This is a genomic window from Streptomyces sp. NPDC058685 (genome assembly GCF_042714725.1).
In the GTDB taxonomy this organism is placed as follows: Bacteria; Actinomycetota; Actinomycetes; order Streptomycetales; family Streptomycetaceae; genus Streptomyces.
This window is the reverse complement of the sequence record NZ_JBHXSL010000018.1, coordinates 57,026-112,064: the sequence shown is the minus strand read 5'-3', so window position 1 is coordinate 112,064 and position 55,039 is coordinate 57,026. Positions and strand designations below refer to the sequence as shown.

General features: G+C 71.7%; 55 protein-coding genes (2 of these 55 cut by a window edge). 22 read left to right on the top strand and 33 right to left on the bottom strand.

Annotation, left to right across the window (positions count from 1 at the left end; all coding sequences use genetic code 11):
* Positions 1-516, bottom strand: partial view of a glycerophosphodiester phosphodiesterase gene (locus tag ACFWU3_RS17625; protein WP_384437752.1) — the 5' end (the start) only. The gene continues 636 nt to the left of window position 1, outside the view; only the first 516 of its 1,152 coding nucleotides appear in the window; its start codon is at positions 514-516; its stop codon lies off the left edge, out of view.
* 233 nt (positions 517-749) lie between these two features.
* Between ACFWU3_RS17625 and ACFWU3_RS17620 the strand changes: the two genes are divergently transcribed.
* Positions 750-1,412, top strand: coding sequence for a lysophospholipid acyltransferase family protein (locus ACFWU3_RS17620; RefSeq protein WP_384437749.1), 663 nt, complete (start codon positions 750-752; stop codon positions 1,410-1,412).
* A gap of 201 nt (positions 1,413-1,613) precedes the next feature.
* Here ACFWU3_RS17620 and ACFWU3_RS17615 read toward each other — a convergent pair whose 3' ends face one another.
* The 3 genes from ACFWU3_RS17615 to ACFWU3_RS17605 are packed head-to-tail and all read right to left on the bottom strand — an operon-like array spanning position 1,614 to position 5,078.
* A complete protein-coding gene (locus ACFWU3_RS17615) occupies positions 1,614-3,155 on the bottom strand; it encodes an MFS transporter (protein ID WP_384437747.1) in 1,542 nt (513 codons plus the stop codon).
* A complete protein-coding gene (locus ACFWU3_RS17610; RefSeq protein ID WP_384437744.1) occupies positions 3,152-3,703 on the bottom strand; it encodes a TetR/AcrR family transcriptional regulator in 552 nt (183 codons plus the stop codon). Before ACFWU3_RS17610 ends, ACFWU3_RS17615 begins: the two co-directional genes overlap by 4 nt.
* Before the next feature lie 34 nt (positions 3,704-3,737).
* A complete protein-coding gene (locus ACFWU3_RS17605) occupies positions 3,738-5,078 on the bottom strand; it encodes a BTAD domain-containing putative transcriptional regulator (RefSeq protein WP_384437741.1) in 1,341 nt (446 codons plus the stop codon).
* 141 nt (positions 5,079-5,219) lie between these two features.
* Between ACFWU3_RS17605 and ACFWU3_RS17600 the strand changes: the two genes are divergently transcribed.
* The gene (locus tag ACFWU3_RS17600) at positions 5,220-5,750 is read left to right on the top strand and encodes a hypothetical protein (RefSeq protein ID WP_384437738.1); all 531 of its coding nucleotides are present in this window, start codon (positions 5,220-5,222) and stop codon (positions 5,748-5,750) included.
* A 104-nt stretch (positions 5,751-5,854) separates the two neighbouring features.
* Here ACFWU3_RS17600 and argH read toward each other — a convergent pair whose 3' ends face one another.
* Complete coding sequence (gene argH / locus ACFWU3_RS17595; protein ID WP_384437735.1) at positions 5,855-7,282, bottom strand: argininosuccinate lyase; 1,428 nt, start codon at positions 7,280-7,282, stop codon at positions 5,855-5,857.
* Positions 7,283-7,374: 92 nt separating this feature from the next.
* Positions 7,375-8,568 carry an argininosuccinate synthase gene (locus ACFWU3_RS17590; protein WP_327685163.1) on the bottom strand — a complete coding sequence of 398 codons (1,194 nt, stop codon included), beginning with the start codon at positions 8,566-8,568 and terminating at the stop codon, positions 7,375-7,377.
* A gap of 159 nt (positions 8,569-8,727) precedes the next feature.
* Here ACFWU3_RS17590 and ACFWU3_RS17585 point away from each other — a divergent pair, with 159 nt between their 5' ends.
* The 5 genes from ACFWU3_RS17585 to ACFWU3_RS17565 all read left to right on the top strand — a co-directional run bounded on the left by ACFWU3_RS17585 (position 8,728) and on the right by ACFWU3_RS17565 (position 13,999).
* The gene (locus tag ACFWU3_RS17585) at positions 8,728-10,140 is read left to right on the top strand and encodes a hypothetical protein (RefSeq protein WP_384437732.1); all 1,413 of its coding nucleotides are present in this window, start codon (positions 8,728-8,730) and stop codon (positions 10,138-10,140) included.
* An 8-nt stretch (positions 10,141-10,148) separates the two neighbouring features.
* Entirely contained in the window at positions 10,149-10,742 is a 594-nt protein-coding gene (locus tag ACFWU3_RS17580; RefSeq protein WP_384437729.1) for a pyridoxamine 5'-phosphate oxidase family protein, read from the top strand.
* Positions 10,743-10,968: 226 nt separating this feature from the next.
* Positions 10,969-12,336 carry a ferric reductase-like transmembrane domain-containing protein gene (locus ACFWU3_RS17575; protein ID WP_384437795.1) on the top strand — a complete coding sequence of 456 codons (1,368 nt, stop codon included), beginning with the start codon at positions 10,969-10,971 and terminating at the stop codon, positions 12,334-12,336.
* An 8-nt stretch (positions 12,337-12,344) separates the two neighbouring features.
* Positions 12,345-13,229 carry an FMN-binding protein gene (locus tag ACFWU3_RS17570; RefSeq protein ID WP_384437726.1) on the top strand — a complete coding sequence of 295 codons (885 nt, stop codon included), beginning with the start codon at positions 12,345-12,347 and terminating at the stop codon, positions 13,227-13,229.
* A complete protein-coding gene (locus tag ACFWU3_RS17565; RefSeq protein ID WP_384437724.1) occupies positions 13,229-13,999 on the top strand; it encodes an FAD:protein FMN transferase in 771 nt (256 codons plus the stop codon). Before ACFWU3_RS17570 ends, ACFWU3_RS17565 begins: the two co-directional genes overlap by 1 nt.
* Before the next feature lie 60 nt (positions 14,000-14,059).
* Here ACFWU3_RS17565 and ACFWU3_RS17560 read toward each other — a convergent pair whose 3' ends face one another.
* The 6 genes from ACFWU3_RS17560 to ACFWU3_RS17535 form a co-directional block, all read right to left on the bottom strand.
* On the bottom strand, positions 14,060-14,596 hold the full coding sequence (locus ACFWU3_RS17560; RefSeq protein WP_313947391.1) for an arginine repressor: 537 nt from the start codon (positions 14,594-14,596) through the stop codon (positions 14,060-14,062).
* 7 nt (positions 14,597-14,603) lie between these two features.
* Positions 14,604-15,812, bottom strand: a complete 1,209-nt coding sequence (locus ACFWU3_RS17555) for an acetylornithine transaminase (protein WP_384437721.1) — start codon at positions 15,810-15,812, stop codon at positions 14,604-14,606.
* Positions 15,809-16,708, bottom strand: coding sequence for an acetylglutamate kinase (gene argB, locus ACFWU3_RS17550; RefSeq protein WP_313947389.1), 900 nt, complete (start codon positions 16,706-16,708; stop codon positions 15,809-15,811). The genes ACFWU3_RS17555 and argB overlap by 4 nt, the downstream gene beginning before the upstream one ends.
* Entirely contained in the window at positions 16,705-17,856 is a 1,152-nt protein-coding gene (gene argJ / locus ACFWU3_RS17545; RefSeq protein ID WP_384437718.1) for a bifunctional glutamate N-acetyltransferase/amino-acid acetyltransferase ArgJ, read from the bottom strand. The genes argB and argJ overlap by 4 nt, the downstream gene beginning before the upstream one ends.
* 88 nt (positions 17,857-17,944) lie before the next feature.
* The gene (gene argC / locus ACFWU3_RS17540; RefSeq protein ID WP_384437715.1) at positions 17,945-18,973 is read right to left on the bottom strand and encodes an N-acetyl-gamma-glutamyl-phosphate reductase; all 1,029 of its coding nucleotides are present in this window, start codon (positions 18,971-18,973) and stop codon (positions 17,945-17,947) included.
* Between the two features lie 80 nt (positions 18,974-19,053).
* Entirely contained in the window at positions 19,054-19,545 is a 492-nt protein-coding gene (locus ACFWU3_RS17535) for an RrF2 family transcriptional regulator (RefSeq protein ID WP_384437712.1), read from the bottom strand.
* A 104-nt stretch (positions 19,546-19,649) separates the two neighbouring features.
* Between ACFWU3_RS17535 and ACFWU3_RS17530 the strand changes: the two genes are divergently transcribed.
* Entirely contained in the window at positions 19,650-20,399 is a 750-nt protein-coding gene (locus tag ACFWU3_RS17530; protein ID WP_384437709.1) for an SDR family oxidoreductase, read from the top strand.
* Between the two features lie 27 nt (positions 20,400-20,426).
* Here ACFWU3_RS17530 and ACFWU3_RS17525 read toward each other — a convergent pair whose 3' ends face one another.
* On the bottom strand, positions 20,427-20,831 hold the full coding sequence (locus tag ACFWU3_RS17525) for a DUF5997 family protein (RefSeq protein ID WP_384437707.1): 405 nt from the start codon (positions 20,829-20,831) through the stop codon (positions 20,427-20,429).
* Positions 20,832-20,889: 58 nt separating this feature from the next.
* Here ACFWU3_RS17525 and ACFWU3_RS17520 point away from each other — a divergent pair, with 58 nt between their 5' ends.
* Complete coding sequence (locus ACFWU3_RS17520) at positions 20,890-21,675, top strand: LysR substrate-binding domain-containing protein (RefSeq protein ID WP_384437704.1); 786 nt, start codon at positions 20,890-20,892, stop codon at positions 21,673-21,675.
* 39 nt (positions 21,676-21,714) lie between these two features.
* On the opposite strand, the gene ACFWU3_RS17515 is transcribed toward ACFWU3_RS17520, so the two are convergent.
* Together ACFWU3_RS17515 and ctaD are read right to left on the bottom strand one after the other, a co-directional pair.
* Positions 21,715-22,086: a hypothetical protein gene (locus ACFWU3_RS17515; RefSeq protein WP_384437701.1), complete on the bottom strand. Its 372-nt coding sequence runs from the start codon at positions 22,084-22,086 to the stop codon at positions 21,715-21,717.
* Positions 22,083-23,831 (bottom strand): cytochrome c oxidase subunit I, encoded by a 1,749-nt coding sequence (gene ctaD, locus ACFWU3_RS17510; RefSeq protein ID WP_384437792.1) that lies wholly within the window; start codon positions 23,829-23,831, stop codon positions 22,083-22,085. The genes ACFWU3_RS17515 and ctaD overlap by 4 nt, the downstream gene beginning before the upstream one ends.
* Positions 23,832-24,306: 475 nt before the next feature.
* On the opposite strand from ctaD, the gene ACFWU3_RS17505 reads away from it, so the two are divergent.
* Together ACFWU3_RS17505 and ACFWU3_RS17500 are read left to right on the top strand one after the other, a co-directional pair.
* Complete coding sequence (locus ACFWU3_RS17505) at positions 24,307-25,353, top strand: alpha/beta fold hydrolase (RefSeq protein ID WP_384437698.1); 1,047 nt, start codon at positions 24,307-24,309, stop codon at positions 25,351-25,353.
* 123 nt (positions 25,354-25,476) lie between these two features.
* The gene (locus ACFWU3_RS17500; RefSeq protein ID WP_384437695.1) at positions 25,477-25,932 is read left to right on the top strand and encodes a carboxymuconolactone decarboxylase family protein; all 456 of its coding nucleotides are present in this window, start codon (positions 25,477-25,479) and stop codon (positions 25,930-25,932) included.
* Between the two features lie 69 nt (positions 25,933-26,001).
* Here ACFWU3_RS17500 and ACFWU3_RS17495 read toward each other — a convergent pair whose 3' ends face one another.
* The gene (locus ACFWU3_RS17495) at positions 26,002-27,192 is read right to left on the bottom strand and encodes an MFS transporter (RefSeq protein ID WP_384437692.1); all 1,191 of its coding nucleotides are present in this window, start codon (positions 27,190-27,192) and stop codon (positions 26,002-26,004) included.
* A 56-nt stretch (positions 27,193-27,248) separates the two neighbouring features.
* Here ACFWU3_RS17495 and ACFWU3_RS17490 point away from each other — a divergent pair, with 56 nt between their 5' ends.
* The 4 genes from ACFWU3_RS17490 (at position 27,249) to ACFWU3_RS17475 (ending at position 30,021) form a co-directional block, all read left to right on the top strand.
* The gene (locus ACFWU3_RS17490) at positions 27,249-27,821 is read left to right on the top strand and encodes a CGNR zinc finger domain-containing protein (RefSeq protein WP_384437689.1); all 573 of its coding nucleotides are present in this window, start codon (positions 27,249-27,251) and stop codon (positions 27,819-27,821) included.
* A gap of 80 nt (positions 27,822-27,901) precedes the next feature.
* The gene (locus ACFWU3_RS17485) at positions 27,902-28,255 is read left to right on the top strand and encodes a YciI family protein (RefSeq protein WP_327685145.1); all 354 of its coding nucleotides are present in this window, start codon (positions 27,902-27,904) and stop codon (positions 28,253-28,255) included.
* Positions 28,256-28,292: 37 nt separating this feature from the next.
* Entirely contained in the window at positions 28,293-29,528 is a 1,236-nt protein-coding gene (locus ACFWU3_RS17480) for an RNA polymerase sigma factor (protein ID WP_384437686.1), read from the top strand.
* Between the two features lie 85 nt (positions 29,529-29,613).
* A complete protein-coding gene (locus tag ACFWU3_RS17475) occupies positions 29,614-30,021 on the top strand; it encodes a PPOX class F420-dependent oxidoreductase (RefSeq protein WP_384437683.1) in 408 nt (135 codons plus the stop codon).
* Between the two features lie 297 nt (positions 30,022-30,318).
* Here the strand turns inward: ACFWU3_RS17475 and ACFWU3_RS17470 are convergent, their stop codons facing one another.
* Both ACFWU3_RS17470 and ACFWU3_RS17465 read right to left on the bottom strand, forming a co-directional pair.
* Positions 30,319-30,894, bottom strand: coding sequence for a histidine phosphatase family protein (locus ACFWU3_RS17470; RefSeq protein ID WP_384437680.1), 576 nt, complete (start codon positions 30,892-30,894; stop codon positions 30,319-30,321).
* A gap of 94 nt (positions 30,895-30,988) precedes the next feature.
* Complete coding sequence (locus ACFWU3_RS17465; RefSeq protein WP_384437677.1) at positions 30,989-32,422, bottom strand: PLP-dependent aminotransferase family protein; 1,434 nt, start codon at positions 32,420-32,422, stop codon at positions 30,989-30,991.
* On the opposite strand from ACFWU3_RS17465, the gene ACFWU3_RS17460 reads away from it, so the two are divergent.
* On the top strand, positions 32,421-33,317 hold the full coding sequence (locus ACFWU3_RS17460; protein WP_384437675.1) for a DMT family transporter: 897 nt from the start codon (positions 32,421-32,423) through the stop codon (positions 33,315-33,317). The two genes, ACFWU3_RS17465 and ACFWU3_RS17460, sit on opposite strands and share 2 nt — an antisense overlap.
* A gap of 83 nt (positions 33,318-33,400) precedes the next feature.
* Positions 33,401-33,592, top strand: a complete 192-nt coding sequence (locus ACFWU3_RS17455; protein WP_313947369.1) for a DUF1918 domain-containing protein — start codon at positions 33,401-33,403, stop codon at positions 33,590-33,592.
* 39 nt (positions 33,593-33,631) lie between these two features.
* Here the strand turns inward: ACFWU3_RS17455 and ACFWU3_RS17450 are convergent, their stop codons facing one another.
* Positions 33,632-34,879: a glycoside hydrolase family 10 protein gene (locus ACFWU3_RS17450; protein ID WP_384437671.1), complete on the bottom strand. Its 1,248-nt coding sequence runs from the start codon at positions 34,877-34,879 to the stop codon at positions 33,632-33,634.
* 171 nt (positions 34,880-35,050) lie between these two features.
* On the opposite strand from ACFWU3_RS17450, the gene ACFWU3_RS17445 reads away from it, so the two are divergent.
* Together ACFWU3_RS17445 and ACFWU3_RS17440 are read left to right on the top strand one after the other, a co-directional pair.
* Positions 35,051-35,911, top strand: a complete 861-nt coding sequence (locus ACFWU3_RS17445) for a 3-hydroxybutyryl-CoA dehydrogenase (protein ID WP_384437668.1) — start codon at positions 35,051-35,053, stop codon at positions 35,909-35,911.
* Between the two features lie 131 nt (positions 35,912-36,042).
* Positions 36,043-36,297: a hypothetical protein gene (locus ACFWU3_RS17440; protein WP_384437665.1), complete on the top strand. Its 255-nt coding sequence runs from the start codon at positions 36,043-36,045 to the stop codon at positions 36,295-36,297.
* Between the two features lie 135 nt (positions 36,298-36,432).
* On the opposite strand, the gene ACFWU3_RS17435 is transcribed toward ACFWU3_RS17440, so the two are convergent.
* From ACFWU3_RS17435 to infC, 9 genes are all read right to left on the bottom strand, one after another.
* Complete coding sequence (locus ACFWU3_RS17435; protein ID WP_384437661.1) at positions 36,433-36,963, bottom strand: NUDIX hydrolase; 531 nt, start codon at positions 36,961-36,963, stop codon at positions 36,433-36,435.
* A 51-nt stretch (positions 36,964-37,014) separates the two neighbouring features.
* Positions 37,015-38,355 carry a transcriptional regulator gene (locus ACFWU3_RS17430; RefSeq protein ID WP_384437658.1) on the bottom strand — a complete coding sequence of 447 codons (1,341 nt, stop codon included), beginning with the start codon at positions 38,353-38,355 and terminating at the stop codon, positions 37,015-37,017.
* Positions 38,356-38,804: 449 nt separating this feature from the next.
* Positions 38,805-41,333, bottom strand: a complete 2,529-nt coding sequence (gene pheT / locus ACFWU3_RS17425) for a phenylalanine--tRNA ligase subunit beta (RefSeq protein ID WP_384437655.1) — start codon at positions 41,331-41,333, stop codon at positions 38,805-38,807.
* A complete protein-coding gene (pheS, locus tag ACFWU3_RS17420) occupies positions 41,333-42,460 on the bottom strand; it encodes a phenylalanine--tRNA ligase subunit alpha (RefSeq protein ID WP_356706012.1) in 1,128 nt (375 codons plus the stop codon). Before pheS ends, pheT begins: the two co-directional genes overlap by 1 nt.
* 114 nt (positions 42,461-42,574) lie before the next feature.
* Positions 42,575-43,696, bottom strand: a complete 1,122-nt coding sequence (locus ACFWU3_RS17415) for an ATP-binding protein (RefSeq protein ID WP_384437652.1) — start codon at positions 43,694-43,696, stop codon at positions 42,575-42,577.
* Between the two features lie 100 nt (positions 43,697-43,796).
* Complete coding sequence (locus ACFWU3_RS17410) at positions 43,797-44,636, bottom strand: TrmH family RNA methyltransferase (protein WP_384437649.1); 840 nt, start codon at positions 44,634-44,636, stop codon at positions 43,797-43,799.
* Between the two features lie 110 nt (positions 44,637-44,746).
* On the bottom strand, positions 44,747-45,133 hold the full coding sequence (rplT, locus tag ACFWU3_RS17405; protein WP_384437647.1) for a 50S ribosomal protein L20: 387 nt from the start codon (positions 45,131-45,133) through the stop codon (positions 44,747-44,749).
* A 112-nt stretch (positions 45,134-45,245) separates the two neighbouring features.
* Positions 45,246-45,440: a 50S ribosomal protein L35 gene (gene rpmI, locus ACFWU3_RS17400; protein ID WP_313947359.1), complete on the bottom strand. Its 195-nt coding sequence runs from the start codon at positions 45,438-45,440 to the stop codon at positions 45,246-45,248.
* Between the two features lie 117 nt (positions 45,441-45,557).
* Positions 45,558-46,226: a translation initiation factor IF-3 gene (infC, locus tag ACFWU3_RS17395; protein ID WP_384437789.1), complete on the bottom strand. Its 669-nt coding sequence runs from the start codon at positions 46,224-46,226 to the stop codon at positions 45,558-45,560.
* Between the two features lie 401 nt (positions 46,227-46,627).
* Here infC and ACFWU3_RS17390 point away from each other — a divergent pair, with 401 nt between their 5' ends.
* On the top strand, positions 46,628-46,990 hold the full coding sequence (locus ACFWU3_RS17390; RefSeq protein WP_384437644.1) for a DUF1844 domain-containing protein: 363 nt from the start codon (positions 46,628-46,630) through the stop codon (positions 46,988-46,990).
* Here the strand turns inward: ACFWU3_RS17390 and ACFWU3_RS17385 are convergent.
* Positions 46,981-47,733: an SseB family protein gene (locus ACFWU3_RS17385; protein WP_384437641.1), complete on the bottom strand. Its 753-nt coding sequence runs from the start codon at positions 47,731-47,733 to the stop codon at positions 46,981-46,983. The genes ACFWU3_RS17390 and ACFWU3_RS17385 overlap by 10 nt on opposite strands.
* A gap of 289 nt (positions 47,734-48,022) precedes the next feature.
* Here ACFWU3_RS17385 and ACFWU3_RS17380 point away from each other — a divergent pair, with 289 nt between their 5' ends.
* Positions 48,023-48,724, top strand: a complete 702-nt coding sequence (locus ACFWU3_RS17380) for a serine hydrolase (protein WP_384437638.1) — start codon at positions 48,023-48,025, stop codon at positions 48,722-48,724.
* A 101-nt stretch (positions 48,725-48,825) separates the two neighbouring features.
* On the opposite strand, the gene mycP is transcribed toward ACFWU3_RS17380, so the two are convergent.
* Positions 48,826-50,001: a type VII secretion-associated serine protease mycosin gene (gene mycP / locus ACFWU3_RS17375; RefSeq protein WP_384437635.1), complete on the bottom strand. Its 1,176-nt coding sequence runs from the start codon at positions 49,999-50,001 to the stop codon at positions 48,826-48,828.
* Positions 49,998-50,783, bottom strand: coding sequence for a hypothetical protein (locus tag ACFWU3_RS17370; protein ID WP_384437786.1), 786 nt, complete (start codon positions 50,781-50,783; stop codon positions 49,998-50,000). Before ACFWU3_RS17370 ends, mycP begins: the two co-directional genes overlap by 4 nt.
* Positions 50,784-52,276: 1,493 nt before the next feature.
* Between ACFWU3_RS17370 and ACFWU3_RS17365 the strand changes: the two genes are divergently transcribed.
* Entirely contained in the window at positions 52,277-53,479 is a 1,203-nt protein-coding gene (locus tag ACFWU3_RS17365) for an amino acid deaminase/aldolase (protein ID WP_384437632.1), read from the top strand.
* 64 nt (positions 53,480-53,543) lie between these two features.
* On the opposite strand, the gene ACFWU3_RS17360 is transcribed toward ACFWU3_RS17365, so the two are convergent.
* Both ACFWU3_RS17360 and ACFWU3_RS17355 read right to left on the bottom strand, forming a co-directional pair.
* Complete coding sequence (locus ACFWU3_RS17360; RefSeq protein ID WP_384437629.1) at positions 53,544-54,479, bottom strand: DUF2510 domain-containing protein; 936 nt, start codon at positions 54,477-54,479, stop codon at positions 53,544-53,546.
* Between the two features lie 68 nt (positions 54,480-54,547).
* On the bottom strand, positions 54,548-55,039 hold the 3' portion of the coding sequence (locus tag ACFWU3_RS17355) for a 3-oxoacyl-ACP reductase (protein WP_384437626.1). The gene runs 294 nt beyond the window's last position; the window shows 492 of its 786 coding nt (coding positions 295-786); the start codon falls outside the window, past its right edge — the gene reads right to left on this strand; the stop codon is at positions 54,548-54,550.

Here is a 55,039-nt window from a genome sequence, read left to right as displayed (position 1 = left end):
CTCCTCGAAGGAGGGCACGGTCCAGCGGCCGTCGTAGAGCGTGTTCTCCTGCCGGACGGCCGGAATCCGCTCCTTCGCACGGAGCGTCTTGAGCTCGGCGAGCGTGAAGTCCTCGGTGAACCAGCCCGTGAGGCTCACCCCGTCGACACTCTTCGTCGTTTTCCGCGCGGCGAATTCGGGATGGTTCGCCACATCCGTGGTACCCGTGATGTCGTTCTCGTGACGGCATACGAGATGGCCGTCCTTGGTGGGCACCAGGTCCTGCTCGATGACGTGCGCGCCCATGTCGAGCGCCAGCTGGTACGAGCCGAGCGTGTGCTCGGGCCGGTAACCACTGGCACCGCGGTGGGCGATGACCGTCGGGTACGGCAGGTCCTTGTATCCGCCGTGACCGCCGTGCCGTTCGGCAGCCCCGGACGGCGTGGCGGTGGCGCCGACACCGAGGGCTGCCGTGCCGAGTACCGCCGCTCCGAGAACAGTCCGGCGAGCCGGGCTTCCGTCCGAACCCTGCGTCATCGAGGTACCTCCATGTGATGTCCCGCACCTGTCGAGAGTCGCCCGATCGTAGGCAGCTACGCCTTACATACGGCAGACCCTGGACGAACGCGCCGGAAACACACGTCAACACTGCGTATCCGCTCCGTGAACCCGATGTGCGGTGGGGACAAGCCGCGAGTATCGTCCTCACCTGCACAGACTTGGCCGTCCGCTACCGTCCGTCCCTGAGACCGGAGGACCCGTTGTCCCGCTTGTCGCTCATCAAGGCCGTCCTAGGACCCTTCCTGCGCCTGATGTTCCGTCCACGGGTGGAGGGCACGGAGAACATTCCGGGCACCGGTCCTGTCATTCTCGCCGGCAACCACCTGACGTTCATCGACTCGATGATCCTGCCGTTGGTGTGCGCCCGTCCGGTGTACTTCATCGGCAAGGACGAGTACGTGACGGGCAAGGGACTCAAGGGCCGGGCCATGGCCTGGTTCTTCACGGGCTGCGGGATGATCCCCGTCGACCGCGACGGCGCCAACGGCGGAGTGGCGGCCCTGATGACCGGACGGCGCGTGCTTGAGGAGGGCAGGATCTTCGGCATCTACCCCGAGGGCACCCGCTCCCCCGACGGCCGGCTGTACCGGGGCCGCACCGGCATCGCCCGGCTCACGCTGATGACCGGCGCGCCGGTGGTCCCGTTCGCGGTGATCGGCACGGACAAGCTCCAGCCGGGCGGCGCGGGCCTGCCGCGCCCGGGCCGGGTGACGATCCGCTTCGGTGAGCCGATGGAGTTCTCCCGCTACGAGGGCATGGACCGCGACCGCTATGTGCTGCGGGCGGTGACGGACTCGGTGATGACCGAGGTCATGGAGCTGTCGGGCCAGGAGTACGTGGACATGTACGCCACGAAGGCGAAGGCGGCGTAGGCCCGCCGAGGCGCTGACGAACCGCTCCGCGGTACGGGGCCGTTGACCGGCTGAGCCGACTGCCCGCACGACGCAAAGCGAAGGGCCGGGACCTGATGAGGGTCCCGGCCCTTCGCCGTACGTCAGTGCTCCACGCCGCCGCCGTACGTCAGCTCCGCACGCGGTCGTCGTGCGTCAGCGCCGCACGCGGTCCGTCGTGCGTCAGTGCTCCAGGCCGCTTTCGAGGCGCTGGCCGCGCAGCAGGAACCACGCCGCGATCGCCGTCGCGAACAGCACGGCCGAGCCCACCGCGCCCGCCACGTGGAACCCCTCCGTGAACGCGTTCTGCACCGAGGAGAGCAGCGCCTCGCCCTGGTGCGCGGGCAGGCCCTCGGCCACCTCCACCGCGCCGCCGAGCGAGTCCCGGGCCGCTTCCGCCGCACCGGCCGGTACACCCTGCGGGACCGTGAAGTCCCGGTATACGCCCGTCACGACGGTGCCCAGCAGGGCGATGCCGAGCGCCGCACCCAGTTCGTACGCCGTCTCGGAGACGGCCGACGCGGCGCCCGCCTGCTCCTTGGGCACCGTGGACAGGATGACGTCCGCGGTCACGGTGAACGCGAGTCCCGCACCCAGTCCACCGACGAACAGGGCCACCCCGAGCATCAGCGCGGAGGTGTCGGCCGTCAGCAGGGTGCAGGCCGCGAGGGCCAGACCCACGGCCGCCAGGCCCGTCGAGACGGCGCTGCGCACGGAAGCGCGGCGTGCCGCGTAGCCGGCGAGCAGACCGGCGCCCACCGCTCCGATCGCCGCGGGCAGTTCGATGAGCCCGGCCTCCAGGGGCGAGCGCCCCTGGACGAGCTGGAGGAACTGCGAGAGGAAGAACACCAGTCCGGACAGTCCGAGAATGGTCAGCAGATCCGCCAGCACCGCTCCGGAGAAGCCCTTGTGGTGGAAGAGGCGTACGTCCAGAAGCGGCGAGGGCAGCGTCAACTGCCGTCGTACGAACCAGACGAGCGCCGTGATGCCGATGACCGCGGCCCCGCACGTGTCCGGGCGCAGGCCGTGCACGGTCGCTTCCTTGACGGCGTACACGACGGCGACGATGCCGATCAGCGAGAGGGCGACGCTGATGAGGTCCCAGGGGCCGGGGTCGGGGTTGCGCGACTCGGGGAGCAGCTTGACGCCGACGACCACCAGCACCGCCATGACCGGCAGATTGATGAGGAAGACCGAGCCCCACCAGAAGTGCTCCAGCAGGAACCCACCGACGACGGGCCCGACCGCGGCGCCCGCCGACGCGGCGGCGCCCCAGATGCCGACCGCGACGCTGCGCTCCTTGGGGTCGTGGAAGATGTTGCGGATCAGGGCCAGCGTGGAGGGCATCAGCGTGGCACCGGCGATGCCGAGGAGCGCGCGGGCCAGGATCATCATCTCGGGGCTGGACGCATAGGCGTTGAGCACCGACACCGCGCCGAACGCGACCGCGCCCGTCAGCAGCAGCTTCTTGCGTCCGATGCGGTCACCGAGGCTGCCCATGGAGACGAGCAGACCGGCGATGACGAACGAGTAGACATCGCCGATCCACAGCAGCTGGGTGCCGGACGGCTTCAGGTCCTCGCTGAGGTAGGGGGTCGCGAGGCCGAGCACGGTGGCGTCGACCGCGACGAGCAGCACCGCCAGGACCAGGACCGCCAGGGCGAGCCACCGGCCGGGCGCGCGCACGGTCTCGTGTGCCGTCGTCCGCTGGTCGGTTGTGCTCATTTCTCCACGCTCCGTCGTGCTCCGCCGAGCAGCAGCTCGGCGATCATGAATTGGTAGTCCTTGCCGGCGACCCGGCCGTCCTGCACCGCCCAGGCGCACGAGCCGATCAGCCCGTACAGCGCCTCGGTGAGCCAGGCAGGGGTGAGGTCGATGCGGAAGTCGCCCTCGTCCTGGCCGCGGCGGAACAGCGCCGAGACCCGGGCGTCGAGCCTGGCCCAGCCCTCGTTGACCTCTTCGCCCTCGAACAGCTGGTTCTCGGTGACGAGGAAGGCGAGCAGCCCGGCACTCGGCTCGGTCGCGGCGATGAGCCGGCGCAGCGCCTCGGGAGCCGGTCCCTCCGCGAGGCGGGCGGCGTCGAGGGCCGCCTCGAACTCGCGGATCCCGAGGTCCTCGAGCGCCCGCACGAGCGCCTCCCGCCCGGCGAAGTGCCGGTGCAGGGTGGCGCGTCCGATACCGGCGGCCCTGGCGACCTCGTCCATCGTGGACGTCGCCTTACGGGAGAGAAGGCCGGCGGCGGTCCGCAGTACCTGCTCACGATCCACAGTCATGAGACAAGCATAGACCATATGAGACATCAATGTCTCATTCCTGGATCGGGTGCCCCTTTCCGCAGGTGCCGAGGCTGCACCACCGGCGGCGGCCGCTCTCGTCGAGGAAGAGCCAGCCGCATGCTTCGCCGGGGCAGGCGCGGATCAGGAACCGGCGGGGGTCGGCGAGCAGGTCGGCGGCGCTGCGGGCGACGGCCCAGAGCGGGAGCCGCAGCCCGGCGCCGGGAGGGAGCCGCCAGCGGCCCAGACCGTCCTCACCGCGGACGAACACCGAGGCCCTGGCGGCCTCCTCGGCCACGGCGGCCACCGCGGTGAAGGCGCGCCCGTCGTCCGGCGCGCTCAGGCAGGCGTACAGCCGGCCGCGGAAGTCCCGTGCCTCCTCCAGCGCCGCGACCGCCTCGGCCGGACGGCGGCGCGCCTGTTCCAGCAGCCGGGAGACGAGCCGGTCCTCGGCCAGGTCCAGATGTCCGGCCCAGACGGCGAGGGTCGAATAGCCGCGCAGCCACTCCGAGCCGGGAAGCTCCGGCCCGCCCCAGCCGGCGTAGGTGTTGCAGAACTCCAGTGCCGGATGACCGCTCGTGTTCCACGGCAGCCATTCCTCGTTCACGCGTACCGCGTGGACGGGCGCGGGCGGACGGTCCAGACGGGGATCGGCCCGGAGCATACGGTCGTGCAGGGTGCGCAGCCCGGTGCCCGGTTCGACGCCGAGCTCGGCGACCAGGAACCGGCGGGTGCCGCGGTACAGCGCGAGGGCATCGGCCTGGCGGCCGCCGCGGTACAGGGCGGTCATCCGGGCCGCGACGAGCCGTTCGCGATCCGGGTGCTCCGCGGCCGGCAGCGCCAGATCGGCCACCACGCTCTCGTGCAGGCCCATCGCCAGCTGGGCCTCGGCCCGCTGCTCCAGTGCGGACAGCCGCAGGTCGCCGAGCGAGCCGCCGATGCGCTCGCGCAACCGGGGCCCGGCGACGTCGGCGAGCAGCGGGCCCCGCCAGAGCGCGAGCGCCCGGTCGTGCAGACGCACCCGCTGGGCGGGGTCCCCCGTGGCGGTGGCCTCGCGGACGAGACGGACGAACTCACGGGCGTCGACGACGTGGGTGTCCGGCTCGACGGCGTAGCCGTCGTGACGGGTGTCGAGGCGCAGCCCGTACGGCACGAGCGCGGCCCGCAGCCGTCCGATGTACGTGTGCACGGTGCCGCGTGCGGACGCGGGCGCGACACCGTCCCACAGGAGGTCGATGAGCCGGTCGGTGGTCACCACGGCGCCCGCCTCCAGCAGCAGGATCGCCAGCAGACAGCGTTCCTGGCGACGGCCGGCCACCAGGACCCGCTGTCCTTCGTGACGGGCCTCGAACGGCCCGAGCAGCTGGAACTCCATGAACCGCGGAGCCTAGCCGGGCGGTTCGGCGCCGCCCAGACGTCTTTCGACGGTGGTGAGAGTGTGGTCAGCGGCCGGGGAGAAGGTGGCCGGGTCCCGATCCCGCTTCCTCGCGGATCTCACCGAGCTCACGGAGTGACCATGCGAACTGCTGTTGCCGTGCGACGAACCGCCCTTGCCCTGACGGCGCTTGCCACTGCGCTGCTGTGCCCGGCGGCGGTCGCGTCGGCGGCGGAGACCGCCCCCGGCTGGGAGCCGGCGCCGTCCCCGCCGTTCGATCTCGCCGCGGGCGTGCGCTGCGACTTCCCGGTCCACGGCGAACCGCTGGTCGACGAGGTGGTCCGGCGCGTTGTCGAGCGGTACCCGGACGGCGCGGCGAAGCGCGTGGCGTACAAGGGAGATCTGGTCGTCCGGGTCACGAACACCGGGACCGGTGACTTCTATGACGCCGACGTGAGCGGCACGGCGCTTGTCGACCACCGCACCGACGGCTCCCAGTTCTGGTCCGTCCTGGGCCCGGTGCTGGTCGGCGTCGGGGAAGGGAGCGGCAATCTGCCCCGCAGTCTGTACGTCGTCGACGGGCTCTACACCATGGACATCAGCGCGACCGGCCACAAGACGGTCACCATGGCCCACGGCACGAGGACCGACATCTGCGAGCAGATCGACTGACCGCGGACCGGCCCGTGCGCGTCGGGCGGCCGGCTGTCCAGCCCGGCCGCCCGAACGCCCGGCCGCGCGACCGCCCGACCGCCCGTCCGCCCGACGCGAGGTGGTCAGCCCTTCGCCCGCGCCCACGCGTGCTGGATCACCAGGTCCGCCTTCACCTCGGACAGCTGCGTGGCCACCGCCGACGGCGCCGTACCGCCGCGCCCGTTCCTCGACGCCAGCGCCCCCGGGACGTTCAGCACACCGCGCACCTCCGGCGTCAGATGCTCCGAGATCTTCGCGAACTGCTCGTCGGTCAGCTGGTCCAGTTCGATCCCCTGCTGCTCGCACTCCTTCACGCACTCACCCGCGACCTCGTGCGCCACCCGGAACGGCACGCCCTGCCGGACCAGCCACTCCGCGATGTCCGTCGCCAGCGAGAAGCCCGCCGGGGCCAGTTCCTCCATCCGCTCCCGGTTCACCGTGAGCGTGGCCATCATGCCGGTGAAGGCGGGGAGCAGGACCTCCAGCTGGTCGCAGGAGTCGAAGACCGGCTCCTTGTCCTCCTGGAGGTCGCGGTTGTACGCGAGCGGCAGCGCCTTGAGCGTCGCCAGCAGGCCCGTGAGGTTGCCGATGAGGCGCCCCGACTTGCCGCGCGCCAGCTCCGCGATGTCCGGGTTCTTCTTCTGCGGCATGATCGACGAGCCGGTGGAGAAGGCGTCGTGGAGCGTGACGAAGGAGAACTCCTTCGTGTTCCAGATGATGATCTCCTCCGCGATGCGCGAGAGGTTCACGCCGATCATCGCGGTGATGAAGGCGAACTCCGCCACGAAGTCACGCGATGCCGTGCCGTCGATCGAGTTGCCGGCGGAACCGTTCTCGAAGCCGAGGTCCTTCGCCACCGCCTCCGGGTCGAGCCCGAGCGAGGACCCGGCGAGGGCGCCCGAACCATACGGGGACACGGCCGTCCGCTTGTCCCACTGCCGCAGCCTCTCCGCGTCCCGGGAGAGCGACTGCACATGGGCGAGGACGTGGTGGGCGAACAGCACGGGCTGGGCGTGCTGAAGGTGCGTACGGCCGGGCATCGCGACCTCGGGATGCGCCTCGGCGAGGCCCACCAGCGCGTCCTGGAGCTCGGCGACGAGGCCGCCGATGATCCGGGCGTGGTCGCGCAGGTACATCCGGAAGAGCGTCGCGACCTGGTCGTTGCGGGAGCGGCCGGCCCGCAGCTTGCCGCCGAGGTCGGGGCCGAGCCGCTCCAGCAGCCCCCGCTCCAGCGCGGTGTGGACGTCCTCGTCGGCGATGGTGCCGACGAACGAACCGTCCGCGACGTCCGTCTCCAGCTGGTCGAGCCCCGCGAGCATGCGCGTCAGCTCGTCCTCGGTGAGCAGCCCCGCCTTGTGGAGCACCCGGGCGTGCGCGCGGGAGCCGGCGATGTCGTAGGGCGCGAGGCGCCAGTCGAAGTGCACCGACGCGGACAGCTTCGCCAGCGCCTCTGCCGGGCCGTCGGCGAACCGGCCGCCCCAGAGCCGGACGTCACCGTTGTTGCTGCTCACAGCTGAAGCTCCTCAGGAGGATGGATGAACCACTGCCTCCCCGCCGCGGAGGTACGGGGAGGCAGCTGTCGCGTGCACGGGGAATCAGGGAATCAGGCGAGGTCGCGCTTGGCGGCGATCTTCGCGGAGAGTCCGAAGAGTTCGATGAAGCCCTGCGCCTTCGACTGGTCGAACGTGTCGCCCGAGTCGTAGGTGGCGAGGTTGAAGTCGTACAGCGACTCCGTGGACTTCCGGCCGGTGACGACGGCGCGGCCGCCGTGCAGCGTCATCCGGATGTCGCCCGTCACGTGCTGGTTGGCCTCGTTGATGAAGCCGTCCAGGGCGCGCTTGAGGGGGGAGAACCACAGGCCGTCGTAGACGAGCTCGCCCCAGCGCTGCTCGACCTGCCGCTTGTACCGGGCCAGCTCGCGCTCGACCGTGACGTTCTCGAGCTCCTGGTGCGCGGTGATCAGCGCGATCGCGCCCGGGGCCTCGTACACCTCACGGGACTTGATGCCCACGAGCCGGTCCTCGACCATGTCGATCCGGCCGATGCCCTGGCCGCCGGCCCGCTCGTTGAGCTGCTGGATGGCCTGGAGGACGGAGACGGGCTTGCCGTCGATCGCGACCGGGACGCCCTCCTTGAAGGAGATGACGACCTCGTCGGCCTCACGCTGCTCGGCGGGGTTGGAGGTGTACTCGTAGATGTCCTCGATCGGACCGTTCCAGATGTCCTCCAGGAAGCCGGTCTCGACGGCCCGCCCGAAGACGTTCTGGTCGATGGAGTACGGCGACTTCTTGGTGGTCGCGATCGGGAGCTGCTTGTCCTCGCAGAAGGCGATCGCCTTGTCCCGGGTCATCGCGTAGTCACGGACCGGGGCGATGCACTTCAGCTCGGGGGCGAGGGCGACGATGCCGGCCTCGAACCGCACCTGGTCGTTGCCCTTGCCGGTGCAGCCGTGGGCGACCGTGGTGGCGCCGTGCTTCTTGGCGGCGGCGACGAGGTGCTTGACGATCGTCGGCCGGGAGAGGGCGGAGACCAGCGGGTAGCGGTCCATGTAGAGGGCGTTGGCCTTGATCGCCGGGAGGCAGTACTCCTCGGCGAACTCGTCCTTCGCGTCGGCGACCTCGGCTTCCACAGCACCGCAGGCGAGCGCGCGCTTGCGGATGACGTCCAGGTCCTCGCCGCCCTGGCCGACGTCCACGGCAACGGCGATGACCTCGGCGCCCGTCTCCTCGGCGATCCAGCCGATGGCGACGGAGGTGTCCAGACCGCCTGAGTAGGCGAGTACGACGCGCTCGGTCACGGGTTTCTCCTTACGATGCATTCGGTGATGGGTATAACTATGCAAGGCACCGTATGTTTTGTCAAAGAGGTTCCACCCCTCGCCCCTGACCTGCGGTAATCAAGATGCCCCAGCGCCGGCGGCCCCCTACTCTCCAGGCAACGGACCTGGGGAGGGGCCATGGAAGCGGTGGACGTGAGCGCCGGGCAGAGGGCGGCGGCGCGCCTGGCCGGCGGGGCTCGCCCGGCCGACGCATGGAACGGTGAGGACCCGGCCGCCTGGCTCGCGCTCGACCTCGGTGTGCGATCATCCGGCCGGAACGGCTACGGCACCGACGACGCCGCACACGCCAGGCCCGAGATCGCGCTCTGTCACGGGGACGGCCGGCGCCGCCGAGCCGCGCTCGTCGAGGCCGCCGGCGACACCGCCCTGCTGCCCCTGGTCGCGATCCGGTGCGCGGACTGGGCCGAGCCCGTCAGGGAGACCGCGCGCGATCTGCTGTCGGCCGCCCTGGCATGCGATCCCGGGACCGTACTGCGCACCCTGACCCCGCTCGTACTGCGGCTCGGCGGGCGTGAGCAGGGCCGGTGGGCACGGGACCGGTTCGAGGAGGCACTGAGGGGGCAGCCGTACGCAGTCACCGCCCGGCTGCTGGAAAGCGGCGACCGGGCCACGCGACGGCTGGCCGCCGGCATTCTGCTGGATGCGCATGCCCTGGGCGCGGTGGAACTGGCCGGTCGGGCCGCCGTCGAGCGGGACACGGCGCTCGCCGGGCGCTGGGCCGATGCCGCCGTCGCCACCATGGACGCGGCGGACCACGACGAGGTCGTCGCCGTGCTGCTCGGCAGCCGGCTGCCCTCCGTACGGTCGGCCGGTGTCACGTCGCTGCACCGCACGGGCCGCGGCGCCGACGCGGCATCCTGGCTGACCGACCGGTCGGGGCTCGTACGGGCCTGCGCACGCTGGGCCCTGCGGCAGAGCGGGACCGATCCGCACGCGGTCTACCGCGGTCTGTGCGCCGACCCGGCGACCGTGACCCCCGGCGCCGCGATCGGGCTGGCCGAGTGCGGGGACAACGCCGACGCCGACCCGCTGACGACCCTGGCCCGGCACCCGGACGGCGCCGTACGGGCCAGGGCACTGGCGGGACTTCGCCTGCTCGACGCGACCCGGACGCAGTTGATGCGGGATCTGCTCGACGACCCCCACCCAGGCGTCGTACGGGAGGCGTCACTGGCCCTCCTGCCGTCCGCCGGCACCCTCCCCGAGGCCTGGCTGCGCGAACGGCTGGCTCCCGGGCGGGCGCGGGCCTCACGGATCGCGGCCTTCCGGCTGCTCAGTGCGCAGGGCGGGACGGCCGCGCTGCGGGCCGCCGTGGACCTGCTGGCCGACGAGGACGCCACACTGCGCCGCAGGGGCGGGGAACTGGCGCTGATATGCCTGTTCCCCTACCCGGACCCACGACTGCCGCGTCACGACCCCGAGGTCGGGGAGCTGGTGGACCGCAGTGCGGCTCTGATGAGCAACTACGTACGGGAGAGGGTGCGTTCACACCTCGGACTCGGCCGCTCGGAGCCGTCCGCCGGCGGATGATCCTCCGTATGGGACAGCGCTACGCACGTATCGACGGCCGTATCCGCACCTTCATCGAGCAGCAGCCGGTGTTCTTCACCGCCACGGCGCCCCTGGCCGGGGACGGGCACGTCAACCTCTCCCCCAAGGGCCGCAGCGGCAGCCTCGTGGTCATCGACGAGCAGACCCTCGCCTATCTGGACTTCGGCGGCAGCGGCGCCGAGACCGTCGCCCATCTGCGGGAGGAGGGGAACGGCCGGATCACGCTGATGTGGTGCGCGTTCTCCGGCCCGCCCAAGGTGCTGCGGGTGCACGGGACCGGGGAGGCGGTCTTCCGCGACGATCCCCGCTGGTCCGACTACATCGGCCACTTCGCGGAGGTCGACGGGCCGTCCGCCCGCGCGATCGTGGTCGTCCACGCCCGCCGTATCAGCGACGCATGCGGCTTCGCGGTGCCCTTCATGGACTACCGCGAGGAGCGCACCCAGCACGCGGAGCACTTCGGCCGGAAGACGGACGAGGAGTTCGCCGCCTACTGCGCGAAGAAGGACCACGTGGGGGTGAGCCTGGACGGGCTGCCGGCGCTGCCGCTGCCTCTCGCGGCCCGTACGGACACCGTCTGACGCAGGACATCGTCCGAGGCAGGGGCGCGGACGGCAGCGCCGGCGCCCCGGCCCCGGTCCGGTCCGGCCGCCGCCCGGGACCGTCACCGGACGCACGGCCCCCACACGTTACCCACGCCCGCGCCCGCGTCACGGCAGAACCCGGAACCCCACCGGTTGAACTCCCGCCGCTCCGCATCCGTATCCAGGTACGCGAACGAGGCGCAGCCGAGGAGCAGTCGTGACGATGTTGCAGAACGGTCGGGCCGCCAGACGCCAGACCATGCGGGCGATCCGGCCCCAGCGTGACCCGGCGGTGGTGTTGTTGGCCATCGCGTGGGTGGGGGCGGCGGCCGTGCTGTCCCTGTGGTGGCAGAACACGGCCGTGGTGCACATGGACACCGCCGAGTGGCTGGTCGGGGCCGGCCGGCTCACCGGTCTGCTCGGCGGATACATGATCGCGCTGGTGGTCCTGCTGATGGCGCGCGTTCCCGCGCTGGAGCGGCGGGTGGGTTCCGACAGGGTGACGCGATGGCACGCGATGAGCGGCCGCTACGCGATCTGCCTGATCGTCACGCATGTCGTGATGACCGTGTGGGGCTACTCCGTGCAGGCCGACACGGGTGTGGTCGAGCAGACCGTCACCGTCGTCGTCGACTTCCCCGAGATGATCAAGGCGACGATCGGTACCGGTCTCCTGCTCTTCATCGGCTTCGTCTCGGCCGGCATGGTGCGCCGGAAGATGGCGTACGAGACCTGGTACTACCTGCACCTGCTGACGTATGTCGCGGTGTATCTGACCTTCTGGCACCAACTCTCCACCGGGGCCGAGTTCGTCGCCGACTCCACGGCCCGCACCGTCTGGTACGCCCTGTACGGGACCGTCGGCGCCCTGCTGCTCTGGTACCGCGTGCTGGCGCCGGTCCGGCTGAACCTCTGGCACCGCATGCGGGTCGAGTCGACCGTGGACGAGGCCCCCGGGGTGGTCTCCGTGCTGATCAGCGGCCGCCGGCTGCACCGGCTCGGCGCCGAGGCGGGGCAGTTCTTCCGCTGGCGCTTCCTCACCAAGGGCCTGCGCTGGAGCGCCAATCCGTACTCGCTCTCGGCCCCGCCCCGGCCCAATCTGATGCGGATCACCGTCAAGGCCGTCGGCAGGCACAGCACGGCGCTGTCCCGGCTGGAGCCGGGGACCCGGGTCTGGGCGGAGGGTCCGTACGGCGCGATGACCGCCGGCCGGCGCAGCCGCAACAAGGTGCTGCTGATCGCGGGCGGCGCCGGAATCACCCCGCTGCGGGCGCTTTTCGAGACGCTGCCCGGCGGGCCGGGGGACCTGACGCTGCTCTACCGGGCCAGCAAGACCCAGGACCTGGCGCTGTGGAGCGAACTCAAGGAGATCGCCCGCAACCGCGACGCTCAGTTGATGTACGCCGTGAACGGTCCGGACGGAGCCCGGCCCGAGATCACCGCCGAGCGGCTGAAGGAAGTACTGCCCGACATCGACAGTCACGACGTGTACCTCTGCGGACCGCCCGGTCTCGCCGAGGAGTCCTACCAGGCACTGCGTGAAGCCGGAGTGCCGTCCCGCCGGATCCACCACGAGTCCTTCGAGATGTGAGGCCGTCCGTGAAGAGGAAACACCCGCTGCGCCGGGTCATGATCGGCATCGCCGCCACGGCGTCCGGCGTCGTGCTGCTGCTCGCTCTGAAGCAGCCGGGCACCACGGTGGCCGAGGCGTCCGCCGGTTCCCAGGTACCTCCGGGCGGTTCGGCGTCGGCCGCCGGCGGGCAGACGGTGCTCGGGGACGCCGCCGGTACGCAGTACGGCGACGTCCAGGTCCAGCTGACCCTCAGCGGCGGCAGAATCACCGGCGCCCAGGCGGTGAAGGCGCCCGACGCCGACGCCAACAGCCGGCAGATCGCCGCCAGCGCCATCCCCAAGCTCAACCAGGCGGTGATGGCGGCCCAGAGCGCCGACATCGACGCCGTCTCCGGCGCCAGCTACACCAGCAAGGGCTACATCACATCCCTCCAGAGCGCGCTGGACAAGGCCGGGGCGGCCGCCCCGGGCGCGGGGGCCTCGGGCGGTACGGGAAGCGGCGAAGCGGCGGCACCGCCGCCCGCGGCGGACCCGGGAGCCGGCAAGGACCCGGGAGCCGGCGAGGACCCGGGAGCGGGTGCCGACCCCGGCGCGGGCGCGGACCCCGGCTCCGGTGCGGGAGCCGGCGACGCGGCGCCGAAGACCGTGCTCGGCGACGTGGCCGACACGCAGTACGGCCCGGTGCAGGTCAAGATCACGGTCAGCGGCGGCAGGATCACCGCGGCGGACGCGGTGAAGGCACCGAACAGCGACGCCAACAGCCGCCAGATCGCCGCCAACGCCGTACCCAAGCTCAACCAGGCCGCGGTCACGGCGCAGAGCGCCGGCATCGACGCCGTCTCCGGCGCCAGCTACACCAGCAAGGGCTACATCACCTCCCTCCAGAGCGCCATCGACAAGGCGGGCCTGTGATGTCCGGCGGGACGCGACTGCGTCATGTCGAGCACTCGATGGGCACGGTCTTCTCGTTCGACATCCGGATGGCCGCCGCCGACTCCCCTCGGGTGCGTGCCGGGCTCGCGGCCGCCGTGGCCGGTCTGCACCGCGTCGACGAGATCTTCTCGACGTACCGCGAGGACAGCCAGATCAGCCGGCTGGCCCGGCGCGAGATCACGATAGACGACTGCGTCACGGAGGTCGCCGAGGTCTTCCGGCTGTGCGAGGACGCCGAGCGCGAGAGCGACGGCTGGTTCACCGCGCGCTATGCCGGCGGCCTCGATCCGACCGGCGTGGTCAAGGGCTGGGCGGTGGAGTGCGCGGTCCGGATGCTCGCCTCCTCCGGCGCCGATGCGGTCTGCCTCAACGGCGGCGGTGACATCCAACTGCACGGCGGTCCCTGGCGGGTGGGGGTGTCGGACCCGCTGCACCCCGGCGAGCTCGTCACCGTGATCGAGGCCGAGGACGGTCTGGCCGTCGCCACGTCCGGCCCGGCCGAGCGCGGCTGCCACATCCTCGACCCGCACACCCGGCGGCCCCCCGCGGACGGCATCGCCTCGATGACGGTCGTCTGCCCGGGCCTGACGGAGGCGGACGCCCGGGCGACCGCCGCGTACGCGATGGGCGACCGGGCCCGCGGCTGGCTGGAGGACCTCACGGGCACCGAGGCGTTCGCGGTCCTCGCCGACGGCAGCACCTGGCAGACCAGCGGATTCGCCCGCCACTCGGCGCAGTTGCCGGCCTGACGACGCAGTCGGCCGCCTGACGATGTGGCCACCCGCCCGACGGGCCCCGACCGGGGCCCGTCAGCGGTCGTTCTGGGCCAGGCGCAGCAGATGGTCGGCGAGCGCCTGGCCGCCGAGCGGGTCACGGCTGATCAGCAGCAGGGTGTCGTCACCCGCGATGGTGCCGAGGATGTCGCGCAGTTCGGCCTGGTCGATGGCCGAGGCGAGGAACTGGGCCGCCCCGGGGGGTGTGCGCAGGACGACGAGATTGGCCGACGCCTCCGCCGAGATGAGCAGTTCACCGGAGAGGCGGCGCATCCGCTCCTCCTTCGCCGACTCCCCCAGCGGCACGTGCGGCGTACGGAAGCCGCCCTCGCTGGGCACCGCGTAGATCAACTCACCGCCCGTGTTGCGGATCTTCACGGCGCCGAGCTCGTCGAGGTCCCGGGAGAGCGTCGCCTGGGTGACGCTCAGCCCGTTGTCGGCGAGGAGCTTGGCGAGCTGGCTCTGCGAGCGCACCGGCTGCCGGTTGAGGATGTCCACGATCCGGCGGTGGCGGGCCGTACGGGTCTGCGGCACGGCCGGCCCGCCGTGCTCGGTGTCCTGCGCATCGCTCATCGTCGTCTCATTCTCCGGATCGTCCTTCCCCGCCTGCCGCGTCGAGAACACCGGGCAACGCCCGGATGAACGCGTCCACATCGGCCTCGCCGATGGTCAGGGGCGGCATCAGCCGTACGACATCGGGGGCCGGGGCGTTCACCAGGAAGCCGGCGCTCTGAGCCGCCTGCTGCACCTGTGGCGCGAGGGGCTCGTTGAGCACGATACCCAGCAACAGGCCCGCACCACGGACATGGGAGATCAGAGGATGGCCCGGCCGGTCGGCGGAGCCCTCGATTCCGTCACGGATCCTCTCGCCGAGGCGCTTGACCTCGTCAAGTACTCCGTCGGCGGCCAGCGTGTTCAGCACCGCGAGACCCGCGGCGCAGGAGACCGGGTTCCCGCCGAAGGTCGTGCCGTGATGACCGGGCTTCAGCAGGTCCGCGGCCTCACCGAAGACCACGGTCGCCCCGAGCGGCAGCCCTCCGCCGAGCCCCTTGGCGAGGGTGACGACGTCCGGCTCGACGCCCTGGTGGGCCTGGTGCTCGAACCAGTGGCCAGTGCGCCCGATGCCGGTCTGGACCTCGTCGAGGACGAGCAGCGTTCCGGTGGCCCGGGTGATCTCCCGGGCGGCCTCCAGATATCCCTTGGGCGGTACGACCACGCCGTTCTCGCCCTGGATCGGCTCGATGACGACGAGCGCGGTCTCCTCGGTGACGGCGGCCCGCAGCGCGTCCGCGTCGCCGTACGGGACATGGGTGACATCGCCCGGCAGCGGCAGGAACGGCTCACGCTTGCCCGGCTGGCCGGTCAGCGCGAGGGAGCCCATGGTCCGGCCGTGGAAGCCGCCGTCGGTGGCGACCATGTGCTGACGGCCCGTCAGGCGGCCGATCTTGAAAGCGGCTTCGTTGGCCTCTGCGCCGGAGTTGCAGAAGAAGACGCGTCCGGGACGCCCGAAGAGCTGGATGAGGCGTTCGGCGAGCGCGAGCGGAGGCTCGGCGGAGTAGAGGTTGGAGACATGGCCGAGCGAGGAGATCTGCCGGGTCACGGCCTCCACGACGGCGGGGTGCGCGTGGCCGAGCGCGTTGACGGCGATGCCGCCGACGAAGTCGGTGTACGCCGTGCCGTCGGCGTCCCAGACGGTGGCGCCCTCACCGCGGACCAGCGACAGCTGGGGCGTGCCGTAGTTGTCGGTCATCACGTCCCGCCACCGCTGGGCGAGTTCCTGGTTGGTCATGGTTCCCCCTGTCCGTCGGGCACGACCATCGTGCCGATGCCCGAGTCGGTGAAGATCTCCAGCAGGATCGAGTGCGGCACCCGGCCGTCGATGACGCGTGCGGTGTTGACGCCGTTGCGTACGGCGAACAGGCAGCCCTCCATCTTGGGGACCATGCCGCTCGCGAGCTCCGGCAGCAGCTTCTCCAGCTGACCGGCGGTGAGTCTGCTGATCACCTCGTCGCTGTTGGGCCAGTCCTCGTACAGGCCCTCGACGTCGGTGAGGACCATCAGCGTTTCGGCACCCAGCGCCGCAGCGAGTGCCGCAGCCGCCGTATCAGCATTGACGTTGTAGACATGTCCGTCGTCCTGTGAGCGGGCGATCGAGGAGACGACCGGGATCCGGCCGTCTGCGAGGAGGGCCTCGATCGCGCCGGTGTCGATCGCGGTGATCTCCCCGACGCGGCCGATGTCGACCAGTTCGCCGTCGATCGTGGGCCGGTGCTTGGTGGCGGTGATGGTGTGCGCGTCCTCGCCGGTGAGGCCGACGGCGAGCGGGCCGTGCTGGTTCAGCAGTCCGACGAGCTCGCGCTGGACCTGGCCGGACAGGACCATCCGTACGACGTCCATCGCCTCCGGCGTGGTGACCCGCAGACCCGCCTTGAACTCGCTGACCAGCCCGTGCCGGTCGAGCTGGGCGTTGATCTGGGGGCCGCCGCCGTGCACGACGACCGGTTTGAGGCCGGCCTGCCGCAGAAAGACGACGTCCTGGGCGAAGGCCGCCTTGAGGTCCTCGTCGACCATCGCGTTGCCGCCGAACTTCACGACGACGATCTTGCCGTTGTGCCGGGTCAGCCAGGGCAGGGCCTCGATGAGGATCTGCGCCTTCGGCAGCGCGGTGTGCTTGCGGGTGCTCATGACGAGTACGCGCTGTTCTCGTGGACGTAGTCGGCCGTCAGGTCGTTGGCCCAGATGACGGCGGACTCGGAGCCGGCGGAGAGGTCGGCGGTGATCCGCACCTCGCGGTAGCGCATGTCGACGAGGTCGCGGTCCTCGCCGACTCCGCCGTTCTTGCAGACCCACACGCCGTTGATGGCGACGTTCAGCCGATCGGGCTCGAACGCGGCGCGCGTGGTGCCGATCGCCGAGAGCACCCGGCCCCAGTTCGGGTCCTCGCCGTGGATGGCGCACTTGAGCAGGTTGTTGCGGGCGATGGACCGGCCGACCTCGACGGCGTCGTCCTCGGTGGCGGCACCGGTGACCTCGATACGGATGTCCTTGGAGGCGCCCTCGGCGTCACCGATGAGCTGACGGGCCAGGTCGCCGCAGACCGTGCGCACTCCCTCGGCGAACGCGTCGTACTCCGGCGCCGTCCCGGACGCGCCGGATGCCAGCAGCAGCACGGTGTCGTTCGTGGACATACAGCCGTCGGAGTCGATGCGGTCGAAGGTGAGCCGGGTCGCGTCCCGCAGCGCCGTGTCGAGTGTGGAGCTGTCGAGGTCGGCGTCGGTGGTCAGGACCACGAGCATGGTGGCGAGGCCCGGCGCGAGCATGCCCGCGCCCTTCGCCATCCCGCCGACGCTCCAGCCCTCGCCCTCGTACACGGCGGTCTTGTGCACGGTGTCGGTCGTCTTGATCGCGATGGCCGCCTTCTCGCCACCGTGCTCCCCGAGCTGAGCCGCGGCCTTCTCGATGCCGGGCAGCAGCTTGTCCATCGGCAGCAGTAGACCGATGAGGCCGGTGGAGGCCACCGCGACCTCGCCGGCGCTGTGGCCGAGGACGTCGGCCACCTTCTCCGCGGTGGCGTGGGTGTCCTGGAAACCCTGCGGGCCCGTACAGGCGTTGGCGCCGCCGGAGTTGAGAACGACCGCGGTGACCTCACCGCCCTTGAGGACCTGCTCGGACCACAGGACGGGCGCGGCCTTGACGCGGTTGGAGGTGAAGACGCCCGCGGCGGCGCGACGCGGCCCGTTGTTGACCACGAGGGCCAGGTCCGGGTTGCCGCTCTCCTTGATCCCGGCCGCGATGCCCGCCGCCGTGAATCCCTTCGCTGCCGTGACGCTCACTTCTTCTCCTCGTTCGCTTCTCCGCCCGCGCGGCACGCGGGCGCGGCTGCCGGGTCACTCTGCAGCCGGCCGGCTGCGTGTACGCCGCTCACGGAGCGACTCCCGTCAGGGAAAGACCGGTGTCCTCGGGAAGCCCGAGGGCGATGTTCATGCTCTGCACCGCACCGCCGGCGGTGCCCTTGGTGAGGTTGTCGATGGCGCTGATCGCGATGAGACGGCCGGCGGCCTCGTCGTACGCGACCTGGATCTGGACGGCGTTGGAGCCGTACACGGACGCGGTGGCGGGCCACTGCCCCTCCGGCAGGAGGTGGACGAAGGGCTCGTCCGCCAGGGCCTTCTCGTAGGCGGTCCGTACGTCATGGGCCGTGGTGCCCGGCTTCGCCTTGGCGGAGCAGGTGGCGAGGATGCCGCGGGACATCGGCGCCAGGGTGGGCGTGAAGGACACGGTGACCGGCTCTCCCGCGGCCGCGCTGAGGTTCTGGATCATCTCGGGCGTGTGCCGGTGTCCGCCGCCGACGCCGTACGGGCTCATGGAGCCCATCACCTCGGAGCCCAGCAGATGCGCCTTGGGCGACTTGCCGGCGCCGGAGGTACCGGACGCCGCGGTGATCACGGCCTCGGGCTCGGCAAGGCCCGCGGCGTACGCGGGGAACAGCGCGAGCGACACGGCTGTGGGATAACACCCGGGCACCGCGATCCTCCGGGCACCGGCGAGCGCGGTACGGGCCCCCGGCAGCTCGGGCAGCCCATAGGGCCAGGTCCCCGCGTGCGGTGAGCCGTAGAACTTCTCCCAGTCGGCGGCGCTGTGCAGCCGGAAGTCGGCGCCCATGTCGATGACGAGGACATCGTCCCCGAGCTGCTCGGCGACCTCGGCGGACTGCCCGTGCGGGAGGGCGAGAAAGACGACGTCGTGCCCGTCGAGCACGTCGGCGGTGGTGGGCTCCAGCACCCGCCCGGCGAGCGGCAGCAGATGGGGCTGGAGTCCGCCGAGCTTCTGACCTGCGTTGGAGTGCCCGGTGAGCGCGCCGATCTCGACGTCGGGGTGGGCGATGAGGAGACGCAGCAGTTCCCCACCCGCGTATCCACTCGCTCCGGCCACTGCTGCGCGTACTGCCATCGGGTCCTCCTCGTCGATGGCATGACTATACGTAGCACCGCAGCTTTATGCAAAGGTTTTGAGTGATCAGCCGCTGCCCCTCAGCTGTCGGCACCCCTGTCAGCGTTCAGCCACGCCCCGATCGTCGGTAGCGCTTCGGGCCCGCTGTCCTGCTCGACCGAGCCCGCGAGATCGGCCACCGAAACACTCGCCAGCGACGCCCGCCAGGCGGCATCCGCCGCACCCATCGCGCGGGCGATGGGACACGCCTTCGCGCACTCCTCGGGCGGCGTCCCGAACGGACCCCGCTGACGGATCTCCGTGCACACGAACGCCGGGTTCGCCCCGTCGACCGCCTGCACCACATCCAGGAGCGAGATCTCGCCGGCGGCCCTGGTCAGGACGTATCCACCCGTCTTGCCCTGGACGGACTTCACCAGACCCGCCCGGGACAGGGCCTGCATCTGCTTCGCCAGATAGCTGGGCGAGACATCGTGCAGCTCCGCCAGACGCGCCGCCGGGACCGGCTCGGTCGCCGCGGTCAGCACCACGCAGCAGTGCAGCGCCCACTCCACGCCGCCGGACAGTTTCATGCACCCTCCAGTTGACTCGGACAAAGACTATCCGAGTAGTATCCCGGACAACAGATATCCGAGTTTGCGCGGACAGTGAACCCTGTTCACGGAAGGACACGATCATGAAGATCACCGTCATCGGAGCCACCGGGCTGATCGGCTCGCAGCTCATCTCCAGGCTCTGCGACGCCGGACACGAGGTGACCCCCGCGTCACTGTCGACCGGCGTCGACCTGCTCACCGGCGAGGGTCTCGACCAGGCGCTCGCGGGCGCGGACACGGTCGTCAACGTGACGAACTCGCCCACGTTCGACGAAGCCTCACCGGACTTCTTCCGCACCACCATGGGGAATCTGCTGGCCGCGGGCGAGCGCGCGGGCGTCGGTCACCAGGTGATCCTGTCCATCGTGGGCGTCGACCTGGTGCCGCAGCTGGACTACTACCGGGCGAAGACGCTTCAGGAGGAGCTGCTGCGGCAGGGGCCCACGGCGTACTCGATCGTCCGCGCGACGCAGTTCTTCGAGTTCATGAACGCGGTCATGTCGTGGACCTCCGACGACCGAACGGTCCGGCTGCCGTCCACCCGTATCCAGCCCATCGCCGCGGCAGACGTCGTCGACGCCCTCGCCGACGTCGCCATGGCCCCGCCGCTCGGCGGCTCGGTCGATGTCGCGGGTCCGGATGTCTTCACGCTGGACGAGCTCGGCCGTCTCACGCTGGCGGACCGGCAGGACGGGCGCACCGTCGTCACCGACGACGAGGCGGGCATGTTCGCCGCCACCGACGACGGCGTGCTTGTCCCGGGGCCCGGCGCCCGCCTGGCCGCCACCCACTACAAGGACTGGCTCAGCGCCTCTCGCCGGTCCGTGTGACCGGCGATCGCCCGAGCGCGGAGAAGGTCAGGAACGCGGACCGCGAGGCTGATCGGCCCGCTCCGCGTTCTTCTCCTTGATGCGCACCGCTTCCTTGCGGACCTCGGCCTGGGTGGCGCGTTCCTTCTGCAGCCACTCGGGCAGGTCCTCCTTCAGCGCGTCGATCTGCTCCGTGGTGAGCGCGTCGGTCACTCCGCCGCGGGCGAGGCCCGCGATGGAGACGCCGAGCTTCGCCGCGACCACCGGACGGGGGTGCGGGCCGTTGCGTCGCAGCTCCTGCAGCCACTCGGGCGGGTCTGCCTGGAGGGCGTTCAGCTCGGTGCGTGAGACGACACCCTCCTGGAACTCGGTGGGGGTGGCCTCGAGGTACACACCCAGCTTCTTCGCCGCGGTCGCGGGCTTCATCGTCTGGGTGGTCTGGTGCGACGTCATGGTGTCAAGGGTATCGAGCGTGTGCGCCCCCTCCGACCACGACCGGTAGCCTGGCCCGGTGACAGGCTCGGAAGCATCCCCTTCGTTCCGGCTGGCGTATGTCCCGGGAGTGACGCCCACGAAGTGGGTGCGGATCTGGAACGAGCGGCTGCCAGACGTCCCCCTGACTCTCGTCGCGGTCTCCCCCGCCGAGGTCTTCGACGTGTTGCGCGACGGCGGCGCGGACGCCGGGTTCGTGCGGCTGCCGGTCGACGGAGCGGACCTCAGCGCGATCCCCCTCTACACCGAGACGACCGTGGTCGTGGTCCCGAAGGACCACGTCGTGGCAGCGGTCGACGAGGTGTCCTCCGAGGATCTGGCCGACGAGATCGTGCTGCACCCCCTCGACGACACCCTCGACTGGGAGCAGCCGCCCGGCCGGCCCGCGTACGAACGGCCCGCGACGACGGCGGACGCCATCGAGCTGGTGGCGGCCGGAGTGGGGCTGCTCGTCGTACCCCAGTCACTGGCCCGCCTGCACCACCGCAAGGACCTCACCTACCGACCGGTGTCCGGCACCGCCGAGTCGCGCATCGCGCTGTCGTGGCCGGAGGACCGGACCACCGATCTGGTGGAGGACTTCATCGGAATCGTGCGCGGGCGGACGGTCAACAGCTCCCGCGGTCGTACTCAGTCGCAGCCTGAGCCGAAGAGCAAGCGCCCCGAAGCGGGAGGCGCACGACGCAAGCCCGCGGCCAAGTCGGGCGGCGGCGCGTCTACGGGCAGGGGCCCGCGGAGCGGTTCCGGCGGTGCCAAAGGCGGCGCGAAGGGCAGCAAGCGCGGCAAGCCGCGCCGCCGTTCCTAGCCCGACTCCCTGACCCTCCTCGCCGCTACCGCGAACTCCTCAGCCACGGACGGTCAGCAGCACCACGCACAGCCACACGACCACCAGGCCGATGAGCGCGGCGACCACCCGGCACAGCAGACGCTGCCGCAGGGCGTCGTACCGCCCGCTGTACTCCGTGCGGAGCTCACCGGCGCGCGCCGTGATCGCTTCCAGCGCCTTCCGGGACACCGCGATGTGTTCCTCGGCGTACAGGCGCACGACCTCGTCGTACTGGGCGGTGGTCAGCCACGGCATACGTCCGGCGAACATCTCGGCCGACACCGCGGCTTCCCGCAGCCGGCTCTGGGCCAGGAGATAGCCCTCCACCTGCGAGATGCCGGCATCGATGTCGAGCGACGGCTGCTGCTGCCGCGACGGCCCGCCGGTCACGACCGGCCCTTGTCGTTCCCGTCGTCGTCTCCCAGCGGCGACGCCACGCCCTCCCCGGGCTCGATGACATCCCGGCGGCCCTCGGCGTGTGCGGGATCGAGACTGGCGACTTCGGGGTGGTGGAGGTCGAAGGCCGGGGATTCCGAGCGGATCCGCGGCAGGGTGATGAAGTTGTGCCGGGGCGGCGGGCAGGACGTGGCCCACTCCAGCGAGCGGCCGTAGCCCCACGGGTCGTCGACGTGGATCTTCCTGCCGTACTTGGCGGTCTTCCAGACGTTGTAGAGGAAGGGGAAGATCGACAGGCCCAGGACGAACGAGCTGATCGTGGAGAAGGTGTTCAGCCCGGTGAAGCCGTCGACGGCGAGGTAGTCCGCGTACCGCCGCGGCATCCCCTCCGCGCCCAGCCAGTGCTGCACCAGGAACGTGCCGTGGAAGCCGAGGAACAGCGTCCAGAAGGTCATCTTCCCGAGCCGCTCGTCCAGCATCTTGCCCGTGAACTTCGGCCACCAGAAGTGGAACCCGGCGAACATCGCGAACACCACGGTGCCGAACACGACGTAGTGGAAGTGCGCCACGACGAAGTACGAGTCGGAGACGTGGAAGTCCATCGGCGGCGAGGCCAGGATGACGCCCGTCAGACCACCGAACAGGAAGGTCACGAGAAACCCGATCGTCCACAGCATCGGCGTCTCGAAGGACAGTGAGCCCTTCCACATCGTGCCGATCCAGTTGAAGAACTTCACACCGGTCGGCACCGCGATCAGGAACGTCATGAACGAGAAGAACGGTAGGAGTACCCCGCCTGTCACGTACATGTGGTGCGCCCAGACCGTCACCGACAGACCGGCGATCGCGATCGTCGCACCGACGAGACCGATGTAGCCGAAGATCGGCTTGCGGCTGAAGACCGGAATGATCTCCGTCACGATGCCGAAGAACGGCAGGGCGATGATGTACACCTCTGGGTGGCCGAAGAACCAGAAGAGGTGTTGCCACAGCAGTGCTCCGCCGTTGGACGAATCGAAGACATGGGCGCCGAACTTGCGGTCCGCCTCCAGCGCGAAGAGCGCGGCGGCGAGAACCGGGAAGGCGAACAGCACGAGGACAGCGGTCAGCAGCACGTTCCAGGTGAAGATCGGCATCCGGAACATCGTCATGCCGGGTGCGCGCATACAGATGATCGTGGTGATGAAGTTGACCGCGCCGAGGATCGTGCCGAAGCCGGAGAAGGCCAGACCCATGATCCAGAGATCGGCGCCGATACCCGGCGAGCGGACCGCGTCCGACAGCGGGGAGTAGGCGAACCAGCCGAAGTCGGCGGCACCGTTCGGCGTGAGGAATCCGCCCACCGCGATCGACGAGCCGAAGAGATACAGCCAGTACGCGAACATGTTCAGCCGCGGGAACGCCACGTCGGGCGCGCCGATCTGCAACGGCATGATCCAGTTCGTGAAACCGGCGAACAGCGGCGTCGCGAACATCAGCAGCATGATCGTGCCGTGCATCGTGAACGCCTGGTTGAACTGCTCGTTCGACATGATCTGCGTGCCCGGCCGGGCCAGCTCGGCGCGCATGAAGAGCGCCAGCACCCCGCCGATCAGGAAGAACACGAACGACGTGGTCAGGTAGAGCGTGCCGATGGTCTTGTGGTCGGTGGTGGTCAGCCACGTCACGACCACTCTGCCGGGCTGCTTGCGCCGCAGCGGCAGTTCGTCCTCGTACGCGTCGTCGTCCTTGGACAGCACTTCGAGCTCAGGCCCGGACCCTGAAGCCACACGAACTCCCACTCAATCGGCAGCCTTCACCATGCACAGACCGCACCCCCTGAGCAGGCCGCAAATTTCCTCAAAGGCGCACGAAGCGCAATCTAGCGGGCTTACGTCCTGCCCACCTCCATGACATCGACGGGCCGGGCGGTGTCCGCGGCGGCGCGGTTCCCTTCCCACCGGGCCGCCAACCCCGCCGACTAGGCCCTGTTGCCCGCGCCGACCCGCTCGGGCACAGGCCCCCGCGCCCTGATGGGGGCCGTCAGAGACCACCCGATCGGCGGCACCCACAGGGCTGCCGACGGCGCCCCGCTACCCACGGGTGGCGGATGTGCCGAGGGCGTCACCCGGACGGGCGGCCCTCTTCACCCGCTTGCCTCGCGGGCCGCGCCGCGTCGGCCGTGCTCGGAAACGCTGATGGAACCCCAACCCGCCCCGCAGAAGAGGGAACAGCATGACCATGCCTTCCACCGCCGACCTCATACGCCGGCGCTTCACGCATGTCTCCGCGGCCGCACTGACCGTGGCGCTCTGCACCGTCGCGGTGCCGGCTTCCGCCGACTCGGGCCCCGCCGGGACGACGGGCGGTGACACGGGCGCGGGCGCCAAACCCACCGTGGTCCTGGTGCACGGCGCCTTCGCCGACGCCTCCGGCTGGAACGGGGTCATCGAACGTCTCCAGGCGGACGGCTACACCGTCCTCGCCCCGCCCAATCCCCTGCGCGGGCTCGCCGACGACTCCACCTACATCGCCAGTGTCCTGAAGAACATCAAGGGCCCGATCGTGCTCGCCGGCCACTCCTACGGCGGCGCGGTGATCAGCAGCGCGGCCGCCGGCAACCCGAACGTGAAGTCGCTGGTCTATGTCTCCGCCTTCATGCCGGACAAGGGCGAGGTCCTCGGACAGCTGGCCGCCAAGTTCCCGGGCAGCGAGCTCAATCCCGCGCTGAGTCCGACGCCGTTCGAGACGGCGAGCGGCAAGGGCACCGACCTGTACATCCAGCCCGCCAAGTTCCACGAGGTGTTCGCGGCCGATCTCCCGGCGAAGACCACCGCGGTGATGGCGGCGGCCCAACGCCCCATCGCCGCTTCGGCGTTCACGGACAAGGCCCCCGCCGCGGCCTGGCGGACCATTCCGTCGTGGGCCCTGGTCGCCAAGCAGGACAAGAGCATCGCCCCCGACCTGGAGCGGTTCGAGGCCGAACGCGCCGGTTCGCACACGGTCGAGATCGACTCCTCCCACGTGGCGATGATCTCCCACCCCGGTACGGTCGCCGACCTCATCCGTGACGCGGCCGGCTCCTCGGCGTCCGCCGCGTCGGCGTCGTCGTCCGACTCGGCCGGGAAGCCCGCGCTGGCCGACACGGGATCCCGCTCACTGGCTCTCGCGGGGCTCGGCGCCGTCGCCGCCGCCGCCGTGCTCACCGGCGCGGGGCTCGTACTGGTCACGCGCAAGAGGCGGGACACACCGTCCGACCCCGACGCGTCCACCGCGCGCTGACCTGCGGTTGCCTCCGCGCCCGCAGCCCGTTCTCCGACCACGGAAAGTTTCCTGCCCCGACCGGTCACATCAGTACGCCGGAATCCGTCAGTGCGGTGACGACACCTACTGAGGAGAACGACGATGCAGGCACGTATGAAGAACCCGGCCCAGGTCATCCCCTCCGCGATGCCCGCGATGCTCGATCTGCTCGGCGCCGCCAGGCAGGGCGGCGTTCCGCAGACCACGCTCGACCTCGTCCACCAGCGGGCCAGCCAGATCAACGGGTGCAGCTACTGCGTGGTCGGCGGTGCGGCGAGTGCCAGGAAGAACGGCGAGACCGACGAGCGGCTGCATGCCGTGGCGGCCTGGCGGGAGGCGCCGTTCTTCAGCGACGACGAGCGGGCGGCGCTGGCTCTGACCGAGGCCGTGACGCGGATCAGCGACACGTCCGACGCGGTGCCGGACGCGATCTGGGACGCGGCCGCCGACCACTTCGACGAGAAGCAGCTCGCGTCGATCATCCTCATGATCGGTGTGACCAATCTCTTCAACCGGCTCAATGTGACGACTCGTCAGCCCGCGGGAGCCACCTGGTAGTCGGCGGCCGCGGGGCCCGGTCCGTGCCGGAGGGCAGGGACCGGGCCCGCCCGGCAGCAGACCTGGCCGTCAGGGACGGACGGGTATGCGAGCCGCGCCGGGCCACCCGGCAAAGGCGGCCCCCGCGAGGAGCTGGACGCCCGCCGCCGCGAGCAGCGCACCGGTGAGCGACCGGGTGGCGAGGGGCCCCGCAAGCGCCGCCCCGACGGCGAAGCCGGAGAGCTTGAGGCTCGCCCCCGTGGTGAAGATCTGTCCGCGCAGCCGCTCGGGTGCCTCGCGGTGACGTATCGCGAACAGGGCGGTCAGCTGGGGGCCTTCGCCGATGCCTGCCAGGGCGACAGCGGCCACGACGCATGCGGGACGGCATGTCGCCGCAAGCACCAGGGCGACGGCCAGGACCACGGTGCTCCCGACAAGGACCGTGTCGGCTCGCAGCCGATCGGGCCTGCGGGCGAGCAGCGCGTTCGCCGCGAGAGCCGAGAAGGCGAGACCCGACAGCAGGAACGCCCCCTGGCCGGCCCCGCCGAATGCCCGCTCCCCGAGCAGCGGGGCGCAGGCCACCAGCATCCCCGCGCCCGCGCAGGACATCACCGAGGTCGCCGTGGCTCGCGCCAGCGGCCGGCTGCGGGCGATCACCCGGAAACCGGCGGCGAGGTCGGCGGCCAGGTCGGTGGTGGTCGTCGGTGCGCGGTCCGGGCGACGGCCTGCGGGCAGGACGAGGGCCGCGGGCAGCGCCAGACAGATCAGTACGGCGGACGCCACCACTCCGGGACGTGCACCGGCCGCGTGGGCCACCGCACCGGCCAGGGCAGGCCCGAGCAGGCCCGCGGCGTCGAAGGTCATCGCGTCGAGTGCGTTCGCCCGGGGCAGGCCGTCCCCGGCGACGACGCGCGGCAGTTGAGAGGTCCAGCCGCCGCCGAGTGCGGGGCCCAGCAGCCCGGCGCCGGCCGCGATCAGCACGGTCAGGGCGATGGGCAGCGTGCCGAGGCACAGCCCGATGACCGCGAGGGCCGTGGCGTACCCGGCGAGAGCCGCCGCCAACAGGCGGCCGGGGCGGGCGGATCTGTCCAGCAGCACGCCGAGCACCGGGCCGCCCACCGCGGCCGCGATGGTGATGCCCGCCAACAGCGACGCGGCCGACGCCGCCGATCCCGTGACCGCGAGACCGGCGAGCAGCAGAGCGGGGCCGGACATCTCGTCGCCGGTGCGGGCCGCCGCCGCTCCCGCCGCGTACGTCCACAGTGCGTAACGCTTTCGCATGTGCCGGACGTTACGCAGGTAACTCAATCCTGCGCCAGGTGCGTTACATTTGAGGGGTGGAGCCATCGAACAGCGACTGGTCGGCCCGGCATTCGGTGCAGGCCGTCGCCCTGCGGACCGCTGCCCTCGTCAACGCCCTGTCGCACGAGGGGGTTTCACCACAGTCCGTGTCCGCGGTGCTGCGCGCGCACGGCGAGGGTGACGCGGTGGAGCTCTCCGAGAGCGATGTCACGGAGATGCGCATGGCCGCCCTTCAGGTGCGAGAGGTCTTCGCCGCCGGCGGGACCGACGAGGCCGCGGCCCGCCTCAACCGTCTGCTCTCCCTGAGCACCGGGGCGCCGCGTCTCACCTCGCACGGCGGCCGCTCCCCCTGGCATCCGCATCTGGACCGCGACGACGACGGCCCCTGGGGCGAGTGGCTGCTGGCGTCGTCCTGTCTCGCCCTGACCGTCCTCGTCTGGGACCGGCAGCGTCCGCCCGGCGGTGTGTGCGACTCCCCCACCTGCGGCAACGTCTTCCTCACCCAGGGAAGCGGCCCGGCACGCCGCTACTGCTCGCGGCGGTGCGCGACCCGTGAACGGGTGGCCGCCCACCGTCGGGCGAAAAAGATCCCGGATCCGGCGGGGTGAGCTGTCGAAACGGCGGAAGGCCGTTCGTGTAGAGGGTGAGAGGCGGGCGGCCGGCCCGTCGCACACCGAGGAGAGACACCATGAAGCAGTACCTGCTCAGCATCTACCAGCCCGACGGTGAGCCGCCCGGCCCCGAGATCCTGGAACCGATCATGCGGGACCTCGAAGCCGTCAACGCGGAGATCAGGGAAGCCGGGGCGTGGGTCTTCTCCGGTGGTCTGTACCCGCCGAGCACCGCCACGGTGGTACGGCTGAAGGACGACGACCTGCTCATGACGGACGGACCGTACGTCGAGGGCAAGGAGCACATCGGCGGGTTCACGGTCATCCAGGCCCCCGATCTCGACGCCGCCCTGGAGTGGGGCCGCAAGCTCGCCCGCGCGATCACGCTTCCCATCGAGGTCCGTCCGCTCCAGCACGGAAGCTGTGCCTAGTGCCTCGGCAGGGCGGAGTTCAGCGGGAGCGACACTCGTGACCTCCCGCGGACCCGCGGCGACCGTGGCGGTGATCGAGCACCACTTCCGCGAGGAGTACGGGCGCGCGGTCGCCGTCCTGGCCCGGGTCTTCGGCGACATCGACATCGCCGAGGAGGCGGTCCAGGACGCGTTCGCCACCGCGGCGCAGCGCTGGCCGACCGCGGGGCTGCCGCCGAGTCCGGCCGGGTGGATCATCACGACGGCCCGCAACCGCGCGATCGACCGGCTGCGCCGGGAGTCCCAGCGCCAGGACCGGCACGCCCAGGCGGCCCTGCTGCACGCCCATGACGTACCGGCCGAGGAGGGTCCCGTGCGCGACGACCGGCTGCGCCTGATCTTCACCTGCTGCCACCCGGCGCTCGCGCCGGCGTCCCGGGTCGCGCTGACGCTGCGGCTGCTCGGCGGACTGACCACGGCCGAGATCGCCTCGGCGTTCCTCGTCACCGAACCGGCCATGGCACAGCGCCTGGTGCGCGCCAAGGGCAAGATCCGGGACGCGGGCATTCCCTACCGTGTGCCGCGCGACGCCGACCTGCCGGAACGGCTGAGGGCCGTCCTGGCGGTCGTGTACCTCGTCTTCAACGAGGGATACACGGCCAGTTCGGGCGAACAACTGGTCCGCGAGGACCTGTGCGCCGAGGCGATCCGGCTGGGCCGGCTGCTGGCGGAGCTGATGCCGGACGAGCCCGAGGTCAAGGGACTGCTCGCGCTGATGCTGCTCATCGAGTCCCGCCGCCCGGCACGGACGTCCCCGGCCGGGGATCTCGTGCGGCTGGCCGACCAGGACCGGGAGAGCTGGGACCGCGCCCTGATCGACGAGGGCCAGGGGCTCGTACGCCAGTGTCTGCGGCGGGACCGGCCGGGGCCGTATCAGATCCAGGCCGCGATCCAGGCGGTGCACAGCGACGCCCCCGTCCCGGCCGCCACCGAGTGGCGGCAGATCGTGCTGCTCTACGACCAGTTGCTCGCCCTGGCCCCCAACCCGGTGGTCTCCCTCAACCGCGCGGTCGCGGTGGCCGAGGTCGAGGGGCCGGAGACGGCACTGGCCCTCGTCGACGCCGTGGATCTGGACAGCCATCGGCTCCACCACGCGATCCGCGCCGATCTGCTGCACCGGCTGGGCCGCGACGACGAGGCCCGGGCGGCATACGAGAAGGCCATCGCCCGTACGGAGAACGCGAGGGAACGCGCGCTGCTGGAACGCAATCTCCGGGCGGTGTCGGGCGGTTGAGGTCCTGAGCGCGGCTGGGCGTGTGCGTCGGGTTCGCCGCGGCCGGGTCTTCGCCGCCGCGCCCGTGATCAGTAGGCTCACGATCATGTCCGCTTCCCTGAGCGCAAGCGCCCGCGCGATTCTCGACGCCCCCAACCCCGCGGTGCTCGCCACCGTCCAGCCCGACGGCAGCCCGCAGACCTCGGTCGTCTGGGTCGCCAGGGACGGTGACGACCTGGTCGTCTCCTCCCAGGCCGGCCGCGTCAAGGACCGGAACATCGCGGCCGATCCGCGGGTCAGCCTGACTGTCTACGACCGCGAGGACCCGCTGCGGTACCTGGAAGTTCGCGGTACCGCCACGATCACCGAGGACACCGGCCGCCGGCTGGCCGCCCTCCTGGCGGAGGCGTACGAGGGAAAGGGCGCCGGCGAGGAGTACCTGGAGCTGCCGCCGGAGGTCGTACGCATCGAAATCCGGATCACACCGCAGCGCGTGGTGGGCACGGCGGCCTAGAACGACCGGGCCCGGACGGCTTGGGGCCGGTTGGCCCGGGCCACTCGGGTCCGGGCGGCTGTCCTGCGCGACGCGGGTCCGAGCGACCCTCCTGCGCGACTCGGGTCCGAGCGGCTGTCCCGCGCGACTCGGGTCCGGGCGACCGGAGCTGGGCGGCCCGTCGTGGCGCGGCCTGTCCTGCTCGGCCCGTCGCGCGCGGCTCGAACCTGGGTGCCCGGAGCCTGCGGGCTGGGTCCTGGGCGACGTGCCCTGCGGCCTGTTCTGCGCTTCCCCAGATCGCCGATCCGCGCCCGGGGCTCAAGCCGCCGTCTGGAGGCGCAGACTCCAACGGCCCGCGGTGCCCGCCAGGGTGACCGTCGACAGCGAGCGCACCTCCACGTTCCAGTACGACGTCGGCGGCGCCTGGAGGGCGTAGACCAGGGCCGCCCGGACCACCGACGGTTCGGCGACGGCGACGATCGTGCCACCGTCCTCGGCCGGGCGGGTGTCCAGCCAACCCCCTATCCGCGAGATGAAGGCGAGCAGCGACTCACCGCCGTGCGGCGCGGAGCGCGGATCGCCGAGCCACGCGTCCACGGCGCCCGGATCCACTGCGGTCACCTCCGCGAGGGTGTATCCGCGCCAGCGGCCCATGTCGCAGTCGCGCAGGGCGGGCTGCGCCATGGGCGCGAAGCCGAGCGCCTGCGCCGTCGCACGGCTGCGGACCGTCGGCGAGCAGTACCGCAGCTCGGAGGCGTTGAGCTGCACCAGGGCATGCGCGGCGAGCTGCACCTCGTGCCAGCCGGCCTCGTCGAGCGGCCGGTCGTCGTCGAAGCGCTCGGCGAGCAGGGCGGAGCTGCGGGCGGCAGCCACCAGCGTGATCCGAACACTCATGGCGAGATGGTGAGTGGGAAAGCCGCGCAGGTCAAGGGGGGAAATGGACAGCCGCCCACCGGCCCCAAGCCTTTACCCACAGCATGAGAAAAGGTCAGGTCAGCTCGTCGCAGGCGCTGCGCAGCCGGCGTACTCCCTCGGCGATCTCCGACGTTCCGGCCACCCCGGCGAAGCTCAACCGGACGTACCCGGCCGGGGGTTCGGCACAGAAGTAGGGGCGGCCGGGGGCGAGTGCGACGCCCGCGCGGAGGGCCGCGGAGAGCAGCGCGGACTCGTCGGATCCGTCCGGCAGCCGCAACCAGAGGTGGTACCCGCCGGCGGGGATGTGCGGCAGGGACCATGCGGGCAGTCCGGCCCGCAGGGCCACCGCCATCGCCTCGCGGCGTGCCGTCAACTCGGTGGCCACCGTGCGCAGATGACGACTCCAGGCCGGTGCCCCGACCAGTTCGAGGGCCGCCTCCTGGAGCGGGCGGGGCACGAAGAAGGTGTCGACGACGTGAATGGCCCGCAGGCGTTCCGACACGGGCCCGCGTGCCGCCAGCATGCCCACGCGCAGACTGGCCGAGGTCACCTTGGTCAGTGAGCTGACGTGGACGACGACACCGTCGTGGTCGTCGGCCGCGAGCGGGCTCGGCAGCGGACCGGCGTCGTCGTGGGCCATGCGGCGGGCGAAGTCGTCCTCGACGACGAAGGCTCCGGCCTCGCGCGCGATGCGCAGGACCTCGGGGCGGCGCTCGGCGGACAGCACGGCACCGGTCGGGTTCTGGAAGAGCGGCTGGCAGATGAAGAGGCGGGCGCCGGTGGCCCGGAACGCGGCGGCGAGCAGGTCCGGGCGCACGCCCTGGGCGTCCACGGGCACGGGTACCGGCCGCAGCCCGGCCGCGCGCGCGATGGCCAGCATGCCCGGATAGGTGGGCGATTCGACGAGGACGGGGGCTCCGGGCGGCGCGAGCGCCCGCAGGGCGGTGGTCAGCGCGGACTGTCCGCCCGCGGTGATCAGGACGTCCGCGGCCCCGATGCTGCCGCCGAGACCGCGGGCGAACCATTCGCGCAGCTCGGGCAGCCCGTCGGCGGGCGGCCGGCTCCAGACGCCCGGGCGGCGCCCCGCGCGGGCCAGCGCCGCGGCCATCGCCCGCTCCGGCTGGAGCGACGGATGCAGATAGCCCCCGTTGAACTCGACGACCCCCGGCGGCGGTGCGGCGAGGGTGGCGAGGACCCCGGAGGCGTCGACGGTACGGGGCACGAGTTCGGTCGCGGAGTCGGCGCTGAGGGTGACCTCCTGCCAGGACGTGTCCCCGGGGGCGGGCGCGGGCGTACGCGGCTCTGCCCTGAAGGCGCCCGCGCCGGGGCGGGTGACGACCAGCCCTTCCGCCGCGAGCTGGGCGAGGGCGCGGGAGACGGTGACCGGGGAGACCCGGAAGCGCTCGACGAGTGCCCGGCTCGACGGCAGCTTCCCACCCGGCGAGTAGCGGTCGAGTTCCCGCTTCAGGGCATTCGCCAGGTCAGCCACACTGCTACGCTCTTGCATGACAGCACAGGATAGCGCTACTCGCTCGATGCCGATAGCGGTCGGTAACGGAACCCTCCTCGCCGCGCTGGGCGTCGTCGCCTTCTCCCTCACCTTTCCGTCCACGGTCTGGGGCCTCGAATCGTTCGGCCCCTGGTCACTGGTCGGGTTGCGCAGCGCGCTCGCCGCACTGATCGCGGGAGCCTTTCTGCTGGCGCTGCGCGTACCGCTTCCCGAGCGTCGCCACTGGGGCCCGCTGGCCGTCGTCGCCGGGGGTGTGGTCGTGGGCTTCCCGCTGCTGACCACGCTGGCCCTGCAGACCTCCACCACGTCCCACGCGGCCGTCGTGGTGGGCCTGCTGCCGCTCACCACCGCCGCCTTCGCCGCGGTCCGCACCGGGCGCCGCCCCTCCCGCACCTTCTGGCTGGCCGCTCTGGCCGGAGCGGCCGTGGTGATCGCGTTCACCGTGCAGCAGAGCGGTGGAGCGCTGCACACCGGCGATCTGTATCTGTTCGGCGCCCTGCTGGTCTGCGCCGCCGGATACACGGAGGGCGGCGGGCTCGCCCGGCAGATGCCCGGCTGGCAGGTGATCGGCTGGGCCCTGGTGTTCTGTCTGCCCCTGGCGCTGGCGGGCTCGGCCGTCGCGCTCGCCCACGAGCCGGTGCGGATGACGGCCCACGGGGTGATCGGTCTGCTGTGGGTCGCCGCCGGTTCGACCTTCTTCGGCCTGTACGTCTGGTACCGGGGCATGGCGTCGATCGGCATCGCCAAGGCGAGCCAGATCCAGCTGGCGCAGCCGCTGCTCACCCTCGTCTGGTCGGTGGGCCTGCTGGGTGAGGAGATCTCCCCCGCGGCCCCCGTGGCCGCGGTCGCCGTCCTCGTCTGCATCGCCGTGACCCAGCGCGCCCGCAGCTGAGGCGGGCCGGCAGCTGAGGGTGCAACTCCGGGCCCCGGCCGTAAACTCGAACCAGAGACCACCCCTGCGAGGAGGTCACCACGATGCATGCCAACGTAGGCGACAAGCTGCTCGTGCACGGCAGGACCGTGGGACAGCACGACCGGACCGCCGAAGTCGTCGAGGTGCTGGGGCAGAAGGGCACACCCCCCTACCGCGTCCGCTACGACGACGGTCACGAGGCGCTCATGTCCCCGGGCCCCGACACCGTCGTCAAGCCGGACGAGCACGCCTGACGGGCCGCCGCCCGAACAGCCCGCCTGACCGGCCGCCGCTCAGCGCGGCGGCAGCACCCTGGTCGGATAGTGGTCGGCCACGACCCTGGCCATCGCCCCGATCCGATCCGTCATGACCTCCTTGGCCGAGAAGAAGCAGTGGCCGCGGACTCCGTTGTACGTCTTCGCCAGCGTGAGGTGGCGCGAGAGTTCGGCGGGGTCCTGCCACGGCGCGGGCTGGGCCGGGTCACCCGCCTTGTAGAGGGCCTCCCCGATCACGAGGTCGACGCCGGTGCCCTGGACGACGTCGTTCCACCAGGGCAGCAGCTTCGCGTAGTCGGCGGCGGCGAAACCGATGTTCCAGTAGACCTGCGGGGAGATGTAGTCGATCCAGCCCTCCTTCACCCAGCGGCGGGTGTCGGCGTGGAGGTCGTCGTAGGTCTGCACTCCCGCGCGCGTGTCCGAACCCAGCGGGTCGGTGGCGCTGTTGCGCCACACCGCGAAGGGGCTGATGCCGAAACCGACGCCGGGCCGCGTCTCCTTGATCCGCGCTGACATCTCCCTGACGAGCCGGTCGATGTTGTCGCGCCGCCAGGCGGCCTTGTCCGGGAAGCCCGCCCCGTACCGGGCGTAGGTCGCATCGTCGTCGAAGACCTGGTCGGCGACCGGATACGGATAGAAGTAGTCGTCGAAGTGGACGGCGTCGACGGCGTAGCGCTTCACGGCGTCGGCCATCGCGTCCTGGACGAAGGCGCGGACCTCGGGGATGCCGGGGTTGTAGTACAGCTTCCCGCCGTAGGGCAGGACCCAGTCCGGGTGGACGCGGGCCGGGTGGCCGGCGACCAGCCGGGACGGATCGGTGTGGACCGCGACACGGTAGGGGTTGAACCAGGCGTGCAGTTCGAGTCCGCGGGCGTGGGCCTCGCGCACGGCGGTGCCGAGCGGGTCCCAGCCGGGATCCTTGCCCTGGACACCGGTGAGGTAGACCGACCAGGGCTCGTACGGCGAGGGCCACAGGGCGTCCGCGCTCGGCCGGACCTGGAGGACGACGGTGTTGAGTCTGCGGGCGACCGCGGTGTCGAGATGGGCGAGAAGTTCGTCACGCTGCCGGCTCGCCGTGAGGCCCGGACGTGAAGGCCAGTCACGGTTGGTGACGGTCGCCAGCCACGTGCCGCGGAACTCCGGCTCGGCGAGGGGCCGAGGGCGCCCCGGCCGCGGCGGAAAGGCTGCCGCGTCGCCCGCCGTCGCCATCGCGGCGAGCACGCTCACGGCCGTCGTCACGAAACCTCTTCTACCGATACGCCCCATTTGTCGCCCTCGGTGTCGTCGTCGCCGGTGGTCGTTTCCGCACAGCATGCCCGCCCCTGACGGTCACGCACCTCCGCATCCGGAGTAACGTCGGGGCGTCGAGGCGGGCACCGGAACCACGCGGAGGCTCCGCCGCACTGATTCAGCGAAAGGCACGAGGTGACGGACTCAATGGCCGACATTGCACGCGTCGGAGTGGTGGGCTGTGGCCAGATGGGCGCAGGCATCGCGGAGGTGTGCGCCCGCAGTGGGCTCGAGGTGAAGGTCGCCGAGACCACGGGCGAGGCCCTGGAGATCGGTCGTACCCGGCTGTACAACTCGCTGTCGAAGGCCGCCGAACGCGGCAAGATCAGCGAGGAGGAGCGCGACGCCGCGCTGGAGCGCCTGAGCTTCACCACCGACCTCGGGGAGTTCGCCGACCGCGACCTCGTCATCGAGGCCGTCGTGGAGAACGAGCAGGTCAAGACCGAGATCTTCCAGATCCTCGACCAGGTCGTGACCCGCCAGGACGCGATTCTCGCCTCCAACACCTCCTCGATTCCGCTGGTCAAGCTGGCCGTCGCCACCTCGCGGCCCGACCAGGTCATCGGCATCCACTTCTTCAACCCGGCGCCGGTCCAGAAGCTGGTCGAGCTGATCCCCGCGCTCACCACCTCCGAGGAGACCATCAAGCGCTCCGAGGCCGTGGTCCAGCAGGTGCTCGACAAGCACGCCATCCGGGCCCAGGACCGCTCGGGCTTCGTGGTGAACGCGCTGCTCATCCCCTATCTGCTCTCCGCCATCCGGATGTTCGAGTCGGGCATCGCCAGCCGCGAGGACATCGACAACGGCATGGAGCTGGGCTGCGCCCACCCGATGGGTCCGTTGAAGCTCTCCGACCTGATCGGCCTGGACACCGTCGCGTCCGTCGCCGACTCGATGTACGCCGAGTTCAAGGAGCCCCTGTACGCGGCACCGCCGCTGTTGCAGCGGATGGTGGACGCGGGACGCCTCGGCCGTAAGACGGGCTCCGGCTTCTACCCGTACTCCTGATTCACACGGAGTGTGAGGGGCGTGCTCGCATATGCCGTGCGCACACGCTCCCGCCCCGTGACCACGGAGAGTTGACTCGGTTCCGCTCAGCCAAGGGTTCGCCGTACACCTTTCTGCAGAGGAGCCGATCCGTGACAACCGACCCTGATCACTTAGTGGTCGAGGAGTTCGCCGAACTGCGCCGCAGCCTCGATGTCGGCCTCGCCCGGATCGACGGGCATCTGGCGCTGCTCGCGCAGCGCAACGACCAGATCGACCGGGAGCTGACCGATCTGGCCGCGCGCGTCGGGGCGTTGGAACATGCCAGGTGGCCGTTGCCGGCCGTGGCCGCGCTGACGGCGCTCGGGGCGCTGGCGGTGGCGGTCTGGCAGGCGCTGGCGCACTAGTGCCGCGACAGGGCAGAGCCTGCCGGGAGCGGCACCAGCATGCGCGAGAGCGGGGGGTCGGCGGAGGTCGGCCCTCCCAGCTCTCGCCGAGCCCGTCCGGGCCGGTCGGGCGAGTACGGTGCGGCTCCGGAAACGTCAGCCCAGCCGCAGATGGTGGAGCATCAGCAGCCCGGCCGCCATGTTGGCTGCCGGGACCTCACCGCGGGCGATCATGTCGGGCACGAGCTTCAGCGGGACCCACTCGCGCCTGGAGGACTCGAAGTCGTCCTCGGGGTGACCGGTGTACGTCGCTTCCTCGGCCCAGTAGAGATGGTGCCGGGCGTCGGTGAGGCCGTTCGACGGTTCCACGGTCATGAGGTGCTGGAGGGCGCCGGGACGCCACCCGGTCTCCTCCTCCATCTCGCGGGCCGCCGCTGTCTCGACGTCCTCGCCGTCCTCGACGACCCCCGCGGCGAGTTCCCAGCCCCAGGTGTCGGTGATGAAGCGGTGCCGCCAGAGCATCAGCACCTCATTGGCCGCGTTGACCGCCGTCGCCACGGCGACCGGCCTCAGCCGTATCAGGAAGTGATCGAGATGCCGGCCGTCGGGGAGAACGACGTCGGCCAGGTTGACCCTGAACCAACGGTTCTCATACACAGTTTGTTCGCTTAAGTTCGTCCACTGCACTTTTCTGCCACCTTCCGACAAGTAGATGGCAATATCGCAGCAGGAGCTCGGTCAGAGGGGAACGCGCAGCGCTCCGTCGATGAGTTCGGCGGCCTCGTCGGCGTTGGCGCAGCCGCTCAGGACGAGATGCTCACGTACCGCGCGCAACCGGTCCCGCAGCCGCTGCGATTCCATGCCCCGCGCCCGCTCCGCCATCTCCACCGCCGTGCGGGCCGCGCGGTCGACCTCGCCCTGACGGAGCTCGATCTGACAGAGCATGGCGAGCCGGTGCACCCGGCCACGGTCGTGCGCCGGCGTGTCGACGGCGGCCGCGGCGTGCTCACGGGCCGCCTGAAGGTCGCCGAGGCTGAGCAGGGCCTCCGCCACCTGGACGTTGACGAGTCCGGGCTGCACATAGCCGGTCTCGTCGGGCTCGTGCCCCGGACGAATGCGCCCGGCCTCCAGTTCGGCGCGCCGTATGCAGCGCAGAGCGCTGCTTCCGTCACCCAGGTGCGCGTACGCCTTGGCCTGCATCGCGTACAGATCGGCGGCCAGGGCAGGGGTGATCCGGTCACCGGCGGACCGCAGCGCGGCCTCCGCGAAGGCCACCGCCTGCCGGTGCTCGGCCATGAACAGCGACTGGTTGACCAGCAGCGCTATCACGTAGGCGCCGAGTCCCCTGTCCCCACTGGCCTTTGCCAGACGCAGCGCCTGGTGGAAGTAGCGCTGTGCGAGGCCGTGGGCGTCCGAGTCGTAGGCGCAGATTCCGGCGACCGCCACCAGACCGCCCGTCGCACGGTGCAACTGGCGGCCGAGGGCGTCGCTGTAGCCGCCGCGCAGCAGCGGCGCGGTCTCGGCGTTGAGGAATCCGACGATGCGGGCGCGGGTCGCGATGCCGCCCGCCCTGCGGTACATCAGCTCGTAGTGCGCGCGGGCGGCGCGCAGCATCGTGATGTCGGCCATGCTCACGCGCGTCTGCCCGGAGCGGGACACGTCCGCGTCCTCGGGCGGGTTCTCCCACTCCCACACCGGCATCACGGCGGGTGTGCCGGTGACCGCGGGAGCCTCGATGATGTGCCGCCGCTGCTGTTCGTCGCAGCGCCACAGGGCGGTGGCCCGCTCCACGAAGCCGGACAGCGGCGAGCCGGGGGGCATCACGGAGTCACCGTTGACCCCGAGTCCGATGTCGCCGAGCGTGATGGCGCGGTGCAGCCGGCCGGCGAGCACCTCGCAGATCAGGTCGGGAACCTGGCCGCGCGGACGCTGTCCCTTCAACCACCGTGCCACGGCCGTGTGTTCGTACCGGAGCGCAAGACCCCGGGCGCGGCCGGCCTGGTTCACACGTGCGGCGAGGCCCGCGTGGGAGATGCCCGCCTCGTCGAGCAGGGCGTCGAGCAGGGTGTTGGGCTGCATGAGGCCCCTCCGTTGGCTCGGTGCGCCCAGCCTAGTAGAGGACGATTCGCACGGGGTGTGAACGGAGTGCCCCGATCTGTGCCACGCGCGCTCTGCCGCCGTACGGTTCGCGCCGGTTGACTGAAATGCCTCTCATGGAGGCGGCCGGACCGTCGGCTCCCCCTCGTACAGTGCGGCGGTCCTCGTTCGCGTCGTCTGCCCTGCTGATCTGCCCGACACTCCGCGGCAGGGCGGGCGGCGCCGGCCGCACGGCAATCCCTTGGTTGCCTTTCGCTGCACTGGTTGCAGAAGGCGAGCGATTGGAGGATTCCGGCCCGGGTACGGCGCCTGCACGGCGTACCCATGACAACACCGGCGAGGCAGGTTCCCCAGCCTCGCCGGTGTTGGCGTTCTCTCACGGTTTCCCGCGGTTGTCGTGCCGGCGTCCGGGGCGGGCCCCGGTGCGCGCGTCAGGCTCCGCGCAGGACCGCTCCCGTACGCTCCGACGCGAGAGCCACCGCCGCGTCGCGCGCGGCCGAGGCCTCCTCGACCGTCAGCGTCCGGTCGGGCGCACGGAACTTCAGCGCGTATGCCAGCGACTTCTTGCCCTCACCGATCTGCTCGCCGGTGAAGACGTCGAACAGCCGGATGGACTCCAGCAGTTCGCCCGCGCCGTCGGTCAGCGCCTTCTCCACGTCGGCGGCCGGGACCTGCCCGTCCACGACCAGGGCGACGTCCTGGGTCGCGACCGGGAAGGTGGCGATCCGCGGAGCCGGTACCGTGCCCGCGGACGCCTGCTCGACCAGGTCCAGGTCGAGCTCCATGGCGCAGGTGCGGGCGGGCAGTCCGAGTGCCTTGAGGACACGCGGGTGCAGCTCGCCGGCGTGGCCCGCGATGCGCTCCTCGCCGTCGACCACCACGACCAGTTCGGCGCAGCGGCCCGGGTGCCACGGGCCGTACTGACCCTGGCGCACGGTCAGTTCGGTCCTGGCCTCGGCGGCGATGGAACGGGCGGCCTCGACCGCGTCCGCCCATTCGGCCGGACGGCCCTTGCCCCACCAGCCGGCCTGCTCGCGGGCGCCCGCGAGGACGACCGCCGCGTGCCGCGGCTGTGCGGGCAGCACGGCGTCCAGCTCGGCGATCTCCTCGTCGGTGGGCCTGCGGTCCACCGGCAGCCGCACTGCGACACCGGGAGTCCGACCGGCCAGGAAGACCAGACCGGTCTCGAAGAGCGCGAGGTCGTGGCTGCCGCGGCCGTCGTTGCGGCGCAGCGCGCCGAGCAGCCCGGGCAGCAGCGTCGAGCGCAGCGCGGGCTCCTCGTCGGAGAGCGGGTTGACGAGCTTGACGAGGCGGCGCTTCGGATCGTCCGCCGCGAGACCGAGCTGGTCGAGGACCTGCTCCCCGATGAACGGGTAGTTCAGCGCCTCGACGTAGCCGGCGCCGGCCAGCGCACGGCCGAGCCGGCGGTGCAGCCGCTGGCGCTCGGTGAGCCCGCGCCCCGGCGGCGGCTTGGGCAGCGTCGAGGGCAGGTTCTCGTACCCCTCCAGCCGGATGACCTCTTCGGCGAGGTCGTTCGGCGCGGCGAGGTCCGGCCGCCACGAGGGGACGGTGACGACGAGCTCGTCCTGGCCGTAGACGTCGCAGCCGACCTCCTGGAGGCGCCGGACGACGGTCTCGCGGCCGTAGTCGACGCCCGCCACCTTGTCGGGGTGGTCGGCGCGCATGGTGACCGTACGCGGCGCGGACGGCGCGACGACGTGCGTGACGCCGGCCTCCGCGGTCCCGCCGGCGAGCAGCACCAGCAGGTCGACGGTGCGCTGCGCGGCGGCCGCGCCGGCCTCCGGGTCGACCCCGCGCTCGAAGCGCCGGGACGCCTCGGACGCCAGCTTGTGCCGCCGGGCGGTACGGGCGATGGAGATCGGGTCGAAGTGCGCGGCCTCGATGACGACCTCGGTCGTGCCCTGGACCTCGCCCGTCTCCGGGTGGGTCTCCGCGTCCGCGATCTCGGTGTTGGCTCCGCCCATCACACCCGCGAGACCGATGGGTCCGCGGCTGTCCGTGATCACGAGGTCGCCCGCGTCGAGGACGCGCTTCACCCCGTCGAGGGTGGTGAGCTTCTCGCCGGCCTCGGCCCGGCGCACGCCGATCGGCCCGTCGAGACGGGTGCGGTCGTACGCGTGCAGCGGCTGGCCGAGCTCCAGCATCACGTAGTTGGTGATGTCGACGGCGAGCGAGATCGGGCGCATGCCCGCCTTCTGGAGGCGGCGCTGGAGCCAGATCGGCGACCGGGCCTCGGGGTCGAGCCCGACGACGGTGCGCGCCGTGAAGCGGTCGCAGCCGCCGGGGTCGGAGACGTTGACCGGGTAGCCGTAGGCGTTCGGCCCGGGGACGTCCAGGAGGGCCGGGTCGCGCAGCGGCAGGCCGTACGCGGTGGCGGTCTCACGGGCGACGCCGCGCAGGGACAGGGCGTAGCCGCGGTCGGGCGTGACGGCGATGTCGAGGACCTCGTCGAACAGCTCGAGCAGCTCGGTGGCGTCGATGCCGGCCTCGTACTCGGGCGGCAGCACGATGATGCCCTTGGTGCCGTCGTCGCCCATGTCCAGCTCGCTGCTGGAGCAGATCATGCCGCGGGACATCCGGCCGTACGTCTTGCGCTCGGCGATCTGGAAGTCGCCGGGCAGGACGGCGCCGGGCAGGGCCACGACGACCTTGTCGCCGACGGCGAAGTTCCGGGCGCCGCAGATGATCTCCTGCGGCTCGCCCGTCCCGTTGGCCTGGCCGACGTCGACCGTGCAGTGGCGGATCGGCTTCTTGAACTCGGTCAGTTCCTCGATGGTCAGGACGCGGCCGACCACCAGCGGGCCCTTGAGCCCGGCGCCCAGCTGCTCGACGGTCTCGACCTCGAGGCCGGCGGCGACAAGCCTGGTCTGTACGTCACGGCCGGTCTCCGTCGCCGGCAGGTCGACGTACTCCCGCAGCCATGAAAGCGGGACCCGCATCAGATCTCCATCCCGAACGGCCGGGTGAACCGGACGTCACCCTCGACCATGTCTCGCATGTCTTCGACGTTGTGGCGGAACATCAGCATCCGTTCGATGCCGAACCCGAAGGCGAATCCGCTGTACTTCTCCGGGTCCACACCGCAGGCGACGAGCACCTTCGGGTTGACCATTCCGCAGCCGCCGAGCTCGATCCAGCCCTCGCTGGAGCAGGTGCGGCAGGGCCGGTCGGGGTTGCCGACGGACTCGCCCCGGCACACGTAGCAGAGCATGTCCATCTCGGCGGACGGCTCGGTGAAGGGGAAGTAGTTCGGGCGCAGCCGGGTCTTCATACCGGCGCCGAAGAGCGCCTGGACCATGTGGTCCAGGGTGCCCTTGAGGTCGGCCATGGTCAGACCCTCGTCGACGGCCAGCAGCTCGATCTGGTGGAAGACGGGGGTGTGGGTGGCGTCCAGCTCGTCGGTGCGGAACACACGGCCGGGGCAGACCACGTAGACCGGCGGCTCCCGGTCGAGCAGGGACCGGGCCTGGACCGGGGAGGTGTGCGTACGCAGCACGACGCCGGACTCGTCACCGTCGGTGCCCGCGGGCCCCTGGACGAAGAAGGTGTCCTGCATCTGCCGCGCCGGGTGGTCCGGCGTGAAGTTCAGGGCGTCGAAGTTGAACCACTCCGCCTCGGCCTCGGGGCCCTCGGCGACCTCGTACCCCATGGAGACGAAGACGTCCGCGACGCGTTCCATGAGCGTGGTGAGCGGGTGGCGGGCGCCGGCCGGGATCCGGTCGTACGGCAGCGTGACGTCCACCGCCTCCTCGACCAGCACGCGGGTGTCGCGCTCGGCCTCCAGCTCGCCCTGACGGGCGGCGAGCGCCTTGTTCACGGCGCCGCGTGCCTGGCCGACACGCTTGCCCGCCTCGGCCTTCGCCTGCGGGGGCAGCGCGCCGATCTCACGGTTGGCGAGCGCGAGCGGCGAGGTACCGCCGGTGTGCGCGACCTTCGCGTGGGCGAGCGCGTCGAGGTCGCCGGCGGCCGCGAAGGCGGCGAGCGCCTCGTCCCGCATGCGCTCGATCTCTTCCGGTTTCAGTGCCTCGACCTCGACAGGGTCGTACGACTTGTTCGGTGCCGACATCTCTTCCCGTGCTTCCGATTGGCTGATGGCGCGGCCTTGCTCGACGAATGAGGACGCAAAGGTGCCAAAAGCCGAGTCTAAAGGTCGCTTGGACGCTGCGAAGCCCGTGGGCGCCTACGCCAGATAGGCAGGGGCGCCGACGGGCAGGATAAATCGGAACTCGGCGCCGCCGCCGGGACCGCGGCCCACCGTGATCGTGCCGCCGTGCGCCTCGACGATGCCCTTGACGATGTAGAGGCCCAGACCCGTCCCGCCGCGCTTGCTCCCCCGCCAGAAGCGGGTGAAGACACGGCCCATCGACTCCTCGGGGATGCCGGGGCCCTCGTCGCTCACGGTGACGGCCGTTCCCTTCTCGTCGTCCTTCGCCGATGCCGGCGCCACCTCGATGGTGACGGTTCCGGCGCCGTGGCGCACCGCGTTTTCGAGCAGGTTGCCGAGCACCTGGTCGATCTTGTCGGGGTCCGCCCACAGATCGGGAAGATCATGGCGGATGCGCAGCAGGAAGCGGTCGGCGCGCTGGCCGCTGGCTATGTGGGCCTGGACGTGCCGGCCGACGGCCGCGGACATGTCGACGGGCTGACGGCGCACCTCGAGGCGTCCGGAGTCGATACGGGAGATGTCGAGCAGTTCGGCGATGAGGCGGGTGACCCGGTTGGCGTCGGCGTCGACGGTCTCCAGCATCAGCCGCTTCTGGTCGTCGGTGAAGCGTTCCCACTTGGCCAGCAGGGTCGCCGTGAAGCCCTTGACGGAGGTGAGCGGGGAACGCAGTTCGTGGGCGACGGTGGCGATCAGCTCGGCGTGGCTGCGTTCGGTGCGGCGGCGGGCCTCGGTGCCGCGCAGGCTGACGACGAGCCGGCGTATCGGCCCGGTGGGGCGCTCGCGGACGTACCGGGCGGAGACCAGTACCTCGCGGCCGCCCGGCAGCAGGAGGTTGCGCTCGGGCTGGCCGACCCGGGTGGCGAGTCCGCCGTACGGATCGGTCAGGGTCCACCAGCGGCGGCCCTTGAGGTCCTCCAGCGGAAGTACCTGCTCCAGGGGGTGCCCGAGGGCGTCTCGCCGGGCCACGGCGGTGATCCTGACGGCGGCGTCGTTGAAACAGATCACCCGGCCCGTCTCGTCGGCCACGACCAGCCCGTCGGCGAGATCGTCGGGGTCGATGCCGAACCACCCGGGTCCGTCGGAAGGACCCCGCAGAGCCCCGTGCGTCTCCGCGGGCCCGCTCGTCCCCACAGCCATATCCCCGTACCCCACCTCTCCGCCGGCGCAGTGGGTCCCCGAGCCCGTCACCCTACTAGCTGAAGGTGACGGAGCGGACCCCCTGAGCGAGTACCGCCGGTCAGCGGGTACTGCCCGCGCGCTGGGCACGCGCCGAGGCATAGAGACATACGGCCGCGGCGGTCGCCAGGTTCAGGCTCTCGGCCTTTCCGTGGATGGGCACCCGGACGACCGCGTCGGCGAGGGCGCGGGTCTCCTCGGGCAGCCCCCAGGCCTCGTTGCCGAAGATCCAGGCGGTGGGTCCGCCCATGGTGCCGGCGTCGAGTTCGTGGTCCAGGTCGTCCTCGCCCGCGCCGTCGGCCGCGAGGACGCGGACGCCCGCGTCCCTGAGCCCCTGGACGGCTCGCTCGACGGGGACGCCGGTCGCCACGGGGAGATGGAAGTGGGATCCGACGGACGCGCGGACGGCCTTGGGGTTGTAGAGGTCGACGGAGGCGTCGGTGAGGACGACGGCGTCGGCGCCCGCGGCGTCCGCGCAGCGCAGGACGGTGCCGGCGTTCCCGGGGTCGCGCACATGGGCGAGGACGGCGACGAGGCGGGGCCGCGCGGCGAGGACGGCCTCGAAAGGCGAGTCCAGGAAGCGGCAGACACCGACGAGCCCCTGCGGGGTGACGGTGGTCGAGATGTCGGCGATCACCGACTCGTCGGCGAGGTGCACCCGGGCTCCGGCGTCGCGTGCCGCGCCGATGATCTCGGCGTACCGCTCGGCCGCGTCGAGGGTGGTGAACAGCTCGACGAGGGTGGGCTCCCCGCCCGCGCGGTGCGCGGCCGCCTCGCGTACGGCCTGCGGTCCCTCGGCGAGGAACAGCCGCTCCTTGCCGCGGAAGTTCCGCTTCGCCAGCCGCCGGGCGGCGGCGACGCGCGTCGAGCGCGGGGAGATCAACTCGGGGGCGGCTGCCATTAACTCACCTTCGGGTGCGCGGGAGGGCGGTACGGACGGCGGGCCGGACGCACACGGACCCGCAGGCCACAGGGCCTGCGGGTCCGGTCACATCCGGTACGACGCGCCGGTCAGGCGGCAGCCTTCGGGGCGTTGACGTCGCTCGGGAGCGCCTTCTGGGCGACCTCGACGAGCGCGGCGAACGCGTTGGCGTCGTTGACCGCGAGGTCGGCGAGGATCTTGCGGTCCACCTCGATGTTGGCGGCCTTCAGACCCTGGATGAGGCGGTTGTACGTCATGCCGTTCTGGCGGGCAGCGGCGTTGATGCGCTGGATCCACAGCTGACGGAAGTCGCCCTTGCGCTTCTTGCGGTCGTTGTAGTTGTAGACCAGGGAGTGGGTGACCTGCTCCTTGGCCTTGCGGTACAGGCGCGAACGCTGACCGCGGTAGCCGGAGGCCGCCTCGAGGATCGCCCGGCGCTTCTTGTGGGCGTTGACTGCCCGCTTGACGCGTGCCACTTGTTAACTCCTTGTAGCGGGGCTGGGATTCACAGTTCGACTCATCCAGCCCGGAAACGAATTAGGTCCCGGTCTCGGCGTCCCGTCCCCGGTCACCCGGGGACGGAGGACGTCACTTGCCGAGAAGCTTCTTGATCTTCTTGGCGTCGGCCGGAGCCATCTCCGCGTTGCCGGAGAGGCGACGCGTCAGCGTGGACGGCTTGTGCTCGAGCAGGTGGCGCTTGCCGGCGCGCTCACGGAGCACCTTGCCGGAGCCGGTGATCTTGAAGCGCTTCTTGGCACCGCTGTGCGTCTTGTTCTTCGGCATCGCGCCGTTCTCTCCTCATCAGTGGCGCTCCCCCGGTGCGGGCACCGGCGTGCGGGAGCGTCAGTCGTGGTTGCTGGTCCGAGCGAACCCGGGGCGCCTGGGTGGCGCCCCTGCGGGTCACGCCTCGGAAGGCGTCTCGGTGGGGCTCTCGGCCTCGGCGTCGGCGTCGGCGGACGCGTCGGCCGGAGCCTTGGCGGTGCCGGCCTTGCGTGCGGCCTGGGCCTCACGCGCCTCGGCCATGGCCTCGGTCTTCTTCTTGTGCGGGCCGAGAACCATGATCATGTTCCGGCCGTCCTGCTTCGGGTTCGACTCGATGAATCCGAGGTCCTCGACATCGGAAGCGAGACGCTGGAGCAGGCGGAAACCAAGCTCGGGTCGGGACTGCTCACGACCACGGAACATGATCGTGATCTTGACCTTGTCCCCCTGCTTGAGGAACCGGACGACGTGACCCTTCTTGGTGTCGTAGTCGTGCGGGTCGATCTTCGGCCGGAGCTTCATCTCCTTGATGACCGTGTGCGCCTGGTTCTTGCGCGCCTCACGGGCCTTCATGGCCGACTCGTACTTGAACTTCCCGTAGTCCATGAGCTTGCACACGGGCGGACGGGCGTTCGCCGCGACCTCGACCAGGTCGAGGTCGTACTCCTGCGCAAGTTCAAGGGCCTTGGCAAGCGGAACAATCCCGACCTGCTCGCCGCTGGGACCGACAAGTCGCACTTCGGGAACGCGAATCCGGTCGTTGATGCGGGGCTCGGCGCTGATGGATCCTCCTCGGTAGCACCACACGACTGTCTGGCAGACAGCCGCGTAACGTCTGTTTTCAGTGAGACCAACCGCACCGGAAAGCGAAAAATGCCCCGGACGGGACACAGGCGGGAGCTCCTCGAATACCGGAACACCGCCGCGTCGACCGCGGGGCGTACATCGGGCGACTCCATCGTCCGTACGGAACGATGGGCGCCGCCTGACCGGTGACCCGCCGTCCCGAGGGACAGCCAGGTGGGAGATCGGAGCCTCCACTTGTGGGCCGGGCACGCAGGTGTCCGGCCGGTCGTCACACAAGGTTAGCAGCTCTGGCCGGAAGGAGCTAACCGGTGGCCGGGAACACGTCTCGCGCGAGACGCCCGGGAACGCCGGGCACCGGGCAGGGGAAAGGCCGGATGAGGGGTGGGCATATCGTGTGCCCCATGAGTGACGCGACCACCCCTTCCGAGTCCCCCGACTTCGACGCCATGACCCGCGACATCGCCGAGGTCCCCGCCGTCGAGGTCATCGTCACGGTCGCGGTGAACCTGATGAGCGCCGCCGCCGTCAAGCTGGGCCTGACGGAGGACGCCGCCGACCACAAGGACCTGGACGAGGCACGCAAGCTGGTGCACGCGCTGGCCGGTCTGCTCGACGCGAGCACCACCGAGATCAGCTCCTTCCACGCGGCGCCGCTGCGCGACGGGCTGAAGTCGCTGCAACTGGCGTTCCGCGAGGCCTCGCTGGTTCCCGACGAGCCGGGCCAGGGCCCGGGCGAGAAGTACACCGGTCCGGTCTACGGCTGACCGGCCGACGAACCGACGCGTACGAACAGGGGCTCGCCGGGTGGCGTGGCCGCGGCCGGCAGCAGTGCCAGGTCGAGGCCCCGCACCAGGCGGGCCCTCAGTGCGTCGTGGGCGGCGAGCGCCTGTGCGACCCGGCGCGCCGCCTCCGCGGGCACCGCGTCCGCGGTGAGGACCAGGGCCAGGGTGCCGTCGGCACTGCCGGGGCCCAGATGGGCGCGGAGCACCGCGGGCTCGGCCGCGACCACCTCGCGGACCGCGCCGGAGACGGCGGGATCGTCGAGCGGGTCCGCGCTGGTGCGCCCCTCGGCCAGCGCCAGCAGCGCACGGCCGCTCAGCTGGTACGGCACCGGGCCGGCGAGGTCGAGCACGACAGTGTCGGCCTTCTCGTGGGCGGCCGCCTGAAGTGCCTGGTGCAGCGGTACGGCGACGGGCCTGGCGGTGGGGTCCCAGCGGGCCAGCGAGGCGATCGAGGTGAAGGCGGGCAGTGCGCGGCGCTCCCCCGCGGTCAGCGTCGGCACGGCCATGTCGCTGGTCTTCTCACGGCGCAGACCGTTCTCGTCCTCCTCGACCTCGCCGAGGACGGCGACGACGGGGACGAGGAGCCGGGCGCCCCGGAGTGCCTCCAGCACCGGTCCCTCGGCGGTCCGGTCCTCGGCCCACGCGGCGAGCGCCGCCTCCAGGGCCGGATCGGCGGTTCCGTCGTCGTCGGAGAAACCGGGGTCGGGAATGTTCTTGAGCTCCACGCACCGAGCCTAACCCCGGTGCCGCAGGCCCTTTCTCACCGGACCCGCAGGCGGGACACAGCTGTCCGCCAGGTGCGGTCCATGGCTTGCGGCCCATGTCTCTCCGCCATGGCGCGCGCACCCGCCGACCGGTCGTCCTCGCTGCGACGGTGGCGGCCGTGATGGGCGGGTACGTCGCCGTGGGCGCCCACTCCCTCGGGCGCACGCCGGACGCCGTGCCGTCCGCAGCCGTATCGTCGCCCTCGCCCGCTGCGTCCCGCAGGGGACGGTTCGGACGGCGGAGGCCGCGGTGGATCTCGACGCGGCGCTGGCCAGGGCGCTGGAACCGGTCGGCCCACGGGCCGGCGCATCGCTGTCGGTCGCGGTGCTGGACACCGCGAGCGGGGACACGGCGGTCCACGGGAGTGAGGCGTACGACACCGCCAGCATCGTCAAGGTCGGCATCCTGGCTGCTCTGTTGCTCCGGGCCCAGGACGAGGGACGGTCGCTGACCGCCGAGGAGCGGACCCGGGCGGCCGCCATGATCCGGCTCAGTGACAACGACGCCGCGACAGCGCTCTTCAGGGCCGTGGGCGGGGCGGCAGGGCTCGACGCGGCCCATGCGCGGCTCGGCCTGACCGAGACGGCCGCCGCGGACGCCTGGGGGCTGACGCGGACCACGGCCCGGGACCAACTGGTGCTGCTGCGGGCCGTGTTCGGCACGGACTCGGTACTGAACGAGGACTCGCGCTCCTTGGTGCAGGCGCTGATGGCGGACATCGCGGCGGACCAGGACTGGGGGGTGTCGGCGGTGGGCACCGGCTGGGCGCTGAAGAACGGCTGGATGCCGCGGACCGCGACCGGGCTCTGGGACGTCAACAGCATCGGGCGGGTGTCGGTGGACGGCCGGGTCCTGCTGGTCGCGGTCCTCTCCGAGGGACATGCGAGCAAGAAGGCCGGCATCGCGGTGGTGGAGGCGGCGGCGCGGGCGGCGGTCGGCGTGATGTCGTGATGTCGTGATGTCGTGATGTGAGGGTGACGGGTGGGTGCCGGACCAGTGGGGGTGGTGCCGGAACCGTGCGGGTGCGCGCAGGCAGGCCGGGTCCGGCGGCGTCAGCCGCGGGTGGTGCGGCCGCCGCGCCACAGGACGACGGCACCCGCGAGCACCAGTGCCCCTACGCCACCGGCCACCGGCGCGAGCCAGCCCGCCGGTTCCGCGCTGTCCTTCGCGGGGTCGGGTCCGCCCCCGAAGTACTGCTTGTCGTAGCCCGCCTTCGCCGCCTTCACATCCGCGGGGCGCAGCTTCGCCGCCGCCTTGATCGCGGCCGCCGGGTCGACCATGCCATGGCCACGGGCATCGTCACGGCCGCCCTTGGGGCCGTTGCGCGCGGTGTCGGCGAGGAGCTTCTTGATCTGGGCGGGCGTCAGGCCGGGGTGCGCCGACCGTACGAGGGCGACGGCACCCGAGACGAACGCGGCTGCCGCGCTGGTGCCCCAGCCCTGGTAGTACTTCCGGTCCGGGTCCGGGATGACGATGTCGACGCCGGGCGCGCTGACCGTGGCGTACCAGCGCCGGGTGGAGAAGGCCGCGTGCGTGCCGAAGCGGTCGACGGCGGTCACGGCGATCACGCCGGGATAGGCGGCCGGGTACGAGATGTGGTCGCCCTTCTCGCCGCCGTTCCCGGCCGACGCGACGATCACGGAGCCCTTGGCCAGGGCGTACTGGACGGCGGCGTCCTCGCCCGCCTCCGCGTGCGCCGACTCGCTGTCGTCGCCGAGCGACATGTTGATCACGTCGGCGCCCTGGTCGGCGGCCCAGCGGATGCCCTGGGCGAGCGCGGTACCACGGGACTTGCGGGCCTTCTCGCGGGCGGCGTCGGTGCCTTCGAGGATGACGCGCACCGGGAGGATCTTCGCCTCGGGCGCGATGCCCATGACCCCGTCCTCCTGGCCCGGACCGTGGCCGTGGGCCGCGACGATGCCGGCCATCGCCGTCCCGTGGCGTGCCCAGGCGCGGTCGCCGCGGCCCGCGCCGAAGCCGATGAAGTCCTTGCCCGGCAGGACGGAGCCCGCGAGGTCGGGGTGTTCGTCGTCGACGCCGGTGTCGAGCACGGCGACCGTCATGCCCTCGCCCTTGGTGGTACGCCATGCCTCGTCGGTGTTCATGGCCTCCAGACCCCACTGCTGGGTCCGGATGCCGTCGGCGTGTGCGGGAGCGGCCGGCAGGAGGGTGAAGGCGACGGCCGCGCACAGGGCGGCGATGCGGTGGCCGCGGCGGGTTCTGGTCATTCCGGCGCCTCCGTGGCCGCGCTGAGGGTCCGGCGCAGGGCGCCGCCGATGCCGTCCGCGAGGCCGGCGGCCTCGTGCCCGAGACCGGCCTGGGCGGGCGCGGTGGTCGCCCCGTTCGCCTTGGCCGCTGCGGCGGGCTGCGGGTCGGCGACGGTGCGGCCGTCGGCGAAGCCGGAGACGGCGTAGACGATCACGGGCGCCTCGGTGAGGACGTCCACGGTCCAGCTGGCACGCTGCGGGTCGCCGAACCCGGCGGCGACGGTGCCCTTGGCCGGGAAGGCCCGGGGCATGAGGTCACGCCGCTCGGAGAGCTTCTCCTTCGCGAAGCGGGACTTCAGCGCGGCGACGGACTCCGGGTCGCCGTCGGTGAAGACCAGCCCGACGGTGGTGACGTTGCTGGCCGTCGCGTCGGTGTACGTCGCACGCAGGACGCGGGCGCAGCCGACCTGCCGCAGGGTCGTGACGAGCAGCGGGTCGAGCGCCGACGCGCAGGCGCTGTCGGGTGCGACCGCTATCCGTGTCCACACCCGGTCGGCACCGCCGGGGCCCGCGCCGTCGCCGCTGAGGGTCCGGGGGAAGAGCGTGTCCACCGGGGCGCTGTGCCAGAGCGTGCGGGCATCGGCGTACGCGGTGTCCGTCGCGGGATCGGCACTCGAGTCCCCGGTCAGCCAGCTGCCGGTGGCCGCACCGCCGATGAGCCCGAGTCCGAGGACGACACAGCCGAGGGCGCCGATCGCGCGCAGCGGACGGCGGGCGGGTACCGGACGCAGCCGCGTGGTCATCTCGTTCGGCGTCTCCGGCGGCACCCAGGAGTACGCGGGCGGCGTCGCGCCCGGCCGCGGGGTGAGGTCGACGGCTCCGACCGGCCTCCGCCGCGGCGGGGCGGCGGGCCGGGGCGGCGCCTCGGGCGCCGGACCGCCCGCGGGCGCGGACCGGGGCGCGGTGATGGGCCGCAGCCGGGTGGTGGTCTCGACGGGCGGGGTGTCGGGCCGGGGCGGCGCGGCCGGGGGCTCCATGATCCGGGCGGCGAGCGGCGCCGCGGTCTCGCGCTGAGGCCCCTGGGGCCACGGGCCGATCCGCCCGCGCTGTGCGGCGTCGGGTGCTGCGTCCGCCCCCGGGCGGCTCGCGGGCACGTCGGGCCGGGGCGTCACGGGATGACGGTCGCCGGACGCGGGGCGCGGGCTGTGCGAGGGCTGGCTGTGTGAAGGCTCGGGCCGTCGCGCCGCCGGGGGCCGACCGGGCTGCGCGTCGGGCCGGGGCGGTACGGAGTGGCGTTCGGCGGCAGAGGGGGGCGAGACCGGGCGGCGGGCCGCGGTCTGTCCGCCGTTCGCACGGGCGGCGGTCTCGGGACCACGAGTCGCCGGCGCGGAAGCGGGCACGGCGTCCGGGCGGGACGGGCCGACTCGCCGGTCCGACGACGCGGGACGCGGCGCGCTGTCGGGACGGGCCGGCTGCCGGCCGGCCGGACGCGGCGGCCGCACAGGAGCGTCGGAGCGTGCGTCCGCTGAGCCGGCGGTCGCGGCATCCGGTGCCGCCACCTGCGGCGGAACCGCACGGCGGTCGCCCTCGGGACGGCCGGGGCGTTCGGACGCCGGGCGCGCGGAACGCTGCTCGCGCGCAGCCGTGTGCGTCTCGGGGCGGTGCGGAGCGTTCTCGGTTCGCTGAGGAGCCTTCTCCGGCCGGTGTGCGGCACCGGGAGGGCTGTCGGGCATCGGCGGAACCGCCTGCCGGTCGCCTGACGCGGGGCGCCGGGTCTCCGTGGATGCAGCGGGCCGTGTGCCGCCGCGCGGCGGCACGGGGGCCTGGCGCGGGTCGCCGTCGCGGGACGGGCGCCGGGCGGAAGGGGCACTCTCGGGGCGACGCGGTTCCGGTGCCCTGGCGGGCGGAGCGGGCACGGCCCGCGTCTCGGCCGGAACACGATCACCCTGCGCCGGCGTGCCGGGGGTGTGCTCCGGAGGCAGCAGATCGCGCAGGCCGGACGGACGCTGCGGCTGGGGGTTCCGTGCGCCACGGGGCGCGTCCTGGTGGCGGGGCGCCGGACGGTGGTCCGGGTCCTCGGGGCCGGGAGGGCGTTGCGTCTCCGTACTCATACGGCCCCCCAGGTCCAAGTCCACGTACACCGACGGATCGCCTCTCGGGGCAGGCCCGTTCGTCACCGCGTGTGCGTCACTCTACGGGTTGAGGTACCCCCCACGGCACCGAGACCCCGCCTCCGTGGGGATCTGCCCAAAACGTCCCCCTACCCCGGGGTAATCCGGTCTGGCAAGCTCGGGCCATGACTCCCCGCGCAGCTGACCGGGCCCGCTACGACAGGGCCACCGCCCATCTCGACGCTCCGCTGGCCGTCGTCGATCTCGACGCCTTCGACGCCAACGCCGAGGATCTGGTGCGCAGAGCCGGGGGCAAGCCCATCCGCGTCGCGAGCAAGTCCGTGCGCTGCCGGGTGCTGCTGGAGCGGGTGCTGGCGAGGGACGGCTTCGCCGGGATCATGTCGTTCACGCTGGACGAGTCGCTGTGGCTCGCCAGGGCCGGCTTCGACGACGTCCTGCTGGCCTATCCGTCGGCGGACCGCGCGGGCTACGCCGAGCTCGCGGCCGACCCGAAGCTCGCCGCCGCGGTGACCGTGATGATCGACGACGCGGCACAGCTCGACCTGATCGAGGCGTCCCGGGCCGGGGGCAGGGAAGAGATCCGGGTCTGTCTGGAACTGGACACCGCGCTGCATCTGCTCGGGGGCCGGATCCGTGTGGGCGCTCGACGTTCGCCACTGCGGGAGCCGGCCCAACTGGCCGAGCTGGCACGCTCGATCGCCCGACGCCCCGGCTTCCGGCTGGTGGGAGTGATGGCGTACGAGGGTCATATCGCCGGTGTGGGTGACGCCATCGGCGGCCGTCCGATGCGTTCCCGGGCGATCAGGCTCATGCAGGCGACCGCCCGCAGGGAGCTGGCGGGCCGGCGGGCGGCCGTGGTGCGGGCGGTCCGTGCGGTGGCGCCGGACCTGGAGTTCGTCAACGGCGGCGGTACCGGCAGCGTGCAGCACACCGCGGCCGAGGACGCCGTCACCGAGATCGCGGCGGGCTCGGGGCTGTACCTCCCGCGGCTGTTCGACAACTACACCTCCTTCTCCGGCCGTCCGGCCGCGCTCTTCGCCCAGCCCGTGGTGCGCCGGCCCGGAGTGGGCGTGGTGACGGTGCTCGGCGGCGGCTATCCCGCGTCCGGAGCCGCCGGGGCGGACCGGCTGCCGGTCCCCTATCTGCCCGAGGGGCTGCGCTACGACCCGCAGGAGGCGGCCGGCGAGGTGCAGACCCCACTGCTGGGCTCCCCCGCGGACGACCTGCTGATCGGCGACAAGGTGTGGTTCCGGCACGCCAAGGCCGGTGAGATGTGCGAGCGGTTCGACACGCTTCAGCTGATCGAAGGGGACCGGATCACCGGGACGGCGCCCACCTACCGGGGCGAGGGCCGCACCTTCCTCTGACCGCCGGCACCGGCCCCGCCGGGGATGCCGTCGCCGTACAGGCGGGATTCCCTTACGGGCAGGGTCAGTTGCTCGGCCCGATGCTGCTGCCGACGCCTCCGCTCCCCGTGTCACCGTCCGCCCGGATACTCGCCGCGATCCTGTCCATGTCGGCGAGCTTCGGCGCGTCGGGGCCGGCGTCGAAGGCGAAGCGGATGATGACCATGGCCTCGGTGCCCACGGTCGAGGGGAAGACGAGCGACTGGACGTATCCGCCGGGGCCCTTGCCGGTGACGACCCGCCAGCGCACCAGATGGCCCGCGCGCCCGGCGACGGCGAAGGACCGGGACGTGAGGACGGTGTGGGAGGTGATCCCGCCGTAGATCCGGCTGCCGAGGACGTCCTCGTCGTACGCCTTGTCCGCCGCCGTGACGATGTCCTGCTCGGCGAGGGCCTTCGGCGTGGTGGCGGAGGTCCCGCCGGAGGCGATGGACGAGATCCGGCCGTGCCGGCAGAGCGACGAACCGCCGGCCGGGCATTCGTACGTCAGCTCCGTGCGCATGGTCGCGCCCTCGTCGAGGGTGCTGTCGGACTTCTCCCAGCCTTCGGGGATGGGTATCGAGATCCCGTTGAGCTGGTCGGTCAGCACGTCGGCGTCGTCGGCGGACGCTGTCGGGGACGGTGTGTCCTGCGGGTCCGCGGAGGTGCTGACGGGTGCGGTGGCACTCGGCCCCGCGTCCTTACCGCTGTCGTCGTCGCCGGGTGCGAGCAGGACGGCCGCCGTCGCGACGGCGGCCACGAGGACGACGCCGGCGACGGCGAACGCCACGAGCCGGCCCTTCGGTCTGCCTCCCGGGCCGCCGGTCCGCGCCATCGGCACTGTCGGCGGACCGAACCCGGCGGCCTGGGCCTGCACCTGGACCGCGCGGGTGTGCGCGGTCCAGGCGGTCCCGTCCCACCAGCGTTCGGTGCCGGGAACGCTCGGGTCCGGGTACCAGCCGGCCGGGGTCGTCATGCTCATCCGGTCAGCCTAGGGCCTGCCGTTCGGATCGTGCCCTGGCCCCTGTCCCGGGCGGCCTGTTCGGGCATCTACACGGGTGTGACGTACGCCCCGGCGATTCCGCCGTCCACCAGGAAGTCCGTTGCGTTGATGAACGACGAGTCGTCGCTGGCGAGGAACGCCACCGCGGAGGCGATCTCGTCCGCCTCCGCGAACCGGCCCGCGGGGATGTGCACCAGACGGCGCGCGGCCCGCTCGGGGTCCTTGGCGAACAGCTCCTGGAGCAGCGGGGTGTTGACGGGTCCCGGGCAGAGCGCGTTGACCCGGATGCCCTCGCGGGCGAACTGCACGCCGAGTTCGCGGGTCATGGCGAGCACGCCGCCCTTGGACGCGGTGTACGAGATCTGCGAGGTCGCCGCTCCCATGATCGCCACGAACGAGGCGGTGTTGATGATGGAGCCCCGGCCCTGGCGCTGCATGTAGGGGATGGCGGCCTTGCAGCACAGGAAGACGGAGGTGAGGTTGACGTCCTGGACGCGCTTCCACGCGTCGAGACCGGTGCTCAGGATCGAATCGTCGTC

Coding starts and splice junctions, on each gene's coding strand:
- ACFWU3_RS17615 (WP_384437747.1), bottom strand. CDS start 3,155: ATGAGCACAACCGACCAGCGGACGACGGCACACGAGACCGTGCGCGCG.
- ACFWU3_RS17610 (WP_384437744.1), bottom strand. CDS start 3,703: ATGACTGTGGATCGTGAGCAGGTACTGCGGACCGCCGCCGGCCTTCTC.
- ACFWU3_RS17605 (WP_384437741.1), bottom strand. CDS start 5,078: ATGGAGTTCCAGCTGCTCGGGCCGTTCGAGGCCCGTCACGAAGGACAG.
- ACFWU3_RS17600 (WP_384437738.1), top strand. CDS start 5,220: ATGCGAACTGCTGTTGCCGTGCGACGAACCGCCCTTGCCCTGACGGCG.
- ACFWU3_RS17585 (WP_384437732.1), top strand. CDS start 8,728: ATGGAAGCGGTGGACGTGAGCGCCGGGCAGAGGGCGGCGGCGCGCCTG.
- ACFWU3_RS17580 (WP_384437729.1), top strand. CDS start 10,149: ATGGGACAGCGCTACGCACGTATCGACGGCCGTATCCGCACCTTCATC.
- ACFWU3_RS17575 (WP_384437795.1), top strand. CDS start 10,969: ATGTTGCAGAACGGTCGGGCCGCCAGACGCCAGACCATGCGGGCGATC.
- ACFWU3_RS17565 (WP_384437724.1), top strand. CDS start 13,229: ATGTCCGGCGGGACGCGACTGCGTCATGTCGAGCACTCGATGGGCACG.
- ACFWU3_RS17560 (WP_313947391.1), bottom strand. CDS start 14,596: ATGAGCGATGCGCAGGACACCGAGCACGGCGGGCCGGCCGTGCCGCAG.
- ACFWU3_RS17555 (WP_384437721.1), bottom strand. CDS start 15,812: ATGACCAACCAGGAACTCGCCCAGCGGTGGCGGGACGTGATGACCGAC.
- argB (WP_313947389.1), bottom strand. CDS start 16,708: ATGAGCACCCGCAAGCACACCGCGCTGCCGAAGGCGCAGATCCTCATC.
- argC (WP_384437715.1), bottom strand. CDS start 18,973: ATGGCAGTACGCGCAGCAGTGGCCGGAGCGAGTGGATACGCGGGTGGG.
- ACFWU3_RS17535 (WP_384437712.1), bottom strand. CDS start 19,545: ATGAAACTGTCCGGCGGCGTGGAGTGGGCGCTGCACTGCTGCGTGGTG.
- ACFWU3_RS17530 (WP_384437709.1), top strand. CDS start 19,650: ATGAAGATCACCGTCATCGGAGCCACCGGGCTGATCGGCTCGCAGCTC.
- ACFWU3_RS17525 (WP_384437707.1), bottom strand. CDS start 20,831: ATGACGTCGCACCAGACCACCCAGACGATGAAGCCCGCGACCGCGGCG.
- ACFWU3_RS17505 (WP_384437698.1), top strand. CDS start 24,307: ATGACCATGCCTTCCACCGCCGACCTCATACGCCGGCGCTTCACGCAT.
- ACFWU3_RS17500 (WP_384437695.1), top strand. CDS start 25,477: ATGCAGGCACGTATGAAGAACCCGGCCCAGGTCATCCCCTCCGCGATG.
- ACFWU3_RS17495 (WP_384437692.1), bottom strand. CDS start 27,192: ATGCGAAAGCGTTACGCACTGTGGACGTACGCGGCGGGAGCGGCGGCG.
- ACFWU3_RS17485 (WP_327685145.1), top strand. CDS start 27,902: ATGAAGCAGTACCTGCTCAGCATCTACCAGCCCGACGGTGAGCCGCCC.
- ACFWU3_RS17475 (WP_384437683.1), top strand. CDS start 29,614: ATGTCCGCTTCCCTGAGCGCAAGCGCCCGCGCGATTCTCGACGCCCCC.
- ACFWU3_RS17470 (WP_384437680.1), bottom strand. CDS start 30,894: ATGAGTGTTCGGATCACGCTGGTGGCTGCCGCCCGCAGCTCCGCCCTG.
- ACFWU3_RS17460 (WP_384437675.1), top strand. CDS start 32,421: ATGACAGCACAGGATAGCGCTACTCGCTCGATGCCGATAGCGGTCGGT.
- ACFWU3_RS17465 (WP_384437677.1), bottom strand. CDS start 32,422: ATGCAAGAGCGTAGCAGTGTGGCTGACCTGGCGAATGCCCTGAAGCGG.
- ACFWU3_RS17455 (WP_313947369.1), top strand. CDS start 33,401: ATGCATGCCAACGTAGGCGACAAGCTGCTCGTGCACGGCAGGACCGTG.
- ACFWU3_RS17450 (WP_384437671.1), bottom strand. CDS start 34,879: ATGGGGCGTATCGGTAGAAGAGGTTTCGTGACGACGGCCGTGAGCGTG.
- ACFWU3_RS17445 (WP_384437668.1), top strand. CDS start 35,051: ATGGCCGACATTGCACGCGTCGGAGTGGTGGGCTGTGGCCAGATGGGC.
- ACFWU3_RS17430 (WP_384437658.1), bottom strand. CDS start 38,355: ATGCAGCCCAACACCCTGCTCGACGCCCTGCTCGACGAGGCGGGCATC.
- pheT (WP_384437655.1), bottom strand. CDS start 41,333: ATGCGGGTCCCGCTTTCATGGCTGCGGGAGTACGTCGACCTGCCGGCG.
- pheS (WP_356706012.1), bottom strand. CDS start 42,460: ATGTCGGCACCGAACAAGTCGTACGACCCTGTCGAGGTCGAGGCACTG.
- ACFWU3_RS17415 (WP_384437652.1), bottom strand. CDS start 43,696: ATGGCTGTGGGGACGAGCGGGCCCGCGGAGACGCACGGGGCTCTGCGG.
- ACFWU3_RS17410 (WP_384437649.1), bottom strand. CDS start 44,636: ATGGCAGCCGCCCCCGAGTTGATCTCCCCGCGCTCGACGCGCGTCGCC.
- rpmI (WP_313947359.1), bottom strand. CDS start 45,440: ATGCCGAAGAACAAGACGCACAGCGGTGCCAAGAAGCGCTTCAAGATC.
- ACFWU3_RS17390 (WP_384437644.1), top strand. CDS start 46,628: ATGAGTGACGCGACCACCCCTTCCGAGTCCCCCGACTTCGACGCCATG.
- mycP (WP_384437635.1), bottom strand. CDS start 50,001: ATGACCAGAACCCGCCGCGGCCACCGCATCGCCGCCCTGTGCGCGGCC.
- ACFWU3_RS17370 (WP_384437786.1), bottom strand. CDS start 50,783: ATGACCACGCGGCTGCGTCCGGTACCCGCCCGCCGTCCGCTGCGCGCG.
- ACFWU3_RS17365 (WP_384437632.1), top strand. CDS start 52,277: ATGACTCCCCGCGCAGCTGACCGGGCCCGCTACGACAGGGCCACCGCC.
- ACFWU3_RS17360 (WP_384437629.1), bottom strand. CDS start 54,479: ATGAGCATGACGACCCCGGCCGGCTGGTACCCGGACCCGAGCGTTCCC.